Raw genomic sequence first — 57,671 nt, forward strand, 5'->3', positions numbered from 1 at the left:
GTCGTTTTCTGACTCCTTCTCACCAACAAAGCCAATAAATGGAAGCCAACAATGAGACACATCAGATTGGGGCTGGATAGGCCCGGTCGGTACCCGCTACGCGCTATTGGAATGGCCATGGCCGGCAGCATTCTGCTGAGCGGCTGCTTCGGTGGTGACGGTGGTTCCAGTGACGAGGCATCGGCTGATCCGCTGACCCCCTCCAACGGCAAGCTGGAGGCCACCATCCGCCGGACAACCAACGGCGTGCCACACATCAAGGCCAACGACCTGTCCTCTGCCGCTTTCGGTGCAGGCTACGCGCAGGCCGAGGATAACGTCTGTCTGCTGGCCGAGGCGATCGTCAAGGCGCGCAGTGAGCGGTCCAAGTATTTTGGCCCTGACGCCGAGCCCGGTTCCGGTGACAACATGAACGTCATCAACGATTTCTCTTACAAGGCCCAGGATATTCTGGGTGGCGCCCAGCGTGACTATGACAACCTGTCGTCAGAAAGCCGTGCCATGATTGATGGCTTTACGGCGGGCTACAACAAGTACGTTGCCGATACGCCGGCCTCCGACTTGCCTGTGGAATGTCGTAACCAGCCATGGGTCAAAGCGATTGAACCCACGGACCTGCTTGCCCACTACCGGATCGTGGGGCAATACGCGAGTGGTGCGCTGTTTGCGACGGGCGCTGTCTTTGCTGCTGTGCCGCCCGGTGGATCGGCCTCACCGACACCCGTTGTCACCAGTCTGGATAAGAAATCCGGTTTTGACCCCACGAAGGTGGTCGATAAAGCTCGGCTCTATGCGTCAGAGCGAACCAACTACAACGACATGGGGCTGGCCAGCAACGCCTGGGGGATTGGTCGTAACATGACGGAGCAGGGCCGTGGTGCCCTGTTGGCGAACCCGCACTTCCCCTACACCGGTCATCGCCGCCTCTACCAGATGCAAATGACCGTGCCCGGTTATCTGAACGTTAACGGCGCGGGGCTGTTGGGAACGGCGATTCCGTTGATCAACTTCAACGAACACCTGGCCTGGTCCCATACGGTGACCACCAGCCGTCGTTTCACGCTCTACGAGCTGACCCTGAAAGACGGCGATGACCTGACCTACATAAAAGACGGTGAGGAAAGGCCGATCACCTCGAAAACGCTGCAAATCGAGGTCGCCAACGGGACGGCAACGCCAACGGTTCTTCAACGTAAGTTCTACTACTCCGAATACGGCCCGATGTTGGCCGCCGATCTGGTGACGGATCCAACCGGGGGTGGCAACGGTTTGCCCGAGTGGGGCGGTACCAACACCCAAGGGGCGACGGTGGCCTACGCCTATCGTGACGCCAATGCCAACACCAGCGGGTTGCTGGATACCTGGCTTCAGATGAGCCGGGCGTCGACTCTGAAGGAATTCCAGGATGTGTTCCGCAACTGCGGATCCACGCTCTGGACCAACTCCACCTACGCGGACGACCAGGGCAATGCGTTCTATATCGACAGCAGTTCGGTCCCGAACCTGTCGCCGGCCGCATTGTCGACCATCGACTTCAAGCGCCGTTACAGCGCCAGCTACAACACACTGTTCGAGAACGGTCTGACGCTGCTTGATGGCAGCACCTCCCGGGACGACTGGGTGGAAGGGGAGTGCAACGGTCTGGTTCCCTATGAGGACAAACCCAAATTGCTACGGTCTGACTTTGTGCAGAACTCCAACAGCAGCTACTGGTCCACCAACCCGGACGAATTCCTGACCGATTACTCGCCTCTGTTCGGCGAGGAGAACGCACCGATCAACGCGCGGACTCGTTTGGGCCTCAAGATGCTGCAGAACCCGCTGGATCATGGTCTGGACCCGAATACTCCAGCCCCGGCCGGGCAGGACGGCAAGTTCAGCGCCAAGGACCTGATCGGCGTGATCTGGAACGATCGTGGCTGGTATGCCGAGCAATTCCTGGGGGAACTGCTGGATCGTTGCACCGATATCGGAGCCGGTAACGTCAATGTTCCGGGCAGCCTACTGCCTGCGACGCCTTCTGTACCGGGTGGCGATAGCCAGCGCTCCGTTGCCGATGGCTGTGCCGCCTTGCAAAACTGGAATGGTACTTACGCCATAGACAGCACCGGCGCGCACACCTTCCGGACGTTCGTCGACATTTACATGCGGAGCTTCCCGGATGATCTGCAGACCGAGTTTGACCCGGATGATCCGGTCTACACGCCCGCGGATCCGGATCCGACCGATAAAGGCACGGCAGACGATCACATGCTGGAATCGCTGGCGGCGGCACTGACGCTGCTGGATGATGCGAGTATTGCCTACGACGCCAAGCTGGGCGATGTGCAGTACTACCAGCCGACAGGCGGCGTGCCACCGGGTGGTGACGCCTCGGGCGTCGTGACGCAGAGCTCGAAGATTCCCTGGCACGGCGGTGACAGCATCATCGACGGGGCGTTCAATGCGGTGGGTGTCGTGAACTCTGACTTTGCCGAAGACACGATTATCCCTCGCAAGAACACACCGCAATATGAGGATGCCAACGGAAGCCGCTTTGCGGCGGGCCTGTCCTCGACTTCGGGAGAGGGATGGAAGATTGCTCGCGGCACCAGCTGGCACTTCGGTCTCGAGTTCACCGACAACGGCCCGGAGGCCTACGGTCTGGTGAGCTACTCCGAGTCGAGCGATGCCATGTCGCCGCACTTCACGGATCAGAGCGAGCGGTTCTCCAACAAGGATTATCGCAAGCTGTTGTTCACCGAATCGGATATCGAGGCGAACCTGCTGCCGCAAGGGGAAACCAAGATTTCCGAGTAATCCGGACTCTTGAGGGCAAAACGGCCGGCTGTCTTCGGGCAGTCGGCTTTTTTATGCCCGGTTGTCGTGATCGACGGTATTTGTCGCTCGAAGGGGGGAGGAGGCCGATAGCTGACGTTCGTCCGTTACCCGGTCCCGTCCGGTGGTTTTGGCCTGGTACAGTGCTTCATCGGCGCGCTGGATCACATCTTCAGCCAGTTCGCTATCACGATATTGGGCCACGCCGACGGAAGCCGTAATTTGCAGGCCTTGTTGGAGGCTGTCACAGCTGGTTTCCCTGAGTGACTGGCAGACCCGCTCGGCCTTGGTTCGTGCGCCTTTCAGATCGGTTTGCGGGAGGATCATCATGAACTCCTCGCCGCCGTAACGCCCAAAGCAATCGATGTCCCGCATCCGTTCATCAACAGAACAGGCAACCCGCCGCAGAATGGCATCGCCCGCCGGATGCCCAAAACGGTCATTGATCCGTTTGAAATGATCGATGTCCAGCAAGGCGATGCTCAGTGGAGATCGAGAACGCCGGCAGCGATTGATCTCGCTTGTCAGCACGTCCATCAGGCGACGACGATTGGCAACACCGGTCAGCTCGTCAACATGGGCCAGTTCCCTGATTTGCTGCATGGCTGCCCGCAGTTCCTGATTCCGCTCGCGGACCTCCTTGCGAAGCCCGCTGATGTATCCGCCAATGATGGCGATTTGTCCCATCACCAGTGCGAAAGCCAGTACCTGGATAATTTCGATGGAGAGTTTCTCCATAATGAGCGCCGGCCGCGTCAGCCAGATGGCCAACACGAGCCCGCCGTAGAGAACCAGGTATGCGAAAGCCACGCCCAGGAACTGTCGCGTCCGTAGCGCGAGAATGCCGTATAGCGCGGGCACGATCGCAATCAGCAAAAAGATGGTGCGTGCCTGGGCCACTTCCAAAAAATACATGACCCAGATGGGTGGCAGGAGTGAGGCCACCATCTGCGCGCCGGTCATGCTGGGGTCTCGGAAACGCAGGTTGATGCCGAGATGGATGAGCAGGAAGAAGGCGCCGTTGATCAATAGCGACAGCAGGAAGAACTCGATGACCACATGGGCAGGCACCAGTTCAGCCAGCCAGCACAGGATGACGACGGCCAGCGTCGCCTGGTAGGAAAGGAACGACATGCCCAGGCGACGCTTGCGCAGCCGTTGGTTCCGCGCCTGTTTCGGGTCGTCGAAGGCCGATGTTGTTGGGCTTTTAACGGTCATTGACAGCGCCTGGCATGTCACGCTGGGTTATTGAAGGGTTCGTGTGTCAGCTTAGCTGATAACGGCAGTAAGTGTCGCGTCGACGGGAGGTAAAATGGTTCGGGCGGAAAATCGAGAGGCTGGAACAAAAAAGCCCCCGCGATGCGGGGGCTTGTGTTTACTTGATTTCTCTGGTCGAGATGGTTACGGCGCTACGCATTCACCAAAGGTGACACAAGTTTCTCCAACCATCTGGCTAAACGCAGCCGCTGGCTGTGCTGAAACCGGGGTGCCGTGACTCAGGCCATCCTCACCGTCGGCCGCGGGATAGTCCGCCTGCTTGTAGATGCTGAACAGCGGGTCCTCAAGTCCATCACTGAAGCCCAGGCTCAACGGGTTGGTGCCCGCCAGCGGAGCGCTGAAGCTATCAACCGTCACGTTGATCGGCAGCCCCGTCTGAGACGGCGTAAGCGTGGCATTGAGGGCGGGAATACCCCAAACATCTTCGTCTGCTGCATTCGGAATGACGGTGTCGTTCTCAACTTCCGAGAACAGGACAACGGAACCCTGATCAGACAGGTTGTCCACAAAGTTCACCGGGTCAGCCGTATCGACCGTGGCCTGGAAGACGTTGAAGTAGGTCTCCAGATCCGCGTCACCCTGTGCCAGTCCGGCGGACTGCTGCAGGCCGAGCAGAATGCGTGGCGCGAAGGTCGGAGAGTTCTCCAGCAGTCGCACAATACCGCCACCCGGGGTCAGCATGCTCGCTGCGGTCACGTCGTTAGCCGAAGCACCAGGGTTAACCGCTGATGTCTGGTTGGCGTTGACGGCGGCGACAAAGGGCGTACCCGTAATCGTTCCGAGGGAGTGACCGACGAAGTAAATGTCTGAGGTCGGAATGTTCAGGCCCGTCGACGCGATGGGGACGCCACCGGCTTCCAGGCTGGCGCGCAGGTTCATCTGATCCACCGCACTTTCCCGGAGGTTATCGCGTGTGGTCAGGAAGCTGGTCAGGTTGATGAACAGGCTGCCGGAGTCACCAACGCCGTTGGCATAGTCGATTGCAGCCGGTGTGCTCGGCTGGGCAGCGTAGTAGCCAAAGTGGCGCTCGTTTCCAATCATGGGAGCAAGGCCCGGAACGGTGCTGCCAGCGTTGGCTACGGTGTTCTCTGCGCCAGCCAGGAACTGGATTGCGGCGTCGAGATTTGCATCGCCCGTTGTGCCACCTGCCAGCACGGTATCAATCGTGCCTTGTGCTGTTGCGGCATCGGAAGATGTTGCGGTCATTACGAATGACAGGTTCAAGTTACCCGCAATAAGTGCTGCAACGGTTTGATCGCTAGGAGCGAGAGAGGCTGGCAGACCGAAGTCCTGGCCGCCTTCAAGTACGTCGTTGGCCAGTTTCTTCTGCTCGGCAGCAGTGAAGGCAGCAACGCCGTGAAGCGGCTGATCGATAGCCACAACGGTAAAGCCCTGGGCTGCCATTGCGGTACCAAAGGTCAGCGCCGCACTGCGATCCGTGGTAATGCCGTGCTGATAGATAATGGTCTTGCCGTTTTGTGCGATTGTATTGGCGCCCGAGGGATTCGGCAGGAGCACCAGTACAGGGACATCGACATCAGCCTGCTTCTTCGGGAACGGGAAGATGTAGTTGACCGCGGTGGACTTGTCGGGATCCCCTTGCGGGATTTCCAGGCCGAGGCTTTTGAAAGCGTCGTTCAGGCCGGCAGCCAGAGTGCTGTCTGCAACCCAGTTGTCGGTGACGGTCCCTTGCTTGGACGTGGACAGGAAGTAGGGCAGGGAGAGCGTGCCCTGGACGGCCAGTACATCGTCCGTAGCGAAACCGGCGCCCGTCAGGATTGACGCGGTCGGGATAGAGACCAGCGGAACCGGTTTCAGGGTCGTCGCATCGAAACTGAAGTCACTCGCGCCGCGGTCCTTGTTGACCGGGAAGAAGCCGGCATCGGAGAAGTTTTTGGCCAGTGCCACACCGGTACAGGCAATAGCGGTTTCACCGGTCAGGGTGTCGCAGCCAGCCGGAGGCGCCGCGTCAAAGATCGGCGAAAGCGCGACTTTGAGGGCTGCCGAGGGATACCCGCCGACGGCTGCTGCTACAGCAGCAGAGGTATCGTCGTAGCCAAATGTGGCATCGCCACCGATCAGGAAATCCGCTGGCGTGATCTTGCCGTCGGCATTCAGATCGAAGTCAGCGGCGGTTACAGACCCGTCGCCATTAAGATCCCAGGTTTTGGGATCCAGCGTTTCCTTGTTGAAGAACTTCGCAGCGCCCGTCACCTTCTTGGCGGCGGAAACGCTGAGGAAGGTCTGGAGCTGATCCGCAAACCAAGAAGCCGGTTCGGCGATGTATTGCAGGACTTTCTCGTCATTCGATGTTGTAAACGAGTAGGTCAGGGCAAGGTTGCTGTCGGTGACGGCGCCTGAGGTCGCTGCTGTGACGAGCGGTTCCCACAGGCTGTTGATCAGAGTGCGCACCGGTGCCAGAGCCGAGTTGCCCAACGGCTGCTCTTCGTCGGTCAAGCTCTGGTAGGACGGGGAGCCGACGATGTTTTGTCCGCTGACATCCTTGATGCCTGTGGTCACGGCGACAACATAGCGTTTACGCGGGTCGAGTGGCTTGAGCGGCAGAATGCGAATCGCAGAGGTGCCATCCAAAGTTTCTACATCGGCGCGGAACGCCGGCTGGTTGTCCGGGTCAATCGTGGGCGGTTCACTGTTGCTGAGCGCCTGGACCGGGTCGCCACTGGCGTACTTGAGCTCGATCAGGAAAACGGTCGAGCCGGCCTTGACGGTGGAAGCATCCACCTTGCCGTTCAACTGAATGACAGCCGGAGCGACGGTAGACGCGCCGCTCAGCTCGTTCAGCGCTGTGGTCACGGGCGGTGAGGAATCGCTTACGCCGAAGGTGCCGTCACCTTGCTTCGAATCGAAGATCAGGTCGTTGGGAATCGGCAGCTCACTGGTAATCGGATTGAAAATCGGCCATGTCTTGCCGGAGAAGTCCGGGTTACTGATCTTGTAATCCGGGTTGGCGTTTTTTGTATTGGAGCCGTCATCAAGACAGCCGGAAAGGCCAACGGTCGACGCTACGGCAAGGCTTATTAGCGTTTTTCTAAACATGGATGGAACCTATTCCTGTTGTTGTGTCGTTATTGTCGGCACTGACCGCTCCGGTTGGCCCGGTTGCCCTCGGTCAGTCGCCAATTCTTGTCTGAAAACCTGCGGAGTGGCGATCGACCGCCCTCCTGCCAGCGCTCTGGTGCGAGCACACCAGTGGTTTCTATCAGTCTGACTATATCGGAAGAAACTGAAACCTGTTGATCGCTCTAAAGTGTGATTCTCATCGATCCACATCCCCAGCGCGGGCCTTTATGAAAAATAGATCGGGGTCCGGATACTGTCGAGTATCGGGACCCCGATCTGAGGGTTCTTTCACGATGTATGACGATGCCCGTGCCGGCACCGGGGTTCAGTCGAAGCGGCTGAAGTCCGGTTTGCGCTTTTCCTGGAAGGCGGTAAATGCTTCGGTGGCCTCGGCTGACTTCAGGCGTTCGCCAAACAATTGCCCTTCGGCCAGCAGCGTTTCGCGGATGGCATCCCGGTTGGGACGGTTCAGCAGGGCTTTGGTGGCCCGAATGGCCGCCGGCGGTTGTGCGGCCAACTGTTGGCAGGCGGCCAGGGCGACCGACTCAGTGCTGTCGGGGGCGCAAATACGGTTGAGCAGGCCAAGGCGATCGGCCTGTTCCGCATCGAAGGGGCTGCCCAGCATCAGCAGCTCGCTGGCCCGGGCGCGGCCCAGCCATTGCGGCAACAGCAGGCTGGATGCGCCCTCGGGGCAGAGGCCCAGGTTGGCAAAGGGCATCTGGAAGCGGGTGTTGGTACCGGCGAAGATCATGTCGCAATGCAGCAGCATGGTGGTGCCGATGCCGACCGCCGGGCCGTTGACGGCCGCGACGACGGGCTTGGTGGCATTAGCCAGGGCAAACAGGAAGCGACCGACGGGCGTGGACTCGAATTCACCGGGCAGTCCCTCGGCAAAATCGGTCAGGTCGTTGCCGGCTGTGAAACACTCGGCATTGCCGGTGATCAGTGAACAACGGATGGAGCCGTCTGCTTCGGCATTTCCCAGCGCATCGGCCAGGCCGGTATACATGGCATGGGTCAGGGCATTCTTGCGCTCGGGGCGGTTGATGCGAATGACCAGTACACGGTCGTGACGTTCGGTCTGGATCAAGTCGGTCACGGGGTTCTCCTGCTTGTCGTTATCTGTGGTGTGGGGCGATTAAAGCCGGGTTTGGTCTCTCAATGCAACCGGATTGCCGGATTCGCTGAGTTCGGGTTGCCGCCCCCTGGCTTGAGCTCGAACCGGCCGGGCGCTGATTCCTGCCGTTGAATCGGGTAAACTATGGCGCACTTTTCAAGCGTCGTGACGGGCCGGCAGTGCCGCCTGTGTCCGTGCCGACCGAAGAACCACTGAGCAGGTGTTGCGGCTCAGCCAGCGATGGCTGGGCGATTGTCCTACCGGATCAATGCGTTATGCGCACCTTCCAACTGATGAGAGCCGATATGACCACAGTAATTCGCCAGGACGACCTGATCGAAAGCGTTGCCGACGCGCTGCAGTTCATTTCCTATTATCACCCGAAGGATTTCATCCAGGCTGTTTACGAGGCCTATCAGAAGGAAGAGTCCCAGGCGGCCAAGGACGCCATGGCCCAGATCCTGATCAACTCGCGGATGTGCGCCCAGGGCAAGCGCCCGATCTGCCAGGATACCGGCATTGTGACCGTGTTTGTTGAAGTGGGTATGGACGTGCAGTGGGACGCCGAGATGTCCCTGGACGACATGGTCAATGAGGGCGTGCGCCGGGCCTACACCCATCCGGACAACGTTCTGCGGGCCTCCGTGCTGGCGGATCCGGACGGCAAGCGCCAGAACACCAAGGACAATACACCGGCGGTGATCCATCACAAGCTGGTGCCGGGCGACAAGGTGGAGGTTCACGTAGCCGCGAAAGGTGGCGGTTCCGAAGCCAAGTCCAAGTTCGCCATGTTGAACCCGTCGGATTCGGTGGTTGAGTGGGTGCTGAAGATGATCCCGCAGATGGGCGCGGGCTGGTGCCCGCCGGGCATGCTGGGCATCGGCATTGGCGGTACGGCCGAGAAGGCAATGGAGCTGGCGAAGGAATCGCTGCTGGATCCGATCGACATCCACGACCTGCAGGCCCGCGGCGCGTCCAATCGTTCGGAAGAGCTGCGTCTGGAGCTGTTCGACAAGGTCAATGAGCTGGGTATCGGCGCCCAGGGTCTGGGCGGTCTGACCACCGTTCTGGACGTGAAGGTGAAGGATTACCCGACCCACGCGGCCAACAAGCCGGTGGCGATCATTCCGAACTGTGCCGCGACCCGTCACGCGCACTTCGTGCTGGACGGCTCCGGCGCCTCCCTGCAGACCCCGCCGAGCCTGGACGACTGGCCGGAAATTACCTGGGAAGTGGGTGAGAACGTGCGTCGCGTCAACCTGGACACGGTCACGCCGGAAGAGGTGCGCGACTGGAAACCGGGCGAGACCGTGCTGCTCTCCGGCAAGATGCTGACCGGCCGTGACGCCGCCCACAAGAAAATGGTCGACATGATCGAGAAGGGCGAAGAATTGCCGGTCGATCTGAAAGGCCGCTTCATCTATTACGTGGGCCCGGTTGATCCGGTCCGCGAAGAAGTGGTTGGACCCGCAGGTCCGACCACGGCCACCCGGATGGACAAGTTCACCCACACCATGCTGGAGAAAACCGGCCTGACCGGCATGATCGGTAAAGCCGAGCGGGGCCAGGTGGCGATCGATGCGATCAAGGAATTCGGTGCGGTTTACCTGATGGCCGTGGGCGGTTCTGCTTACCTTGTCTCCAAGGCGATCAAGAAGGCGGAAGTCGTGGCCTTTGAAGAGCTGGGTATGGAAGCCATCTACGAGTTTGAGGTGGAAGACATGCCGGTGACCGTAGCGGTCGATTCCAAGGGCAGCTCCGTGCACCAGACCGGTCCGGTCGAGTGGCATGAGAAGATCATTGCGGCCAAGGCGGTTTGATCTCAGCGATCCACTGACTGCAGAAGCGGGGCCTTTCGAGGCTCCGTTTTTGTTTGAGCTTCTAACGGCATGACTTGGGAGTCTGAAACCAATGCATGCCATCGCTTTCGTCGCCTAAGAGGGCCGTCCATGGCCGCTTATGCGACGAGGACATCCTGTCCTCTGCTCCAGCGATGGCATCCATTGGTTTCGCGCGGACCTTCTCGATGTTCTCCGAAGTCGGTTGGGCTGACGCAGGAAGCCCAACAAGCCGGGTACACGGCCTATATCATGACTGGTTTTTGAGGGCCCATGTACCAAGCATGTCCGCAATAACGGGGCGTTCGGTTCCAGCCCATTGTTGGGCTTCCTGCGTCAGCCCAACCTACCCCTTAAATCCTTACAACAACCTCTGAAGAGTCTGCTACATGCTCGAGTTGTCTGGTCCGGCCAGCCACTCGCGCGCCTTTTCCACTTCATCCATCCGGAACACCCGCAGCTCCATGTCCAGAAACCGCGACATGAACCGGGCAAAGGGGCCGATCCAGCCGGAGTCCGAGACCACGGCGCAATGGGTGAAGTCCTTGAGGTGCTTGCGGTCGAACCGGATGGCGTCCTTGAGGATCGACAGGTCAAAACCGTCGAAATCCCGCACCACCTCGATCAGTTTGACCTTGCCGTGCTGCTGGATGAACGCCTCCATGTGGCCGGCAATCTGCTCAAAATCCTCAGCGGAGACACGGCCTTCAACGCGTATCTCCACCGTTTTCTGTTCCGGGTATTCCACATATTCCGTTGCCATCTTTGTGCTCCCCCTCGGTCGTTTCGTCAGGATGAACAGCTGATTTCCAGATGCTTGCCCCAATCTGGTGGCAGGGCCGCATAGTGCTCGTTCTCCGGCTGCTCGTCGTAAGGGCGTTTCAGCACCGCCATCAGCTTGCGGGCGGTGTCGTATTGGCCGGTTTGCGCGTCCTGAATCGCTTCCTGCGCCAGGTAGTTGCGCAGGATGTACTTGGGATTGACGGTGCACATGGCCTGGTCCCGCTGTTCCGGTGAGCGCGTTTCCTGCGCGAGCCGGGCGTCGTAGCGCGTCAGCCAGTCGTCGGCGACGGTCCGATCCACGAACAGGTCCCGCACCGGCGCATTGCCGCGGGTCGCCCGTGTCGACAGGCCCCGGAAGAACAGGGTGTAGTCGATGTGATGCTCGTGGAGCATGCTGAACAGGTCCATGATCAGGGACATATCGCCCTCGGCATCCTGCTCCAGTCCAAGCTTTTGCTTCATCAGCGATTCGAACGTGCCGTTGTATGTGGTTTCATAGCAGCGCAGGGCTCTCCGCAGGTCGTCTTCGTCCATCACGTGGACCAGCGACTGGGCGAGGAACTGGCAGTTGATAAAGCCGATCTGCGGCTGACGGTTATAGGCGTAGCGCCCGCCCTGGTCGGTGTGGTTGCAGATGTAGCCGGCGTCGAAATCGTCGAGGAAGGCATAGGGGCCGTAGTCGAAGGTATCGCCGATGATCGACATGTTGTCGGAGTTCATGACGCCGTGGCAGAAACCCACGGCCTGCCATTGGGCGACTAATCGCGCGGTACGCCGGACCACCTCTTCCAGCCACAGGCGATAGCGATCGGGCAGGGGCTCGTCCTGCAATTCCGGGAAGTGCAGGGCGATGGTGTGATCCAGCAGTTCGCGGGTCGCTTCCGGGCCCTGGTGATAGGCGGTGTACTCGAAGTGACCGAAGCGGATGTGGGTTTCGGCGACCCGCATCAGTGTCGCTGCGGTTTCGATGGATTCCCGCATGACGGGATCCTTGGCACTGGTCATGAACAGGGCGCGGGTGGTGGGAATACCCAGATAATGCATCGCCTCGCTGCAGAGGTATTCACGCAGGGTCGAACGCAATACGGCGCGCCCGTCCCCGAAGCGGGAATAGGGCGTCAGGCCGGCGCCCTTGAGGTGCCAGTCCCAGTGCCGGCCGTCCGGGCCGGTGGTTTCCCACATCAACAGGCCGCGGCCATCGCCCAGGTCCGGGTTATAGGCGCCGAACTGGTGGCCAGTGTATTTCATGGCGATGGGGTCCATGCCGTCCAGCAATTCCTGACCGCCGCCGATGCGGGCCCAGTCTTCGCGGTCGCCCGGTTCCAGCCCCATCTCATCCGCCAGATCGTCGTTGAAGAGCACCAGTTTGGGCTCTTTGAGCGGTGTCGGCTGGATGCGGGTGTAGAAGTGGTCGGCAAGTCGGATATAGCGGTTTTCAACGCTCAGGGCTGTCAGAAGGCCTCCTTCGGGTGATCGTTGCATCACGCCATTTAAGTTGTTCACTCTAAATCCAGTGTGCATCTTTCAATAAGATTTGCACAGGGGAGCAGACCATTGATGGACACCCATTTACCCATTGTCGAACGGCTTTTCCAGAACTGGCAGAACACGCTGGGGCCGGCCACTGACGCTTACCGGAACCACGTCTATCGCGTCTTCAACCTGACCCGCTGCCTCTGCCCCGATCTGACCGACACCGAGCAGCGTTTACTGGAGGTTGCGGCGGCTTGTCACGATGTGGGGATCTGGCTGGATGGCAGCTTCGATTACCTGACGCCGTCGGCGGACCGGGCGTCGGCGTGGCTGTCCCGGCATCCGGACCTGACCGGCCTCTCACTGGAGCAGGAACAGCGGCAGGTGCGCCGGATCATCCATGATCACCATAAGGTCCGGCCTTCGAGTGATCGCCTGGCGAATGCCTTTCGCAAGGCCGACTGGGCCGATGTGACGGGGCTTTACGGCATCGCCGGCATACCGCCCGACCCCGGGCGCCAGATCCGGGAACAGTTTCCCTCGCTGGGATTCCGCCGCCTGCTGTTTGGTCTCGGTGTTGCCCATGCACGCCGTCATCCGCTGTCGCCTTTGCCGATGCTGCGATGGTAGCGGCTGACACAAGCTTGTCGTCAAACTGTCACATCCCTGGTTTTAACTGTTGGTCTATACCAAAGGAAACCGATGTGCTTGCTATCTTCGACCTTGACGAGACCCTGATTGCGGGCGACAGCTCGCACCTGTTCGCCGAATACCTGGTCCGGGAAGGACTTGCGACGGAGGAAACGCTGCTTGAACCCAACCGGGGCTTCATGGCGGCCTATCACCGGGGCGATCTGGACCTGGATGCCTACATGCGCTGCAACCTGGCGCCGGTTCGCGGCTGGTCGCGCGAGCGGTTTGACGCCGTTGTGGCCGACTTTATCGAGCGGGAGATCCGGCCCCGCATCCTGGCGACCGGTGTCGAGCGGGTAGCCTGGCACCGCAATCGGGGTGACCGGTTGCTGGTGATCTCCGCCACCGGCGATCACCTGGTCAAACCCATCGCCCGAGTGTTGGGCATCGAGGACGCGCTGGGCGTCGAGGTGGTCTGGGAGGCGGAACGACTGACCGGCGCCATCGGCCGACTGCGCCCCTTCCAGCATGGCAAGATCGATGCCCTGGAACGCTGGCTGGCCGGTGAAGCCATGGCGCCGATCTGGTTCTACTCCGACTCCCACAACGACCTGCCGCTGCTGAATCGCGCTGACGTGCCGGTCGCGGTGAATCCCGATGCCCGGTTGTCCCTGCATGCTGAAAACGCCGGCTGGGCCGTGCTGAAGGATGAGGTGGTTACCGCATGACGCTGCGCCAGCTCAACCTGGCGCGGGCCGTGATGGCCTCGGCACGGTACCGCCGCCGTAACGTCTCCCCGGATGCGCGGTCAAACCGGCCGCTCCCTCCACCGGTTCCCATGCCGCCGGACAGCGGCACTCGGCTGCTCGCCTAACGCGTTATCCAAGCACCACCATCATCAGTCCCAGCAGGATAACGACCACACCCACTATTTTGGGTCGATACAGCGATTCCCCCAGAAAATACCAACCCATGGCCACCCCGATCGGGATGCTCACCTGCCGGAAGGCGACCACGTAACTGACATCGTCGGCATAGGCCATGGACCAGATCACCAGCGCGTAGGTGGCCATGATCATGACGCCGGTCAGGGCCGTGCTGCGCCAATATCGGAAGAGCGACACCAGTTCGCGCCGCTCGTCGGACGACGGCAGCAGGAAGAGCGTCAGCCAGGCCAGCGCGGACCAGGCCTGCAACACCACGTACACCAGCGCCACATCACCGTCTGCGTCCGGCGTCGGCCACTGCTTGCGCATCAGGCCGGTGGCTGCATCGTCGACGATGGAGTAACCGGCCGTGCCAGCGGCTGCGATGAGGGCACACAGCGTGGCCCGGTTCTGGTAGTTGCGCCAACGCAGCTGGCGGAAATGCTGCATGGGCAGAACGATGCAACCGGCAACGATCAGCAGGATGCCCAGCACAGCCCAGGCGGAGATACGTTCAGCGGAGCCGAGAAAGACCGAACCAAACAGCACGATCAGCAGGGGAGAGGAGCGGGCCAGTGGGTAGACGATGGACAGCTCGCCATGCCGATACGCCGCCGCCAGACAGGTCAGGTATACCGCCTGGAAAAAGCCGGTCAGCACCACCAGCCACCAGGTCTCTGTTGATAGCCGGTCCAGCCCATCGATATTAAGCCCCATGAGTGGCGATGCCAGCAGGGCACTCCAGAGGGTGCTGTGCCAGAAGAAGGCCCCACCGGGACTGACTTTCTTGCCGAACAGGTTCCAGCCGGCGTGGGTCAGTGCCGAGAGCAGCACCAACCCGATCGCAAACAGGCTCATTCGACGAGGCGGGAAATTCGAGAAAAGGTCATGCGCCCCGCCGCCAGGCCCGGGTCGCGCGGTCCAGCCAGGCTCGCAGCGCGCCCTGCAGCAATTTCGCGCCGGCACAGGTCAGCATGATCATCACCGCCATGGCGGCGGCCGGGGCGATGTCGCCGGCCTCGTCCATGCTCATCACCGCCACCGATGCCAGCTGGGTGTGCGGGCCGTACAGGAAGACCACGGCGGAGACCGTCGTCATGGCATTGACGAACAGGTACAGCGCCACATCGAGGATAGCCGGCAGACACAGCGGCAGGGTCACCGTGAACAGCACGCGCCAGCGAGAAGCTTTGAGGGATTCGCCCACCGCCTCGAACTCCTTGTCGAGCTGTTTAAGGGCGGTGACCGCCGTCAGGTGCGAGACCGCATAGAAGTGCGTCACGGTGCACAGAATCAGGATCAGCAGGGTGCCGTACAGGCCGTTGAGCGGGTTGTCCGGGTGGTTGAAAAAGAAGATATACGCCAGTCCCAGCACCAGCCCCGGCACTGCCAGGGGCAGCAGGGCAAAGAACTGGAAAAAGCCAGCCATGGTCTTCGACTGTGGCGTTCGCTCCATCAGCCAGGCGTTGAAGAATACCAGCGCCGTACCCAGCACCATGGTGCCCAGGGCCATGAGCAGACTGTTGGTGTAGGCGCCCCAGCCACCGCCGTCCATCAGGTCGAAACGGTAGTTGCTGAAGCTCAGGTTCAGGTTGTAGGGCCAGAAGGTCACCAGCGAGGCGTATATGGCCATACCGATAATAGCGACGATGAAGACCAGCGTCGGCGTCAACATGGCAGCGCCCAGCCAGTCCCGCCCCGGATTGTGGGGCGGTTTGTAGGGCGCCGAACGGGCCGAGAGGCTGGCCGACTGTTTACGCTGGACGATGCGGTCCGCGGCGAACGCGAGCAGGGCCGGCAGCAGGAGCAGGATGCTGACCACAGCGCCCATTTCGAAGTGCTGTTGACCGATGACCTGTTTGTAGATGTCGGTGGCCAAGACATCGAACTGACCGCCAATGACTTTCGGCACGCCGAAATCGGTGATCACCAGCGTAAAGACCACGAAGGCGGCACTCACCAGACCGTAGCGGGCGCCTGGAACCGTCACCGTCCAGAAGGTGCGCCATCCGCTGGCCTTGAGCGCCGTCGCGGCTTCGTAGTGGCGGCCGTCGGCGTTCTCCATGGCGGTCAGCAGAATCATCAGCGCGTGGGGAAAGGTCCAGAAGCACGAGCCCATGACGATGCCGATCGGCCCGTAGATGTCGGCGCCCATCATCCAGCTGTTGAGAATGCCCTGGTTGCCGAACAGGTAGACGAGGCTGATACCGGGCAGCAGCGACGGGGCCAGGATCGGCAACACCAGCGCGCCTCGAATCCAGCCGGTCCAGGGCAGTCTGGTGCGGGTAATGGCCCAGGCGGCCATGAACGCCAGGCTGACCACGATCACCATGCTCAGGGCTGACACCCAGAGCGAGTTGAAGAACGCGGACTCGATACCGCCCATCTGCAGGTAATGGGTGAAATTGGCCAGCCCCACGAACTCGCCGTCGCGGTTTTCCACCGCTTTGGAGAGCAGCGAGTAGAGCGGGGCGAGCACCAGCAGGAACAGGACGCCGCAGCCGGCACCCAACAGGACGGTGAACAGGCCCGGGCGCCGGAAAGTCCGCCGGCGTTGGACGGCTGGACTGAGAGGGGCCACTTTGAGTGATGATTCAAGCATTGGATCGGAGTCCCTGTGGGCCGTTGTGGCCGCCCACACCAGAAAATGGATCAGGCAGCGAAGCAGTGGAGGGCTTCCGCCGGTAGCGAGATGCAGACGTCAGCCCCCGGAGCCAGGCCCAGTTGGCGCGCGGAGCGGGGATCGACATCGACCAGTAACGTCGGCTCAAGCCCTTCCAGCTGCACGCGCGTCCGGATAAAGGCGCCCAGGTAATCCATCGCCAAGACCCGACCGTCCCAGTCGCCCTGGCCTACCGGAAGTAAATGGACATCCTCGGGACGAATGGCGAGGCAGAGTCGGTCGGCTTCGGCAACGGGCGTCTGGACTGAAAAGTCGTGATTGCCGACGCGGACGCGATGGCTATCCAGGGCGGCGCCGTCGAGGAAATTCATGGCGCCGATAAAGGCGGCCACGAACGCAGAGGCCGGTTGCTGGTAGATTTCCAGCGGCGTGCCCACCTGTTCGATGACGCCGTTGTTCATGACCACCACCCGGTCCGCCATGGACAGCGCCTCTTCCTGGTCGTGTGTGACCATGATGGTGGTGACGCCCAGCTGCTTCTGCAGTTGCCGGATCTCGCCGCGCAGGTGCTGACGCACCTGGGCATCCAGGGCCGACAGGGGTTCATCCAGCAGCAACAGGCCCGGCGATGGCGCCAGGGCCCGGGCCAGGGCAACGCGCTGTTGCTGGCCGCCGGACAACTGGGCCGGGTATTTGCGTGTTTGATCCGTCAGGCCGACCATGGTCAGCAGGGCCTCAACGCGCTCACGAATGGCCTGGCGGGGCATGCCGATGCTGCGCAGGCCATAGGCGATGTTGTCGCTGACCGTCATGTTGGGGAACAGGGCGTAGGACTGGAACACGATCCCGAAATCCCGCTCACGGGGTGGCTTGTGGGAGATGTCGGTCTCACCCTGCTGGAGGGTGCCGGCGGATTGCTGTTCCAGGCCAGCGATGATGCGGAGCAGGGTGGTCTTGCCGCAGCCCGAGGGGCCGAGGAAGCAGACCAGTTCGCCGGGTTCCACAGTCAGGTCGATCTGTTTGAGGGCGCAGAAGTCCCCGAAATGTTTCTCGACGTCGCGCAGCGCGAGGCGGCTGCCCTGGATGGTCTGGTTCATGGCGTGTTCTCCTGAGTTAAGTCCCTTGCGTCTGGCTTCGCGGCGGGGAAGACAGGCGGAAAGGCCCTGCGTGGACAGGGCGCGTTTCGTAAGGTGTTATTCGGCCGCTTCTGACTTGCCGTCATACCGGCGCTGCCACTCGGCGAGGATGGCGTCGCGGTGGCTGGCGGCCCAGCCGAAGTCGTTGTCGATGATCAGCTCGTCGGCGTTGGCCGGGAAATACTCGATCGGCTGAGCGACGCCGGGCATCCCGACGATGGCGTAGCCTTCGTTGTACATTTCCATGGCTTTGTGGGAGATGGACCAGTCCACCAGGGTCTTGGCGGCGTCCATCTTCTTGGTGCCCTTGACGATGGCCGTGGCTTCCACTTCCCAGCCCAGACCTTCTTTCGGGAAGACCACTTCCAGCGGAGCGCCTTTCTGCTTCAGACGGGCACCGCGGAAGGCGAAGGAAACGCCGATCGGAGTTTCACCGGCGGCGGCCATCTTGCAGGGCTTGGAGCCGGAGTGGGTGTAGCGCGCGATGTTCTGGTGCAGGTCGTCCATGTACTGCCAGCCGGCGTTCTCGCCCATCATCTGCAGCCAGGCGGACACGTCCAGGAAGCCGGTACCGGACGAGTTCGGGTTGGGCATGACCACGTGGTCTCGGTAGACCGGCTTGGTCAGGTCCTGCCAGCTGGTGGGCATGGGCAGGCCCAGTTTGTCGGATTCGATGGTGTTGACGCAGATGGCGGCCATCCAGGCGTCCATACCCACCCAGGACGGGGTCGCGTCCTTGTCGCGGAATTTCGGGGACAGCTTGTCCAGGCCCTTGGGCGCGTATGGCTGCAGCATACCTTCGCCCTTCAGCAGCAACAGGCTGGTGCCGGCCAGGCCCCAGATCACGTCCGCGTGGGGGTTGTTTTTCTCGGCCAGCAGGCGGGCGGTCACGACGCCGGTGGAGTCACGTACCCAGTTGATCTTGATGTCCGGGTGGTCTTCGTTGAAACGCTGGGCATACTTCTGCAGGTCTTCGGCTTCCACCGCGGTGTAGACGGTCAACTCGGTCTCCGCGTGGGCGGTTACGGCGAGGGCGCACAGGCCGAGGGCCAGGGAATGTCGCAGGGATTTAAGCAGGGTCACGTTGAGCTCCTTTAATCGTGGATTGCGTCAGAAAGTTCAGTCATCAGAGTGTTGCGCTAACCGCATCCGGCTTTTGGTCTATACCAGATTGCTTCTTTAACCATAGGGTCTTCAGATTGCAGCGGCGTGACAGTCCGGTGACCGTCACATGGCAATGCATCAGGGGCGTTCGCCGCCGCTCAGACGACCGCCAATCGCCGCCAGAACGGCGGGCAGTTCGACAATGGAATCAATCACATAATGCGCGCCGGTCATCGCCATTTGGTGTCGGGCCGTGGCCAGGCGTGCGTTCTGTTCCGATTCGGACAGCCGATTCCAGTCTGCCTGGTCCATACCAATGGCATTGCCGGAGGCGACCACGGCCACCGCCCACATGCCGGCATTGAGCCCTTCCTCGATGCCGGTGCCGGTGTCGTCCACTTTCACGCAGCCCTGGACCGCGGTTGCCTCCAGTTCCATCGCGTTCTTCAGGCTCATGTGCGGTGCCGGACGTCCCTGGGGGACTTCCGTGGCGCAGACAATGCTGTGCGGTTCGAAACCCTGGCGGGTCAGGTGCGGCAACATGGCGTTGACCATGTCCCGGTTGTAGCCGGTGTTGGTGCCCAGGCGAACCCCGTTGTGCCGGCACCAGGCCTGCAGTTCGAGGGCGCCCGGAATCAGCGTGGCGCGACCGGCGATGGTGTCGGTTTGCAGGGGGACGAATGCCCGGTAGAGGCGCTCGATGTCGTCTTCGTCGGGCGCCTGGCCGTGTCGGGTCGTCCACTGGTCGCGGATGCGGGGCATGGCGAGCAGCTGGCGGATGTGTTCGCGCTTTTCGGTGCCCATTGGTGCCCGGGCTTCGGCCTCGCTCAGGTCGATGCGCTCCTGCTCGAACAGCTGCAGGAAGGCCTGGATCGGGGCCAGTGAGCCGTAGTCCACGCAAGTGCCGGCCAGGTCGAGGATCACGGCCTGGATCGGGCCGGTGTAGCGGCGTTGGTTTTGGTCGTTCACGGTCGGGGCAGGCATGGTATCTCCGGGGTCAGGCGGTCATCAGGTTGTCGGGGGCGGCGGACGGCGCGGGTACGGGCAGCGCAATATCGAGCGCTCGGCAGGCACCGGCGATGGCGGTCAGAACGGCGTCGATCTGGGCGTCGTGAAGTTGGCCGATGCAGCCAATCCGGAAGCTTTCTGCCACCGTCAGCTTGCCCGGATAGATCACGAAGCCCTGGTCCTTGATGGTGTTGTAGAAGCGCGTGAAGTCGAAGCCGGCGTGATCCGGCGAGAGGAACGTGACGATGATCGGCGATAGCCAGGCGTCGGCCAGCAGCGTCTGGAAACCCAGTTCGCGCATGCCGGCCACCAGTCTGTCCCGGTTGCGCTGGTAGCGGGCCCGGCGTCCGGCTACGCCACCCTCGGCCAGGTGTTCGTGCAGGGCCTGGTGGAACGCAGCAACCACGTGGGTGGGTGGTGTGTAGCGCCATTGACCGGTTCGCTGCATATAGCGCCACTGGTCGTAGAGGTCCATGGACAGGCTGTGGCTGCGCCCTTCACAGGCGATGAGGCGATCCTCGCGCACGATGACGAAGCCGAATCCGGGGACGCCTTCGAAGCACTTATTGGCCGAAGACACCAGTGCGGTGAACGGCAGGGTCGCGGCATCCACCGGCAGCGCGCCGAAGCCGCTCATGCTGTCGATGATCAGATCCCGCCCACGTTGCTCGCAGACCGCCGCAATCTCTTCGACGGGATTCTGGATGCCGGAGCTGGTCTCACAATGAACCACGACCACCTGGCGGATGGACGGATCGTCACGCAGGATCTGGTCGACCTCCTCACCCCGGGGCGGCTGGTAGTCACCCTTGTCCAGCGTGATCACCGGACGCTCCAGGATGTCGAGAATGCGGGCGATCCGCTGGCCGTAGGCGCCGTTCATCAGCACCAGGGTGCGGCTGGCCGGGTCGATCAGCGTCCCCAGGGTGGCTTCGACCGAGAATGTGCCGCTGCCCTGCATCGGGACGCAGACGTGCGTATCGCGGGCATTGGCGATGGTCAGCAACCGGTCGCAGATGTCGGCCGTCATGGTGTTGAAGTCACCGTCCCAGGATCCCCAGTCCCGCAGCATGGCCTGTTTGACGGTCAGGCTGGTGGTCAGGGGACCCGGGGTCAGGAGGTAAGGGTCGCGTTGAGGCGTGTTGGTCATGATGGACTCCGTTGGCTTAACCGGTGCGCTTGTCCGCCCGTGCCAGGGCACAGCGGTGCTGGAATGCGGGATCGAAAGGGTTGACCGGCCCGAAGCGGTCGGGCCGGAACAGGGAGGCGTCGACGAAAGGCGATTGCCCGAGGGCCAGCTCCGCGATCAACCGGGCGATGCCGCCAGACAGGCCGATTCCGGCCCCGGAACAGCCGGTGGCCGCCATAAAGCCTTCCAGGCCGGGCAAGGCGCCCAGCAGCGGCCGGCCATCGGGGGTGTAGCTGGAAATGTTGCTGACGTAATGGGCGAGGGGCGTGGATTCAATCAGCGGACATTGGCGGGCCAGTTCGGGCGCGCCTTCCAGCAGCGCCGCCTGACCGTCACTGTCGGTATCGAAGGCGAATCCGCCCAGGTGGTCGGGCAGGGCGCCGGGATCGGCAAACACGGCCTGCCGGTCTCTCAGACCAAACAGCAGTCCCCCGACTTCCGGGCGGGCGTAGCTGCGGCTGTCCGGCAGGATGGTGATCGGGCCGTCTCGGTAAACCCGCTCATCTTTGGCCGTGATCCAGTAATGGCTGCGCACGGCGCCCATGGCCAGTGGGACGTCGATGGCGCTGGCCAGTGCAACGCTCCAGGGACCGGCCGCGTCGATTACCTGATCGGTGTTGAGCCGATCGCCGGTGCTGAGCTGGAGTCCATCCACCCGATGGCCGTTGCGACAGATGTCGGTGACGGTTGTCCCCAGGAGAAAGCGTGCTCCCCGGCGTCGGGCCCGGGCAGCATAGGCCTGGCAGAGCTGGTACGGGTCGATGTAGCCGTCGCCGGGGAACCACAGGGCGGGAGCCGCCGCGCTCACGTTCAGCCAGGGCGCACGGGCCATGGCCTCGGTGACGTCGATCCACGCGTGGGTCAGGTTCTGGTTCAGCGCATGATGGGCCGTGGCGGTCAGTTGATCGAGCCCGTCGTCACTCTCGGCAACGTGGAGGCTGCCCACCTTGCGTAGCGGCAGAGCGCTCCCGCTGTCGTCGGACAGGCTCTCGATGGTGTCGAAGGTCTCGCCAACCAGTCGCGCCATCGCCGGGTTCGGACGGGCCCGGGTCAGGAGGGCGGCGGCGTGACTGGTGGTCTGCTCGCCCAGGCCGTGGCGTTCGATCACTGTAACGCTGAGGCCGGGTGTGGCGCTCAGCCGGTCGGCAATGGCGCATCCCAGGATGCCGCCGCCAATAATGGCGATGTCGGTAGTTGAAGCGGGCATATCGCCTGTCCGTTGTTGCTCATCTGGTATAGACCAGTTTTTCAGGCGGACATGACCGTTTGATGACGAATCCGTGACGATTCACAGAAAGGGCGGGGCTTGGTGACTCGAGGAAGGGCAGACGGAAAGCTGAGCCCGTGCGGGCTCAGGAGGCGTTGACGTCGACGGTAATGCAGAGGGTGTCGTGCAGCCAGAATTCCTCATCGAACTCGATGAAGCGGCCGTTGCCGTCTCGGCTGAGTCGGTTCACGTAGAGGCCGGCGGTGCCCGCACTGACGCTCAGCGCTTCGGCCTGGGGATCCACCAGCGCCGTCGGGTACATCTGGATCTGCTTCTGGGTCAGCTCCACTCCGTAGCGCTCGCGCAGGAGTTTCCAGAGGGAGCGGTTGAAGTCAAACCGCTCAATGCCGGGTAGACGGGCCGGGTCAAGGTAGATGTTTTCCACCAGGACCGGTCGTCCGTCGATATAACGCCGGCGGCGCAGGTGCACGATAGATTGTCCGGGAGCCAGGCCGGTCCGGGCGGCCAGCCAGGAGGACACGGCCGTCAGGTCCACGCCCAGAGTCTCCGTGCGCGGCTCGCGGCCCTGGGCCGAGACGTAATCGGTGAAGCTGTAATCGTAGGTCGGGTTGTAGACCAGACGAGCGGGTGAGACGAACCAGCCACGACGGTTGGAGCGGTAGATCTTGCCCTCGGCTTCCAGCTGCGACAGGGCCAGGCGGGCTGTCACCCGAGTCGTGTCGTGGGACTCCGCCAGCACACGCTCGGACGGCAGCCGCGTATGCGGTGGCAGGTTGCCGGACTGGATGTCGTCGGCAAGATAATCCCGCACCTTGAGGTAAATCGGGGTTCGCGTCGCGGTGGGGGCGGCGTCAGCCATGCCGTTTCCTTATGCCGTTGGGTAAAACGTGCGGTTGGGTAGAACTGGTCGATACCAGGATTCTATCAGATGGCTTCGCAGGCTAGTGACTCCCGATGACAGCATCATGACAACGCCGTGCCAGATAAGATTCCGGTAGAATGTGGCCATGTCTGAACCGATGCTGCCTGACCGATTCCGCTCCCGACGTCCCCGCGTGCTGCTCCTGTCCGGCTACGATGCCGGCAGCCATCGCCGCTGGCGGGAACAGCTGGTGAATTCGCAACCCGACTTCGACTGGGAGGTCCTGGCCCTGGCGCCACGCTATTTCCGCTGGCGGATCCGGGGTAATGCCCTGAGCTGGCTGGATGAGCCTCCGCTCCAGGAGAGCTGGGACCTGATCGTGGCCACCTCGATGGTGGACCTGGCGGGACTGCGTGCCTTTCACCGGCATCTGGCGACGGTGCCGGCCTTGCTCTACATGCACGAAAACCAGTTCGCCTACCCGGACTCGGGCGATCAGCATGCCAGCGTCGATCACCAGATGGTGAACCTTTACAGCGCCCTGGCGGCGGACCAGGTCGCTTTCAATAGCGAGTGGAACCGGGCGAGCTTCCTGCAGGGCATCCGGGCGCTGCTGAATCGTTTACCCGATGCCATTCCTGAAGGTGTGGCCGAGCGCATCGATCGGAAATCCAGTGTCCTGCCGGTGCCGATCGATGACGCGCTGTTTGAGGCGCGCAAGCATCCGATCAACCGGGATTGCCCGCACCTGTTGTGGAATCACCGTTGGGAGTATGACAAGGGGCCGGATCGATTGCAGGCGCTGCTCGACCACTTGGTGGCCAGCGGCCTGGACTTCCGCCTGAGCGTGGTCGGGGAACAGTTCCGGCGACAGCCGGAGGCTTTCGAGGCCATTCGGACGCGTCATGGAGAACGCCTGGTGAACTGGGGCTTCCTGCCCGATCGGGCCGATTACGATGGCCTGCTGCGTCAGGCCGATGTGGTGCTGTCGACGGCCCTGCACGATTTCCAGGGCCTGGCCATGCTGGAGGCGATGGCCGGCGGCTGCCTGGCGTTGGCGCCGGATCGGTTGGCCTATCCCGAATATGTGGCGAGGACCGGCCTGTATCCCAGCCAGCCGGACGATAGCGCTGAGGAAGCTGCCGGCGCCGCCGTCACCCTACGGAATCTCCTGCAAAGCGGCCGGGTCGCCCCTGTCGACGGATGGCGTCTCTCAGAGCTTCAGCCCCAGTACCGTCGTCTGCTGACTTCATTGCTGGTGGGCTAGCGCCGCTTTGACCTTCTCGGCCACTTTGGGCTTCAGACGATCCTGCTCAAGCAGCCAGGTTACGCAGGCCCGCAGGGTCTGTTCCGCGTTCTTCGGCGTCAGGCCGAACGTCTCGTTGGTTTCCCGGGTGTCGATGTACGCATAGCGCTCGGCGACTTCGTACACCAGGTCATAGGTGAACGGCGGCGTCATGCCGAACAACCGGCACACGCGCTCAGTCCATTTGGCGCTCCACAGCAGCATGCCGCGACCGAAGGGCAGATGCATCGGCTTGATGCCGGTGAGTGTCTTTAACAGCTGGGCGGCCTGCTTCACCTCAATATTCTCGCCACCAACCACATAGCGACGCCGGTTCTCACCCCGGGTGAGGGCGGCCACGTGGGCGGCGGCCACATCGCGGACATCCACCAGGTTCAGGCCGCCGGGATAGGTCTGGCCAATGCCGTTCAGCCAGTCCATGACCAGTTGATTGGACGGGGTGATGCGGTAATCGCCGGGGCCGAGCACGATGGCCGGGCAGATGACGACCAGGTGAGTGCCGGACTCCTCCGCCAAAGCCTGGGCGGTCTGCTCGCTGCGGGTCTTGGCGATGTAGTACGGGTTTTCAGGATCGTTGTTCCAGTCGTCGCCGGTGCGCAGTGCCTGGGGGTCGTAGGAGAAGCCGACGGACGCGACAGAGCTGGTGTAGACAATACGCTGGATCTGGTTGGCTGTGGCGGCGGCAAAGACATTGCGGGCGCCCTGGATGGCGGGTTCCACAATCTCGTCCGGCGATCTGGCAATGGTTTTATAGACCGCGGCCATGTGGATGATGGCATCTATCGATTCCGCTGCCTCGGTGATCGCACTGGCGTCCATGATATCGCCGCGGAAGAGGTCGACCTCAAGCCCATCCAGACCGCGCAGGTCAGCGGATGGCCGGACAAATGCCCGGACGCTGTGGCCCTGTTCAATCAGTTGTCGAACGACGTGGCTGCCAATATGACCGTTGGCGCCGGTAACCAGAACCCGCATGGTGGCTCCCTTTTACTCGAGGCTCTTGAGAGGTGAGTGAAAAACCTATCCGATTCTTCGCTAAAAGTGGATAGGCGTCTGTTGGCCAGGTCTCGTTTAACAAAGTGTGAGTTTATGTAAGCAATTGTAAATGTTAAAAAATTGTAAAATCACGTGAAACAGTTCACGATAACGCCTCGGTTCCATCGCGATAATGGAACGCTCATCGGGGGGATGTCATGGACGCATCCCGACCTGTCAGACATGCAATGATTTGCGGTGGGTGAAAGAGGTACGCACCATGCTCAAGAAAATGCAGCAGATGATTGATCGACGGAAGAGTCACAAGGACAGCGCCGGTCACCAGGGCGCCCTGCCGGAGGCGTCACCGGTCAAACCGGCCGACCAGGCCAAACGTGACGAGTGGGATATGTCCCCGCAGGATGCGTTGCAGGTCGGCATTGTGGCCCGCTACAAGTAACTTGAAGCGTTGAGTGTAACCGGTGGAAGGTTTCCATTGATGCAGGGCTGTGGAAAGATGATCGAAAACGGTCCCCTTTCCCTGTCCGGTGAACATGGCAGCATCCGACGGTTTACTGAGTCCAGACGATACCCGTCAGTTACAACCCCGATTTGCCCTGATACTGGCGCTGAGCGCTTGTGTCCACCTTCTCCTGTTCGTTTTATTTCCCAGGACCTTCTGGCAACCGGATGCCACGGGCGCTCCCGCCGCGCTCTCGATTGAAATCGTAAAGCCTGAGCCGGAACCGGCGCCGAAACCCGAGCCAAAACCAAAACAGCCGGTTGCCGAACAACAGGCGCAACCCGAGCAGCGTCAGCATCTGCCCCGGAATAACGCTGAAAAGACAGACCTGCGCGGCACCGATTTCGAGGCGCCTGTCGAGGATACGCCCGTAGCGGGTGAGACCGCCCCGACACAGACTCATGTCAACGCCGAGGATAACAAGACCCGCATCGCCGAGGGTCAGCCGGACAAGACGGAGAAGGCGGCCGCCAGACCGCAGGTCACCTCGAAGCAGGCGACCGCGTCGGTTCCGGAGAAACAGGAGAAGAAGTCCCAGGCGCCCCAGGGGATGAAATCCCTGTCGGACCAGGAGTTGGCGGGCGCCCGGGCCGGATCCCAGGTCAGTGAAATCGAGCGTCGCCGTATCCAGATGGTCAACCATTTCCTGGCGCGGATGCAGGTCCAGGTGGATGAGCGATTCCGCAAGCCACTGGATGCCCGGGCCTTCGAGGAAGGGGTGATTTCCTTTGAACTGGACCCATCGGGCTATTTGTTGTCGGCCCGCATTGTCCAGTCCTCCGGCAACACCCGGTTGGATGCCAGCGCCCTGCAGGCCATCCGGGCTGTGCCTCGCTTTGAGGTGCCGGATTCGCCCATTGTGGCGGCCCGGTACTATCGCCACCTGACGTTTCGCTACACCGGCGAATAGCGATCGCCGGATTCAGCGGGTAAAGTAACGCATCGCCAACAGCCTGAACCGATTCTCCATGCTTAATACTCACGATGTCCTGCTCCGCAACCGGGAACACCTGAACGGCCGCCTGGCCCTGATTGGCCTGGTGGATGCCTCCATACTGGGCCAGCTTCCGGGGGAACCCGGGTTGTTGGTGACCGATCATGCCGGTATCCATGAACAGTGGCAGGCGCTGACGGACTGGCCGTCGGTTTTCGGCTATGACGGCCCGGCGCTGGCTGCGGACAGCGTGGACAGCGTTGTGGTGTTCATGCCCAAATCCCGGCAGGAGTTGGAACTGAGGCTGGCGCTGGCAGGGCATCTGACCCGTGCCGGCGGCACGCTGTTATTGATTGGTGAAAAGAAAGAGGGCATTGCCGGTGGGGCGCGGGTGCTGCAGTTTACCTATCCGGATGCCTACAAAGTGGACAGCGCTCGTCACTGCCAGGTCTGGATGGCGACGGTGCCCGCTGGTATGACCGGGTTCAACCTGTCTGCCTGGCGGAACTGGCACGTTATCCGGGCCGGCGGTATCGAGCTGGACGTGGCCGGCCTGCCGGGGATTTTCTCGGACGGCCGACTCGATGCCGGAACGGAGCAGTTGTTGGCCTCCTTCGAAGGCGAGACACCGGCCGGTCCGGTGCTGGACTTTGCCTGCGGTGCCGGTGTGGTGGGGGCGTGGCTGGCTCGCAAGGTGCCCGACCTGACCGTCGATGCCGTGGACGTGCAATTCCAGGCGGTGGCCTGTGCCCGGGAGACCTACGCCCGGAACCACGTCAAAGGCGAGATTCGGCCATCGGATGGGTTGGCGGCGGTCACCGGTCATTACCGGCTTCTGGTCAGCAATCCGCCGTTCCACACCGGCGTGAAAACCGATACGACGATGACCGAAGCGTTCCTGCGGGACGCGGCCAGACACCTGCAATCCGGTGGCGAGCTGCGCATTGTGGCCAACAGCTTCCTGCCTTACCCGGAGCTGATCAAACGTTACATCGGTCCCTGCGAAACCCTCAGCGAAGACCGCAAGTTCAGCGTCTACCGGGCGTTTCGGCGATAGCCGCCTCAGGCGCCGTAGTAGCCGGGCGTCCCCTCGATTGCGGTCGGGCGGTGCGGTATCAGCCCTTCTTCCTGGTAGTGGATATCCCACCAGCAATGGGGCAGTTGCTCGCCGGATGGAAACGATAACGACTGCTTGTCGAAGCTTTCCGGATCCTGCGTCTCTTCACCCCAGAGGAACCAGCCTTCCACGGTGTCCTTGCAGGGGTTGGTCAAGGTCGTCAGGTCGTTGGTCTCGATCAGATGCCCGGTAGGCATGTGTTTGAGTAACATAGCAAACCTCCGTCGGGAAGCCGCTGAACGGACGCCATTGAGGACTGAATCAGCGCTTCCTGTGCTCACTGTATGGTCAGCATAGTCCTTACGTTGGCCCTAAAAAAGCAGATTGTCGTTGGGCCGCGGCATTCACTGAAATGTCCCCAAACCGTCACAGAGCTGTCACTGCAACGGGCGAGGCTGGCCATGAAACCAGCCAACGGTGAGGGAAAGGCGGATGCACCAATACCGGAGTGTGTTTATCTCGGACGTTCACCTGGGGTCACCGGACTGCCAGGCGGATTATCTATTGGATTTTCTCGACAACGTGCGGTGCGAAACGCTTTATCTGGTGGGTGACATTATTGATCTGATTGCCATGCAGCGACGGGTCCATTTCCCCGCGTCGCACCAGGCGGTGGTGCGCAAGCTTGTCGAATTGGCGGCGACCGGCACGAAAGTCATCTACGTGCCCGGTAATCACGATGAGTTCCTGCGCAATTTCTGCGGTCAGACCCTGGCCGGTATCGACCTGCGCCACAAGGCGATGCATACCACGGCGGACGGACGCCGGTTCGTGGTGTGCCATGGCGATGAGTTCGATCAGGTGGTGCGCTGCAGCCCGCTGCTGCTTCTGGTGGGCGATCGGGCGCACGGCATCCTGTTGCGCCTCAACCGGTGGTACAACGCCTGGCGGCGGATGCGAAGCAAGCCCTACTGGTCGTTGGCCGCCTGGATCAAGACGCGCATTGGTCAGGCCCGGGCTTTTATCCAGCGTTTCGAGATGGCTGCCCTGACCGCCGCCGAGCGTGGTCAGTACGATGGCTACATCTGCGGGCACATTCACTCGGCCGGTTTCCGGCAGGGCTCGGGTGGCCTTTACGTCAATGACGGCGATTGGGTGGAGCACTGTACCGCGCTGGTGGAAGGCTTCGACGGCCACCTGGATATCCTGCACTGGTCGGAGCGGCCGCACATTGTGGAATCCGAGCCCGAGCGTTCGCCGGCGCGGGAGTCGGGCTGGACAGGCCCTGCGCCAGTTCAGCCGGATTCCGGAGGGCTTGCGGCACGGGTGTCCTCGCGCCACTGAGGCGATGCTGTCTGTTATGGTGCGCTGGGATCGTTGGCCCGTGAGCGCTTGAGATCAGCGCGCATTTTCAGGCGCGCCTCGCGTCGCATATCCGCTTCACGGTAGCGCCGCAGCTGCTTCTGGGTTTCCGGCTCGACTTCCGGCACCGTCAGCGGCTCGCCCTTTTCATCCAGCGCGACGAAGGTGAAATAGGCGGATACGATGTGCCGCTCCTCCCGCGTGTAGCTGTTCTCCGCAACCACCCGCACCCCGATTTCCATGGACGAATGCCAGCTGCGATTGATTGAGACCCGAAAGATCAGGGTGTCGTTACCCTTGGCAGGCGCCCGGAACGCGAAGGAATCCACCGCGGCCGTGACACAGACGCAGCCTGAATGGCGTTCGGCCACCACCAGGGCAAGCCGGTCGCACTTGGCCATGATCATGCCGCCAAACGCGGTCTGGTGGGCGTTCAGGTCGTTCGGGAAGACCTTGTAGACGTGACCTTCAATCGCGGACGCCGAAACCGTCGCGGTCCGGGGTGTTTGCATGGGCGAATCCTTCGTGAAATCGGATGGTCTTTGGGTCGCCAGTTTCTCAGATAGCGCTGTTGACGGCCATCCGGACATAAAAAAGCCCCTGGGGTGAGGGGCAAGAAAGCTCCGTTGTGAACTGGAGCTGTCGTCGATGCTCGGTTTGCGGCGTCACTGACGGTCGCTGTTCTCAGCGTTGGCGTGCTTTGGACGCAGGTCGTGCAATTGGTCGATCAATGCCTTGGCGCGGCTTTCGGCGCTGGTCCGGTAATGCTGGAGTTTGGGTTTGACGTCCAGCTCATACGCCTTGCCGGCACGGTCGGTCAGGTAGGCCGACATCATATTGGCGTTCCAGATCAGCTTTCTGCGGACGTCATAGGTGGCGATGTCCAGGCGCAGTGCCAACTGGCGCAGGGACGGGTTGCGTTCGCGAATCTGGTTGACGATGTCTGCCAAACTGGCGTTCTCGGTCGGTTCGGCGCCCATGTCCTTGAGAACCTTTTTCAGTTCGACCGACGCGGCATCCAGCTGCGGGCGGACCTGGGCTTCCATCCGTTCGCGAAGCTGTTTGACGTTTTCCAGACTGTCTTTCAAAGAATACTGCACCATGATTTCCTCTCGCGTAGACTGCGTGGCCGGTCGGCGCCGGCTACAAGCGGGCTGACTTGATGATGGGTTTACGATAGCGACAATTATTAGAGTGTTCAGCCTAGGGATGGCCCCAGGCGTTAAAACAGCGGGGAAAAGGACGTGGCGGATAACGAGCTGCAACTGGATCACGACGTCTTGCGCCTGGAGCGCCCGGGGAAGGGCGGGCGCGACCTGCGTGCCTGGGACGCGGCGGATGAGCAGCTGATCGAGGCGGTTCGGGAGCGCTGGCCGGGAGCCGACGCGGGGCGTCCCCGCGTGGCGATTATGGACGACAGTTTCGGCGCGTTGACCCTGGGGTTGGCGGATATCGCCCCGATGAGCCTGGCCGACAGCGCGCTTTGCCGGGTGGGGGTGAGTCGTAATGCCGTCCTCAATGGCCTGCCGGCACCGTCTATTCACAGCTGGTTGTCGCCGCCGGCGGGACTTTTCGACGCCGTCGTGCTCAAGATACCGCGTCATCTGGATTACCTTGAATACCTGCTGCGCTGGGCCAACGACCATCTGGCCCCCGACGGTGTGGTGATCGCCGGCGGGATGATCAAGCACCTGCCCGATCGCTGCGTCGATGTCTTCACAAGACTGATGGGCAACAACGAACCCCGGCCGGCCAGACGCAAGGCCCGGGTAATCGTTGCGCCACGCGGGACGGCGGGACTGGCGGATTGGAACCGGCAATGGCGAGGGTACACGCTGGACGATGTCTCAGGCCCGGTCGAAGCGCTGCCTGCGGTGTTTTCCCGCGACCAGCTCGATCAGGGAACCCGGGTTTTCCTGCCCTCTGTGCGCGAGGTATTGGCTTCTCTTCCGTCGGGAACCCAAGTGCTGGACCTTGGGTGTGGTAATGGCGTGCTCGGGCTGACGGCGTTGCTGACCCGTGACGATTGCACGGTGACGTTTGCCGATGTCTCCAGTCAGGCGCTGGCCAGCGCCAAGCGCAATGCGGAGACGAGAGGCGTGGCCGGGCGAGCGCGATTTGAGCACGGCGACGGCGTTCCGCGTGATGGGCGTTTCGATCTCATCCTGTGCAACCCGCCGTTCCATGAGGGCGGAGCCGTCGGCGATCACATTGCCCTGCGAATGTTCCGTCAGTCCGCGGCCGCACTGTCACCCACCGGGCAGTTGCTGGTGGTGGGGAATCGCCACCTGGGGTACCACGTCAAGCTGAAACGCTGGTTCAGCTCGGTGCAGCAGCAGGCGGCCGATCCGAAATTCGTGGTTTTTGCCTGCCGCGTCAGCCGCTGACGGGCCGTTCGTAGCCCATGCGGGCCAGGGTGTCCACGATGGTTTGGGTCTGGCTGTCGATCTCGATGTTCACCCGGTCGCCAGTTTCCAGCGTGCCAAAGGTGGTGACGCGAAGGGTTTCCGGGATCAGGTGGACGTTGAAGGTGTCTTCCGTCACGCTGCCAATGGTGAGACTGGCCCCGTTGATGGCGATGTAGCCCTTGGCAAAGATGTACTTCATCCAGTCCCGGGGCACCCGGAAGTGAATCGTCCGATTGTTCTCCGGCGTTTCGATGGCCGTCACTTCGGCCGTGGTGTGAACGTGTCCGGACAGCAGGTGGCCGCCGATTTCATCGCCGATGCGGGCGGCACGTTCGAAGTTGACGTGATCGCCGGCCTGCAGGTCGCCCAGCGTGGTCAGGCTGAGGGTCTCCTGCATGGCGTCGAAATAGAGTGCGTTCCCGTCCTGTCGGGTGACGGTCAGGCAGGTGCCGTTGAGGGCGACCGAGGCGCCAATCTCCACACCGTCGACGCGATCGTCCGGAAAGGCCAGGACAAACGTGGACAGGCCGGGGCGTTGCTCGACGTTGATGACTCGGGCCTGGCCCTGAACGATTCCGGTGAACATGGCGTCTCCAGTGCGGGAAAGGGAACTCGGGGCGGCCTGACAGGCGTCCCGCTGGCTGGCGGTAGCATAACGGTCCTGCCGGATCATGCCAAGCGGCCGCGGGCTCAAGGTTTTCGGACAGAGGCCGATAGCCTGTAGACGGTTGCAGATAAAATGAACGAGGGGAGGCGAGGCATGGCAGTATCCGACGCGAACGAGCGGCCCTCGCCTGTTTTGCAGCCGGGGCGTCCTGCCGATCCCAAGCCGACCCAACCGCCCGCCACCACGAGCGCGGCACAGCCTCCGGCCACCCGCAGCACCGAAGTCTCCCAGCGACCGGAACCATCAACGTCAGGCGAGGTAGCCGAGCCCTCCGAGGTTGTGGGCGAGAGCGAAGACGCCAACGAAAGCCCGCCCGAGGAAAGCAAAGAGACGGTCCTCCTGCGTCAGCGGGATCGACGACGTTTGTTGCGCCAGTGCGAGCGGGTCCTGCTGCTGGATTTCAACACACTGGCCATACCGGACTGGCCCGACAATTTTACCCTGTCGGCGGCTCGCCGCCGTCGGGATCTCTGGCTGTTTGCCGCCTCCCTGGCTGCGGTGGTGTTTCTTGCCGGCGTACCCGGCATGGTGCCCGCCTGGGTGGCCGGTAGTGGGTTCGGTGCGTTCGTGTTGATTGCCCTGGCCGGCGTGCCGTTTGTTCGCCGGATATTCTCGTCCAGGCCCAGCTATATGGACCTCCTGTTATTGCGTCAGCAACGGTTGCGGGAGGCCCGCAGCCATATTGCGCATCTTGAGGGCGAGGAAGGGCTCGCGTGGCAATGCGCGATGATGACCGATTGCAACCCGGCACTGCGTTCCACCCGTTTCAGCACCCTGGTTAACCTGTCCGAGAAGCGAGTGCTGGCGCGCCAGTTGCGACGGCGTGAGCACATCAGGCTCTACCTGATTTTCATGCTGGAAGCCGAGAAGGCTTACGACCGGCTTCAGAGTCGTTATTTTGAGGGCCATCAACAGGCGATCGATAACGGCTGGGAGCAACCGTCTGAGCCCTCGTCGGAATCGGCAGAGCTCGATCGCTCCGATGAGTCGGACGCTCCCTCTCAGGAATAGCCACCAACCAGGGTGGCTTTCGTTGTCGGGTCGGCTCGATGGGTCGTTGTTTGGCGTTTTTTGGTGCGGCTCAGCTTCTGTTTTGTGCGCAAATGTAGTGCTCTCCCGCAAATAATGCACCTGGAATGCACCATAATGGTGCCAGATGCGTGCCGTTTAGATCTCCCTCTTCTTTCCAATCGATCGTTTATAGCGTCCAACTCTTTGATATGAGTGCCCGTGTTCCACGTTGGAACATTTCTTGTATCGGTGTGCGCCCAAATAATGCAGCGGGGTTTGCAGGCGCAACGAGGCGTGGGACGGATGATCGTCCGCGGGCTTGCGCGCGCAGCCCTGGCAGTTCATCAGAATAAAGACGGGAGCATTGAACCGTGGAGACGACGAGCGCAGTGGAAACGCTGCTGCAGAGTGCGAATACCTTTTTCCTGTTGCTGGGCGCGATCATGGTGCTGGCCATGCACGCCGGCTTTGCCTTCCTGGAAGTCGGGACCGTGCGGCACAAGAACCAGGTGAACGCCCTGGTCAAGATCATGACGGACTTTGGCGTATCGACGCTGGCCTATTTCTTTATTGGCTACAGTGTGGCCTACCATACCAATTTCTTCGCCAGTGCTTCGGTACTGACCCAGGCCAACGGGTACGACCTGGTCAAATTTTTCTTCCTGCTGACCTTCGCGGCAGCGATTCCCGCCATTGTGTCCGGCGGTATTGCAGAGCGGGCGCGATTCTATCCGATGCTGGTGGCTTCCGGTCTTATCGTGGCTCTGGTGTATCCGTTCTTCGAGGGACTCGTGTGGAATGGGAACTACGGTTTCCAGGCCTGGCTGGACGCTACCTTCGGCGCGCCATTCCACGACTTTGCCGGCTCGGTTGTTGTCCACGGCGTTGGCGGCTGGATCGCGCTGGCCGCGATCCTGTTGCTGGGCGCGCGCAACGGTCGTTACCGTAACGGTCGGGTGGTGGCCTTTGCACCGTCCAATATCCCGTTCCTGGCACTGGGCGCCTGGATCCTGTGTGTGGGCTGGTTCGGCTTTAACGTGATGTCTGCCCAGACGCTGGACGGCATCAGCGGCCTTGTGGCCGTGAACAGTCTGATGGCGATGGTCGGCGGGATCGTGGTGGCGATGCTGGTGGGTCGTAAGGACCCCGGCTTTATTCATAACGGGCCGTTGGCGGGGCTGGTGGCGGTCTGTGCCGGTTCCGACCTGATGCATCCGATCGGTGCCCTGGTGACCGGCGGCGTTGCCGGTGCGCTGTTCGTCTTCCTGTTCGAGTGGGCCCAGAACAAGATGCCGCGCCTGGACGATGTCCTCGGTGTGTGGCCGCTGCACGGGATTTGTGGTGTCTGGGGTGGCCTGGCCGCCGGGATCTTCGGCCAGTCGGTACTGGGCGGACTGGGCGGCGTCAGCTTCATGGCGCAGCTGATCGGTACGGTGACGGGCATCGTGGTGGCTTTCGTTGGCGGTCTGGTGGTGTACGGGCTGGTCAACGCGGTGAGTTCGATCCGGTTGTCCCAGGAAGAAGAGTTCGAGGGCGCGGATTTGTCCGTTCACCGCATTGCAGCGACTTCAATGGATAAGTAGCCGGCAGAGAATGGCGCTTACCATCGCAAAACGCAGGCACCGAAAGGGCCTGCGTTTTCTGCGTTAAGGCTGAGGATTCTCCGGGGCAAGCGAGATTGATGAGCGAAGGAAGAGGCGGCGTCATTGGCCGACCCGGTTGGCTTGCTTGACAAGGATAACCATCAAACGTATGTTTTAAACATACGTTTGGTAGGTTCACCTTGGCGGTAGGTTATGGCGCAGTCCGATACAGTTGATCGCATCCTCAATGCTGCAGAAGAGCTGTTCGCAGAACGCGGCTTCTCTGAAACATCGCTGCGTATGATTACCAGTAAGGCTAACGTTAATCTGGCAGCGGTCAATTACCATTTTGGCTCAAAGAACGCCCTGATCCAGGCGGTTTTTGCCCGTTTCCTGACGCCTTTTTCCGAAACCCTGGATAAAGCATTCGATGATCTGGAGCGCCGTTGCAAAGGCGAGCCGCCCACGCTGCAGCAAACCCTTTGGGTGTTAACGGAAAGCGCCGTGCGCATGCCCCATCGCAACGAGAAGGGCATCTCCATTTTCATGCGCCTGCTGGGATTGGCCTACACCCAGTCCCAGGGGCACCTTCGCAAGTTCCTGGAACAGGAATACAGCGAGCCTTTCGGGCGCCTGATGCGTCTGCTCAAGGCCGGCACCCCGCAACTCTCCGCGGTGGACCGTTACTGGCGTATCCAGTTCATGCTGGGCGCCACGGCCTTTACCATGTCCAGCAGCGATGCCCTGCGCGAAATTCTCGAGAACAAGCTGGGTATCGACACCACGGTGCAGGAAATCGCCGCACGCCTGGTGCCGTTCCTGGCCGCCGGCCTGCAGGCAGACGATCCCATCTCGGTGCCGAAGACCGCCTGATCGCGGTGCCATCCTCCCGGTCCGGGCCCCATCTTTCCATGACGGTTTTGTAAAAAGCAGTCCTTTGCACGCGCTTCTTGAGGCCTGGCCCGTTGTGACGGGTGGCTGGCCTGGGGTAATCTCTGCGCCATCAAGCCGGATTCCAAGGAACCGGTTCACTGGACCGAGGTGATGTGTGCCTGTTGCTGAACATCTGCAGATCAGTCTTTCCCACCAGACGCTGACCGCGCGTATGAATGACGGGGCGGTATTGACCTATTCGGTGTCGACCGCGGCCAACGGTCCGGGTGAAGCCAACGGGTCCGGCTGCACGCCGCGGGGCGAGCATTATGTGCGTGCCTGCATTGGCACCGACCAGCCGCGCGGCACGGTTTTTCGCGGTCGCCGTCCGACGGGCGAGATCTATACAGCCGAACTGGCGAACGCCTTTCCGGACCGGGACTGGATCCTGTCCCGGATCCTCTGGCTGTGCGGTCGTGAACCGGGCCGCAATCGCGGCGGACAGGTCGACTCCATGCGCCGCTACATTTACATTCACGGTACGCCCGACACCGAGCCGATGGGCGTTGCCGCCTCCCATGGCTGCATTCGCATGCGCAATGACGACGTGATCGCTCTGTTCGCGATGGTCCGGCCGGGCACGCCGGTCACCATTACGGAATAAAAGCCGGTGACATGGGCGCGTGAAGGTCATCATGGTGCCGCTCATGCGCTGGATGGGTGACCATAGAAAAGGAAGCAGGAGACCGATTTGGAAGACACGCCGCAGAGCATTCAGAGTTGGGTCGAGAACTATAACCTGTTGTCACTTGAATGGCGGGTCACCATTGCCGTGTTCGCCATGGTGTGTGCAACGGCATTGGTGGCCTTTATCGTCAGCCGGATCATCGCCCGGCTGGAGCGCAAGTTCGGCGAAACCAAGAACCTCTGGGACGACGCGTTCCTGCACGCGCTGCGTCTGCCGGCGGTCGGGTTCGTCTGGCTCCAGGGCGTGTACTGGGCAGCGAACATCGCCAAGCGTTATTCCGACGCCGAGATTTTCAAGGCCAATAATACGATCCTGAAAATCGGCATCATCTGGTTGTTGGTCTGGACCCTGTGGCGCTTCGTCAAACAGGCAGAGAGCATCCTGGCGTCGCCCGCGAAAATGCGGCGGCCGATGGACTACACTACCGTATTGGCGGTCAGCAAGCTGGCCCGAGCCGTGGTGGTCATTACGGCCGCGCTGGTGATCATGGAAACGCTGGGATACAGCATTTCGGGCGTGCTGGCGTTCGGCGGGATCGGGGGTATCGCCATTGGGTTTGCGGCCAAGGATCTGCTGGCCAACTTCTTCGGGGGATTGATGGTGTATCTGGATCGCCCGTTCAAGGTGGGGGACTGGATCCGCTCACCCGACCAGGAAATCGAAGGCACGGTCGAGCACATCGGCTGGCGTCTGACGACCATCCGCACGTTCGATAAGCGCCCGCTTTATGTCCCCAATGCCGCGTTCACCAATATCTCGGTGGAAAACCCGTCCCGCATGACCAACCGCCGTATCAACGAGACCATTGGCATCCGCTACGTCGATGTGGCCGAGATCAGCTCGATTGTGCATGACATCCGGGAGATGCTGGAGAACCACGAGGAGATCGACAGCGACCAGACGCTGATCGTCAATTTTACCCAGTTCAACCATTCCTCGCTGGACATCATGGTCTACACCTTTACCAAAACGGTGGAGTGGGTGAAGTACCACGCCATCAAGCAGGATGTGCTGCTGCAGATCAGCGAGATTATCGGCAGTTACGGCGCTGAAGTGGCCTTCCCGACCCGCACGTTGCATGTGGCCGACGCCGTCCGACTTGAGCGGGATGCCGAGCAGGGCCAGGCCGACGAGGATGGCGAAGGCGGGGACCGCCCTGATTATCGAGAGGCAGACTCCCTCAGCGACTACAACAAGGACGGCAAGGCGGACAAAACCACATACGGAGACGTTGACTCATGAGTGAAGCAAACGCCCCGCAAGCGCCGGCGATTGGCATTATTGGTGGTACCGGCCTGACGCAGCTGGATGGCCTGGAAATGACCGGTGAACGCCGTGTCGAAACGCCCTGGGGCGAGCCGTCAGCGCCGTTGGTGATGGGGCGGCTGGGCGGCGTGCCGGTGGTGTTCCTTGCGCGCCATGGTGATCCGCATTGCATTCCGCCGCACCAGGTGAATTATCGAGCCAATCTGTGGGCCCTGCGAGACGCCGGCGTTAAGTCGGTGGTCGGTGTGAACGCGGTCGGCGGGATTCATGCGGCCATGGGGCCGGCGCAAATCGTGGTTCCGGATCAGTTGATCGACTACACCTGGGGACGCCCCAGCACCTACTTTGAAGGGGATCTGGATCACGTTACCCACATCGACTTTACCGATCCCTACACCGAGCGACTGCGCGAGGCCCTCAAGGCCGCCGCCCTGGACAGCGGCGTCCACTGCATCGATTTCGGGGTCTACGCCGCGACCCAGGGGCCGCGGCTGGAAACCGCGGCCGAAGTGCGCCGGCTGGAGCGGGACGGTTGCGATCTGATCGGGATGACCGGCATGCCGGAAGCCGTTCTGGCCGCCGAACTCGAACTGGAGTACGCCTGTCTGGCGCTGGTGGTGAACTGGGCCGCCGGCAAATCGGATCACATCATTACGATGGACGATATCCAGGCGGCCATTGATAAGGGCATGTCAGGCGTCCGGGCCACGTTGACCCGGTTCCTGCAAAGCGGTTACTGAGACGCGCCCTGGTCGTCCAGGGGCTGGAAGTAGACGAGCAGGCCCAGGGTGGGGGAGTCCAGGTAATGGATTTCCTCACTGCGCATGCGCCGGGTCTGGTGCAGCCAGGTGACCAGCTCACGATCCGGATGCGCATCGCTGGTGAGACCCTGCGGCCCCGACGTGTCGTCGCCGCCCGGCATGTAAGGGTTGTTACCCATGTCCTGCGCTGCGGGCGCTGCCTCGCGGCGATCCATCGCGTCAGAGGTCGCTTCCGGCTGGCGGGCCTTGCGCCACTGGTTCAGCTTCGCGGTGACGTGCAGGTAACGCACCCGATCAATATCGATATAGCCTTCCACTTCGCGATCGCCGGCACTGTCGATCACATCCCCCAGGGAGATGCGCATCGGCTCGCCGTTATAGTCGGGCGGGAACGACTGGACCCAGCCTGTGGCCATCAGTACGCGGTAGCGGCCGCTGCTTTCCAGGCGGTTGGCGGCGCTGCTGAGATAGAGGTTGTTGCGGGAAACCAGGTTGAGGTCGGACGACACCTGACCGCCGGGCCCCACAGTCCAGAGATTCCGGGTGATGTCCCGGGGCGTTTCCGGCCGCCGGGTCTGCATCTGTTCGGCGATGTTGTCGGTGGCGCCCAGCCGTTCGAACAGGACCAGCTCGGCGCGGTACTTGTCGGCGGCAGCGGCGCTGCCTGCGATTGAAAAAAGTGCCATTGCCAGGGCCATCGGCGCCAGCCAGCGTGTCTGGAAATCCTGCAAAACTCCGTACTCCCGTTTCTGGGCCAGCGGCACTGGCCAAAGGCGGCGATGGATCACGCGGGCGCTTTCTCCAGCTCCCCGAGCATGTCCGCGACGCCGGCAAGTTTACCATCGGTCGTTGTGTCCTTCAGCCTGAAGCGGAAGGTGTTCGCGCCCTCCAGTTTATAGGATTGCGGCGCGCTCTGGACTTTCTGGACAAGAATTAAGGGGTCGACCGGTGTCTGGTGGCCGAATTCCAGTCGGCCCCATTCGCTGCCGGCGTCGATCTTGGTAATGCCGAGTTTCTCGGCCCGGATGCGCAACTGGGACTGGCGCATCAGGTTCTTGGCCGGGTCCGGCAGCAGTCCGAAGCGGTCGATCATCTCCACCTGCAGCTCTTTCAGCTCGTCCTGGGTTCGCGTGCTGGCGATGCGTTTGTAGAGCATCAGGCGGTTGTGGACGTCGGGCAGGTAATCGTCGGGAATCAGCGCGGGGATGCGCAGATTGATCTCGGTGCCATGACTTAATGGTAATTCCGCATTGGGCGTGCGGCCTTCGCGGATCGCTTTGACGGCCTCGTCCAGCAGTTCCATGTAAAGAGTGAAGCCGATCGTCTCGATCTGGCCGCTCTGTTCCTCGCCCAGCAGTTCGCCGGCACCCCGGATCTCCAGGTCCTGCGTGGCCAGCATAAAGCCGGCGCCCAGGTCCTGGGCCATGGAGATGGCCTCCAGGCGCTTTTCCGCATCGCTGCTCATGCTCTTGGGCGGGGGCGTGAGCAGATAGGCGTAGGCCTGATGGTGGGAGCGTCCGACGCGACCGCGCAGCTGGTGCAGTTGGGCCAGGCCGAACTTGTCTGCGCGCTCGATGATGATGGTGTTCGCGCTGGGGATGTCGATGCCGGTCTCGATGATGGTGGTGCACACCAGCACGTTGAAACGCTTGTGGTAGAAGTCGGACATGATCTGCTCAAGTTCACGCTCGCGCATCTGGCCATGCGCCACGCCCACGCGGGCCTCGGGGATCAGTTCGCGCAGATCCGAGGCCATCTTCTCGATGGTGCTGACTTCGTTGTGCAGGAAATACACCTGACCACCCCGCAGGATTTCCCGCAGGATCGCTTCCTTGATCAGGGCGTCTTCGCGCTGGCGGACAAAGGTCTTCACCGACAGGCGCCGGGCTGGTGGCGTGGCGATGATGGACAGGTCGCGGAGGTGGCCCATGGCCATGTTCAGCGTTCGGGGAATCGGCGTGGCGGTCAGTGTCAGCAGATCCACCTCGGCGCGCAGCGCCTTGAGCCGTTCTTTCTGCTGGACGCCGAAGCGGTGCTCCTCATCGATGATCACCAGCCCCAGATTCTTGAAATGAACATCCCCCTGCAGGAGTTTGTGGGTGCCGATCACGATGTCCGCCTTGCCGGATTCGATGTTGGTCATGGTCTGGCTGGCCTGCTTGCCGGTGCGGAAGCGGCTCAGCAGTTCGACGTTGACCGGCGTATCCGCAAAGCGATCCCGGAAGGATTCGTAGTGCTGCTGGGCGAGCAGGGTGGTCGGCACCAGGACGGCCACCTGCTTGCCGGAATAGGTGGCCATGAACGCCGCCCGCATGGCGACTTCCGTCTTGCCGAAGCCCACGTCGCCGCACACCAGCCGGTCCATCGGTCGTTCGCTGGTCATATCCTCGATGACGGCTTCAATGGCGGCCTGCTGGTCCGGTGTCTCTTCGAACGGGAAGCCGGCGACAAAGCTGCGATAACTCTCGGCCGGGTTGTCGAAGACGAAGCCCTTGCGGGCCTCGCGCCGGGCGTAGACATCGAGCAGTTCTGCGGCGGTGTCGCGGATTTTTTCCAGGGCCTTCTGCTTGGCCTGGCTCCAGCGGTCGGTGCCCAGCTTGTGCAGCGGGGCCAGCTCGTTTTCGGCGCCGGCGTAGCGGGAAATCAGGTGCAGGCTGGAGACCGGCACATAGAGCTTGGCGTTGTTGGCGTACTCAAGGGTCAGGAATTCCTCGGCCGTCTCCTTGTCCACGGCGATGGTCTGAAGCCCCTGGTAGCGCCCGACGCCATGGTCGATGTGTACGACCGGGGCACCTATGCGCAGCTCTGACAGGTCGCGGTAGCCCGAGTCGTTGATCTCCGTCGGCTTCTCCCGGCGCCGCTGCTGCAGCACGCGCTCGCCAAACAATTCGGTTTCGGTGATCAGGGCGAGACCGGGTTGGGCCAGCAGGCAGCCGGCGTCCAGTGGCGCGATGGTGATGGCCAGGGGCGCTTCGCCGGTCACGAAAGACGGCCAGTCCGTCAGTGTTTCCGGATGCAAGTCGTAGTCGGACAGGTTGTCGGCCAGGGCCTCCCGGCGGCCGGCGGATTCCACGCACAGCAGGGTTCGTCCCCCAAATGCCGACAGGAAGTCTTTCAAGCGATGAGCCGGGTCGTGGGCTTTGCCGTCCATGGCCACGTTGGCAATGGCGCGGGTATCGCAATGGCGTTCACGGGCACCGGCATCGGCCGTTTCGGTCTGGAGGGTGACCCGTGGAAACTGTTTGATGTGGCCGAAGCACTCGTCCTTGGCCATGAACAGCTGGGCGGGCTCGAGAATCGGGCGAAAACGATCGTAGCGCCGATCCTCATAGCGCGCCTCCGCTTCCTCCCGGGCGTGGTCCAGTGCCGGTTCGAGTCCGGCGGAGGTAAACACGCGGGTGTTGCCCGGCAGGTAGTCGAACAGCGTTGCCGTCTCCTCGAAGAACAGCGGCAGATAGTACTCGATGCCTGGCGGTGTGATGCCCTGGCTCACATCCTTATAGATGGGCGCATCCTTGTCCGCATGCGGGAAATGCTCAAACCAGCGGTTGCGGAAGCTGGAGCGCGCTTCCTTGTGCCAGGGAAATTCGTTGGCCGGCAACAATTCGATCCGCTCGATCTGCTCGACGGAGCGCTGGGTTTCCGGGTCGAAGGTGCGCAGGGTTTCGATTTCGTCGTCGAACAGGTCGATCCGGTAGGGCTGGCTGGCACCCATCGGGAAAATATCCAGGATGGCGCCGCGCACTGCGTATTCGCCGTGCTCGTAGACGTTCTCGGTGTGTCGGTAACCGGCGGCTTCCAGTTGCTGGCGCCAGCGGTCGATATCCAGGGTCTGGCCGATTTCCAGCAGCAGCGTGTTGCCCTGCAGGTAAGAGGCCGGGGCCAGGCGATGCAGCAGCGTCCGTGCCGGCACGACCAACAGCCCGCGTTGGGCCCGGGGCAGCCGGTGCAGTGTGCGGATACGCCGGGAAATAATGTCCTGGTGCGGCGAAAACATGTCGTAGGGCAGGGTTTCCCAATCCGGCAGCGACAGCAATTCAAAGCCGTCGTCGGTGACGGCTTCGGCATTTTCATCCGCCGGCAGGCCCAGGAAGAAGCGCAGCGATTGCTCCAGGCGGATCGCCTCATCCGTGCTGGCAGTGATCACCAGGGTCAGGCCGTCGTGGCGCCGCGCGCCCTCGCAGATGGCCAGGGCCTGTCCGCTGCCGTGCAGACCGCTCCAGATCTCATGGCTGGCCGGCTGGGTCGGCATCTCGGGAGCAAGGAGGCTGGGGCTGGCAACGGCTTGTGTCATGGTGCGTGTCACGTCCTGGCTGGCTTGGGGATGTCCGCCGCTTCAAGTGAGCGGAGCACCCCGGTTTGATAGGGAGTGCCATTCTAGCCGCCGGTTACCGGACTGTCATGGCACCGTCACTCAGACTGGCCTGCTTGGGCTTGTTCGGCGGTTCCTTACATTGGATAATATGCGCCCAAATTACTCGAGGCGCCCGGCATAGCGGCCGCCATTACCGTGCAAAAAAGTAGAGGTTTACGCGTGAGTCACGAGCAGATGAACGAGCACCTGTCCGCCTGGACTGAAAGAGAATCCATGGCGGAGGCGATGATTCCCCTGATCGGCCGCCTGTACCGCAAGAACAATGTCGTTACGTCCATTTACGGCAGAGCGATCATTAACCAGTCCGTGATCGGCATTCTCAAGGCTCACCGTTTTGTGCGTCAGGTTGAAGACAGCGAGCTGTCCGTCCACGACACCCTGCCGATCCTGGAAACCCTGGACAAGCTGGAGCTGGGCCGCGCCCACATCGATATCGGCAAGCTGGCCGTGCGCTTCAAGGAGCAGGGCGGCGACCGGTCCCTCGAGCAGTTCCTGAAGGACGAAGTGGCGGAGGTGGTTGGCAAGTACGCTGCCGACTGTGACGAGAACGCCCACAACGAAACCAAGGACGTGGTCCTGTACGGTTTTGGCCGGATCGGTCGCCTGCTGGCCCGGATCCTGATCGAGAAGGCCGGCGGCGGTAATAACCTTCGCCTGCGTGCCATCGTCGTGCGTCAGGGCGGTGCCGAAAACGACCTGGAGAAGCGTGCCAGCCTGCTACGTCGCGATTCCGTCCATGGCCCGTTCAACGGTACGATTACCGTGGACCAGGAAAACAGCGCGTTGGTCGCCAACGGCAACTTCATCAAGGTGATCTACTCCGATGGTCCGGACAAGCTGGACTATACCGATTACGGCATCAATAACGCCATTATCATCGACAACACCGGTAAGTGGCGCGACGAGGAAGGCCTGGGCCTGCATCTCAAGTCCAAGGGCGCCAGCCGCGTGATCCTGACTGCGCCGGGCAAGGGAAACATCAAGAACATCGTCTACGGCATCAACAACGGCGACATTACGGCCGACGACCGCATCCTGTCTGCCGCGTCCTGCACTACCAACGCCATCACGCCGGTCCTGAAGGCGATTCACGACGAATTCGGCATCGTTGACGGCCACGTGGAGACCGTGCACTCCTACACCAACGACCAGAACCTGATCGATAACTACCACAAGGGCTCACGCCGTGGTCGCAGCGCGCCGCTGAATATGGTCATTACCGAAACCGGTGCTGCGAAAGCGGTTGCCAAGGCGCTGCCGGAACTCAAGGGCAAGCTGAGCGGTAATGCCATCCGCGTACCGACGCCGAACGTCTCCATGGCGATCCTGAACCTGAACCTGGACAAGGACGTCACCGTGGATTCCGCCAACGATTATCTGCGGGAAATGGCGCTGCACTCCGAATTGCAGAAGCAGATCGACTTCGTGAACTCGCCGGAGGTGGTGTCTACAGACTTCGTCGGCTCCCGTCACGCCGGCGTGGTTGACGCCCAGGCGACGATTGCCAATGGCCGTCGCCTGATCCTGTACGTCTGGTACGACAACGAGTTCGGCTACAGCGCGCAGGTGGTACGCTGTGTCAACCAGATGGCGGGTGTCACTTACCCGATCTTCCCGGCGCGGGTACGCTGATACCACGGGAAGCACAGTTCTGACGGCGGCTTCGGTCAGCGCGTCAGGTGAAACGCCCCGGTGCCGAAAGGTATCGGGGCGTTTTTGTTTGTCTGGAAAGCGGGTTTGGTGTCTATGGCACTTGTTGGCTATGGTAATAATTCGGAAGCTTCATAAACCACTGATTATATTGTTTCTACGCGTAAAGTAGAGGCCGCCCAGGTGGAAAATAGTCGTGTGACTCTCTATAATTGGCGCGATTTTGGGTACGTCTGGCTGTCTAAACTTCACTCCTCCAACAATCACCGGGACCCTTCCAGGTGCTTGATATCACTGGTCCGGGCGCTTCTCGCGTCATTTGCGGCGGATCCGGAGTTTTTTCCAGGCGTTACAAATCCATATTTTAAGTTTCTGATGATTGGACGGGGCTAAATGATCAAGATCAAAAAAGGCCTGGATCTTCCCATCAGTGGCGCTCCTGAACAGACGATTACCGACAGTAAGCCGGTGCGCAATGTGGCGTTGATCGGCTTTGACTACAACGGTATGAAGCCGACCATGGCGGTTCAGGAGGGGGATCGCGTGAAGCGCGGCTCGCTACTGTTTACGGATAAGAAGACCGAAGGCGTGCGCTATACTTCTCCGGCTGCTGGCGTGGTGAAGGAGATTAACCGCGGCGAGCGTCGCGTTTTCCAGTCGGTTGTGATTGAGATCGACGGAGACGAGGCTGAAACCTTCGCGCGTTACGAGAGTTCGCAGTTGGGTTCGCTGGAACGCCAGCAGGTGGTCGACAACCTGGTGGAGTCCGGCCTCTGGACGCTGTTTCGCACCCGTCCTTACAGCAAGGTGCCTGAGATTGACAGCGCGCCTCACTCCATTTTCGTGTCCGTAATGGACACCAATCCGCTGGCCGCAGACCCGACCGTCATCATCAAGGATGACCCCGAAGCCTTCGAGAACGGCCTGCGCATCATCAGCAAGCTGACCAATGGCAAGGTATTCGTCTGTGGCAAGCCCGGTGCCGATGTGCCGGTGCCCAAAGACGACGCGTTCGAAGTCCAGCAGTTTGACGGCGTGCATCCGGCGGGCAACGTCGGCACCCATATTCATTTCCTCGATCCGATCGCAGGCGACAAGGTGGTCTGGTCCATCGGTTACCAGGACGTGATGGCGATCGCGCGCCTGTTCCAGACCGGTGAGGTGCCGACCGAACGTGTCGTGGCCGTGGCCGGGCCCAAAGCCTCCAAGCCGCGCCTGCTGCGCACGCAAATCGGTGCGAACCTGGACGAACTGCTGGCCGGTGAATACGACGCTTCCGGCGAGGAACGTGTGATTTCCGGCTCCGTTTTCGGCGGTCGGACAGGCCGTGGTCCCTGCGCCTACCTGGGGCGTTTCGCCAACCAGATCACCATCCTGGAAGAGGGTGACAAGCGCGAGTTCATGGGCTGGCTGTCGCCGGGTACCCGCAAGTTCTCCACGCTGAACATCTATCTGTCGAAGCTCACCAAAGGTCGTCTGTTCGATTTTACGACGACGACCAACGGCAGTGAGCGTGCCATGGTCCCGGTGGGCTCCTACGAGGAAGTCATGCCGCTGGACATCCTGCCGACGCAGTTACTGCGCTCGCTGATCGTGGGCGATACCGAGATGGCTCAGAAGCTGGGTTGCCTCGAGTTGGACGAAGAAGACCTGGCCCTGTGCACCTTCGTCTGTCCCGGCAAGTACGAGTACGGCCCCATCCTGCGTCAAAACCTGACCCGCATCGAGATCGAGGGCTAACGACATGGCATTGAAAGAGTTTCTCCACGGTATCGAGCACCACTTTGAAAAAGGTGGCAAGTACGAGCGCTGGTACGCGCTGTACGAAGCCGTCGACACCATTTTCTATACGCCGCCGTCGGTGACGTCCACAACGTCCCACGTGCGCGATGGTGTCGATCTCAAGCGCATCATGATCACGGTCTGGTTCTGTGTGTGGCCGGCCATGTTCTTCGGCATGTGGAACATCGGCTATCAGGCCAACTCCTTCCTGGCGGGCAACCCCGACGCCATGATGGGCGACGGCGGCCTGCGCACAGCCTTTATCTCGGCGCTGGCCGGTAACGATCCCGGCTCCATCTGGGACAATCTGGTTTACGGTGCGGCCTACTTCATCCCGGTCTACTTCGTGACCTTCGTGGTCGGTGGTTTCTGGGAAGTGCTGTTTGCCACGGTTCGCCGCCATGAGGTGAACGAAGGCTTCTTCGTCACGTCGATCCTGTTTGCCCTGATCTGCCCGCCGACGATTCCGTTGTGGCAGGTGGCCCTGGGCATCACCTTCGGTGTGGTGATTGGCAAGGAAGTGTTCGGGGGTACCGGCAAGAACTTCCTGAACCCGGCCCTGACCGGTCGCGCTTTCCTTTACTTCGCCTACCCGGCGCAAATCTCCGGTGACACCGTGTGGACGGCTGTCGACGGCTTCTCCGGTGCGACGCCGCTGAGCCTGGCTGCCGCAGGCGGTATTGAAGCGGTTCAGCACTCCGTTTCCTGGATGTCTGCGTTCCTGGGCACCATCCAGGGCTCCATGGGCGAAACCTCCACGCTGGCCATCCTGATTGGCGGCGGTATCCTGCTGATCATGAAGATTGCCTCCTACCGCATTGTCGGTGGCGTCATGATTGGCATGATCGGTACGTCACTGCTGCTTAACGCCGTCGGTTCGGACACCAACCCGATGTTTGCGGTGCCGGCCCACTGGCATCTGGTGATGGGTGGTTTTGCTTTCGGCATGATGTTTATGGCGACTGATCCGGTCTCCTCTGCGATGACCAACACCGGCAAGTGGACCTTCGGGATCCTGGTCGGCCTGATGACCGTGCTCATCCGCGTGGTCAACCCGGCCTTCCCGGAAGGCATCATGCTCGCCATTCTGTTCGCTAACCTGTTTGCGCCGCTGATGGATCATTTCGTCGTGCAGGCCAACATCAAACGGAGGCTCGCCCGTGGCTAAGAAGAAGGAAACCGTTACCCGTACGGTTATCGTAGCCCTGGCGCTGTGTATCGTGTGTTCCGTCGTGGTGTCTTCCGCGGCGGTCCTGCTCAAGCCGGCCCAGGTGACGAACCGTAATCTCGATATGAAAACCAACATCCTTGCGGCTGCCGGCATGCTGGAGCCGGGCACCACGCCGCAGGAGATCGAAGAGCAGTTCCAGAAATTTGACGTGAAACTGGTTGATCTGGATTCTGGGACCTATGTCGACCCGTCGTCGTTGGGCCTGAAAGACCCGATGAAGTACGACCAGTACAAGGCGGCGTCTGATCCGGATATGTCCGAGTCGCTGTCTTCTTCAGAGGACATCGCCGGCATCAAGCGTCAGGCGGACATTGCCAAGGTGTTTGTGCTGAAGGAGGACGGCAAGCTCAAGCGTGTGGTGCTGCCGATCCACGGTTACGGCCTCTGGTCCACGCTGTATGGCTTCGTGTCGCTTGAGGGCGACGCCAACACCATCGAGGGCCTTGGGTTCTATCAGCAGGCGGAAACACCGGGACTCGGCGGCGAAGTCGACAATCCCAAGTGGAAAGCCCTGTGGGTAGGCAAGCAGGTCTACGGCCCGGATCTGGAAGAACCGCAGATCCAGCTGGTTAAAGGTGGGGTCGGTCCCAACGCCAAGGACAAGGAGCACAAAGTGGATGCCCTGTCCGGTGCGACGCTGACCAGCCGGGGTGTTCAGCACCTGGTGAATTTCTGGATGAGCGAGCGTGGTTTCGCGCCCTACCTCAAAAAGCTTCGTGAAGGGGAGGTCTGATCGTGGCGGAAGTGACTGCAAAAAAGGTTCTGTTCGAACCGATTTTCAATAACAACCCGATCGCCCTGCAGATCCTCGGTATCTGTTCGGCGCTGGCCGTAACGAGCAGCCTGAGCGTGACCATGGTCATGTGTATCTCGGTGATTGCCGTTACTGCCTTCTCCAACCTCTTTGTCTCCGTGGTGCGTTCGCAGATCCCGAACAGCATCCGGATCATTGTGCAAATGACCATCATCGCGTCACTGGTTATCGTGGTGGACCAGATTCTTCGGGCCTACGCCTATGAGATCAGTAAGCAGCTGTCGGTTTTCGTCGGCCTGATCATCACCAACTGCATCGTGATGGGCCGCGCGGAAGGCTTTGCCATGCAGAATGGCCCCTGGCTCAGCTTCCTGGACGGGATCGGTAACGGCCTGGGCTATTCCGTGATGCTGATCGTACTGGCCTTTGTGCGCGAACTGCTGGGCTCCGGCTCACTGTTCGGTGTCACCATCCTGCCGGTCGTGAACGACGGTGGCTGGTACGTGCCGAATGGCCTGTTGCTGCTGCCGCCGAGTGCGTTCTTCATCATCGGCCTGTCGATCTGGGGGCTGCGTTCCTGGAAGAGTGACCAGGTGGAAGAGCCTGATTACCGTCTGTCCCGGCAAACCACCAAGGAGGCCTTCTGATGGAACACTATATCAGTCTGATCCTGAAGGCCGTCTTTGTTGAGAACATGGCGTTGGCCTTCTTCCTGGGGATGTGTACCTTCCTGGCGATCTCCAAGAAGATCGAAGCGGCCATCGGCCTGGGTATCGCGGTTGTGGCCGTGCTGACCCTGACCGTGCCGGTCAACAACCTGATCTACAACGACGTGTTGCGTGAGGGTGCCTTGGCCTGGGCGGGTCTGCCGGACGTGGACCTGAGCTTCCTGGGGCTGCTGACCTACATCGGCGTGATCGCGGCGATTGTCCAGATTATGGAGATGATCCTCGACAAGTACATTCCGGCGCTGTATGCCGCGCTGGGCGTGTTCCTTCCGCTGATCACCGTTAACTGCGCCATCATGGGTGCCTCCCTGTTCATGGTCGAGCGGGATTACACCTTCGGCGAGAGTGTGGTTTACGGCTTTGGTGCCGGTCTGGGCTGGGCCCTGGCCATCGTGGCACTGGCCGGTATCCGTGAAAAACTGAAGTACAGCGACGTTCCCGAAGGTCTGCGTGGCCTGGGCATTACCTTTATTACGGTAGGCCTGATGTCACTGGGCTTCATGTCGTTTTCCGGTATTTCCCTGTAAATCACCCGGTAACGGATAACAAGGATTAAGGCGAGACCATGAATACTGAAATTATTCTCGGCGTGGTCATGTTTACCGTCATCGTGCTTGCACTGGTGGCGGTGATCCTGGCAGCACGGTCCAAGCTGGTGAGCACCGGCGACGTGACCATCGAGATCAACGATGATCCCGAACACACCCTGAAGACGGAAGCCGGCGGTAAGCTGCTCGGCACGCTGGCCGGCAACGGCATTTTCCTGTCCTCCGCCTGTGGCGGCGGCGGGACCTGTGCGCAGTGCAAGTGCAAGGTGTTCGACGGTGGCGGCTCCATGCTGCCGACCGAGAAGACGCACTTCACCAACCGCGAGGAACGTGAAGGCTGGCGTCTGTCCTGTCAGGTGCCGGTCAAGCAGGACATGAAGATCGAGGTGCCGGAAGAGTTCTTCGGCGTCAAGAAGTGGGAATGCGAAGTGGTGTCCAACCACAACGTGGCCACGTTCATCAAGGAGTTGGTCCTGAAGCTGCCGGAAGGCGAGGAAGTCGACTTCCGCGCCGGCGGCTACGTGCAGCTGGAATGTCCTCCGTATGAAATCGACTTCAAGAACTTCGACGTCGAGGAGGAGTTCCACGAGGACTGGGACAAGCACGACATCTGGCGCTATAAGGCGGTCAACAAGGAAGAGGTGGTTCGCGCCTACTCCATGGCCAACTACCCGGAAGAGAAGGGCGTTCTCAAGTTCAACATCCGGATCGCCACACCACCACCGGGCTCTGATCATCCGCCGGGCCTGATGTCCACCTTCGTCTTCAACCTGAAGCCGGGTGACAAGGTCACGGTCTTCGGTCCCTTTGGTGAGTTCTTCGCGAAGAAGACCGACGCGGAAATGGTCTTCATCGGCGGCGGCGCCGGTATGGCACCGATGCGGTCGCACATCTTCGACCAGCTCAAACGCCTGAACACCGACCGGAAGATCAGCTTCTGGTACGGCGCCCGGAGTGTCCGCGAGATGTTCTACGTCGAGGATTTCGACCAACTGGCCGAGGAAAACGACAACTTCGAGTGGCACGTGGCCCTGTCCGACGCACTGCCGACGGACAACTGGGAAGGCCCGACGGGCTTCATCCATAACGTGTTGTACGAGAACTACCTCAAGGACCACCCCGCACCTGAGGATTGTGAGTACTACATGTGTGGGCCCCCCATCATGAACGCCTCGGTCATCAAGATGCTGAAAGACCTGGGCGTGGAAGACGAGAACATCATGCTGGACGACTTCGGGGGCTAAGTTCGCTGCATGAAATCCCGCATGATTTGGCCCGCCTTGGTGGCGCTGCTTTGCAGCGTCGCCCTGGCGGGCTGTTCGTTTAAGCCTGATAAAGAAGTCTGGGAACTCAGCGGTCCGGTCTTTGGTACCAGTTACCACATCAAGGTCGTCATGAACGACGACAAGGATCGGCTCGAGCAATTGTCTGCCGGCATCAACAAGGTGCTGGATGGCGTGGATGCGTCCATGTCGACCTGGCGTGATGATTCCGAACTGTCGCGGTTCAACGAGCAGGCGGACAAGAGTCAGTGGTTCCCGGTGTCCGACAATTTTTACGAAGTGCTGCAGGAATCCCATCGCGTCAGCGATCTGAGCAACGGTGCTTTCGATATTACGATTGGTCCGGTGGTCAACCTGTGGGGCTTTGGTCCCGAGGCACGGCCGGAAACCATTCCGGATGAGGATCTGCTGGCACAGCGCATGTCCGAAGTGGGCTATGACAAGCTGCAGATGCGGGATACGCCCAACAAGGCGATCCGCTCGGATTATCCGCTCTATCTGGACCTGTCGGCGATCGCCAAGGGTTACGGCGTCGACGCGGTCGGGCGCTATCTGGACAAGCAGGGCGTCGAAGCCTATCTGGTGGAAATCGGCGGCGAGGTGGATACCCGGGGCCGCAAGCCGGATGGGGATGTCTGGCGGCTGGCGATCGAGAAGCCGGTGTCCCAGACGCAGACGGTGCAACGCATCGTGGCCCTCGAAGACCTGGCCATGGCCACATCCGGTGACTATCGCAACTATTTCGAGGTGGATGGCCATCGCTATTCCCACACCATCGATCCGGCGACCGGACACCCGATCAGCCACAAGCTGGCCTCGGTTTCGGTAATTACCGACAACTGCATGAGCGCCGATGCCATGGCGACGGCGCTCAATGTGATGGGGCAGGACAAGGGCTACACGTTTGCAGTCAAGCACGACATCGCCGCATACTTTATCTATCGAGGCGATGACGGGTTCGACACGAAGTACACCCCGGCTTTTTCCTCATACCTATTGGATTGACGGAGGTTACGTCATGGGCACATTTCTATTGGTTCTGGTCATCTTCGGTATCCTCCTGGCCGGCATGTCCATCGGCGTCATCATGGGTCGCAAGCCGATCAGCGGTACCTGCGGTGGCCTCGGCGCCATGGGTATCGACGGTGCCTGCGAAATCTGCGGTGGCGACCGCAACAAGTGCGAAGAAGAGAACGAGCGTACCGCCGGTGCGGCCGGCAAGGCTGAGGCATTGGCGTACGACGCGTCCGAGCAGCAATCCCGCTGACATCACCGTCCGGCAGCCTGACTGGCGCGGCCGAAAAGGCGCCAGGGGTTAGCCGGTCGGATTCCCCGGGGCTGTTCGTCGGGTAGGGTGGTTGCGGACAGCGCCTGCAAGTGGTGTTTGTCCGTCTTTTCTTTGAGACGGGCTACCCTGAGAATCATCATTCAGTATTCAGAGACACCGATCATTGCCGATCTATGGCGGTCATGGCTCCTCCAGCGGTGACGGTCGATGGCGTGATGTATGGCGGTCTCTGTGAATTCATGGCGAATAGAAGGAGTCACTGCGGGTATGGCAGAACATCACTACGACGTCGTTGTCATCGGGGCCGGTCCATCCGGCGAAGGGGCAGCGATGAATGCGGCCAAGCACAGCAAGCGGGTTGCAATCGTCGAGGATAAGCCGACGGTCGGCGGTAACTGTACCCACTGGGGCACGATTCCTTCCAAAGCGCTGCGTCATGCGGTCAAGCAGATCATCACCTTCAACACCAATGTGATGTTCCGGGATATCGGTGAGCCACGCTGGTTCTCCTTTCCGCGGGTCCTGCAGAATGCTGAAAAAGTGATGGGCAAGCAGGTCAAACTGCGCACCGAATTCTACGCCCGCAATCGCGTCGACCTGTTCAATGGTCGCGCCTCCTTTTTGGATGAGCACCGAATTGAAGTGCGCGGAGGCAAGGCGGAGGAAATCCTGAACGCCAAGTCGGTGGTCATCGCCACGGGCTCCCGTCCTTACCTGCCGCCCGACGTGAATTTTCGTCACCACCGGATCTACAACAGCGACTCCATCCTCAAGCTATCCCATACACCGCGGACGCTGATCATCTACGGTGCCGGCGTTATCGGTAGTGAATACGCGTCGATCTTCGCCGGCCTTGGTGTCAAGGTGGATCTGATCAATCCGGGCAATCGTCTGCTGACTTTCCTGGATGACGAGATTTCCGACGCACTGAGTTATCACCTGCGCAATAACGGTGTCCTGGTCCGTCACAACGAGACGTACGAGTCGGTAGACGGGGATGACCACGGCGTGGTGCTGACGCTGAAGTCCGGCAAGAAAATTCGTGCGGACGCGTTCCTGTGGTGTAACGGCCGGACCGGCAACACCGACAAACTGGCGCTGGAAAACATCGGTCTGGAGCCCAACGGTCGTGGCCAGCTCTCGGTGGATGAGCATTACCGGACGTCGATCCCCCATATCTACGCTGTAGGGGACGTGATTGGTTGGCCCAGCCTGGCCAGTGCGGCATACGATCAGGGGCGTTCGGCGTCATCGGACCTGATGGGCGATGAGTTCTTCCGGTTTGTTCGGGATGTGCCGACCGGGATCTACACGATTCCTGAGATCAGTTCCGTGGGGCCGACCGAGCGGGAGCTGACCGAAGCCAAGGTGCCTTACGATGTGGGGCAGGCGTTCTTCAAGGATCTGGCCCGGGCGCAGATCACCGGGGAAGCGGTGGGCATGCTCAAGATCCTGTTTCACCGGGAAACCCGTGAGATTCTCGGCATTCACTGTTTTGGTGACCAGGCGGCGGAAATCGTGCATATCGGCCAGGCCATCATGAACCAGGAAGGGGAGGCCAACTCCCTGAACTACTTCATCAATACCACCTTCAACTACCCGACCATGGCGGAAGCCTACCGGGTGGCGGCCCTGAATGGCCTGAACCGGATATTCTGATCCGGGGGCCGGCGGCAGATCTGTCGTCGGCCCTGTCTTTCCCGCCCTGTCGGTGTTCTAGTCCAATCTGCTTCTAGGTCGTGCTGCCTGCCAGCGTTTCCGGATCTTTCTCTGTCCGGTGTGGTAAACGATTGGCGAGAATGTTTGGCCGGTTTTCGAAATACACCAGGGTGCTGGTGGGGTAGTCGGTAATGATGCTGTCCACGCCCATTTTCTCCAGCTCCAGCATGTCGTGAATCCGGTTGACGGTCCACACCGACACGTGAAGTCCCGCCTTGTGGGCAGACTGGACCACCGCCTCCGAGCACAGGCGCGCACTCAGACACAGGTAGTCGCAACCCAGCCGCGTGGCGCTTTTCACGGGATTGGGAAAACGCTTGTCGAAGACCAGGCCGGTGCGCAGCTTGCGGTCACGCCGTTTGGCTTCCCGCAGGAACCAGGTGTCGGATGATGTCAGCGCCGCCCGATCGTACCAGTGATTCTTCTGGATCAACTCGGCCAGCCGGTTGCACAGGATATTCATACGCTGGCGCTGATCGGTCTTCACCTCGAACTGCATGTGCCGGAAGTCCGGGCAGGTGTTCAACACGTCCTGCAGGCTTGGGACGCCACAGCTGTTCGGCCAGGGCGTGGTGTTCTTGCGGGCATCGAGCTTTTTCAGCGCCTCGGCGGTCATGTCGCCGACACGGCCGCTGACGCCGGTCGTACGGTCGGTGGTCGTGTCATGGATAACCACCGGCTCGCCGTTGGCAGACAGCAGGACGTCGAGTTCGAAGTGGCGGATGCCGTTGCCGTAGGCATGCCTGAAGCCGGGTAACGTGTTTTCGGGGGCTTCGCCCTTGGCACCACGATGGCCGTAAATAATCATGTTTTCTTTTCCCCTGACAAATAGGCCGATTCCATTGCGGCCCGTCGTCCGCCTGTGGCAAGGAGACGGTTCACGCCTGGTAGAGAGTGCGGCGTTTTTTCCATAGCTCGTGACACTGGGCCACGTCCTCCAGATAAGCGGGCAATTCATCCATTACAAGCGCCTGTGGCCCGTCCACCAGCGCTTTTTCCGGTTTGGGGTGAAAGTCCACCAACACCATGTTGGCGCCGGCAATAACACCCTGTGCCGTCGCATGCATCACTTCGGGAATGCCGTCCGGTGCTCGCTCACGGGTGCCCACCGAGTGGGACGGGTCGATGCAGACGGGCATCCGGGTCAGTCGTTTCACGGTGGGCACATGGGCGAAGTCGACCATGTTGCGATGGGGCTGGCCCGCTTCCGTCTTCATGCCGCGCAGGCAGAAGATGACGTTGGCGTTACCTTCGCTGGCCAGATATTCCGCCGCGTTCAGGGACTCGTTAAGCGTGATCCCGAAGCCGCGCTTGAGCAGGACCGGGTAGTCCTTCTGGCGGCCGATGGCCTTGAGCAACTCGAAATTCTGGGTGTTGCGGGTGCCCACCTGCAACATGACGCCGGTCGGTCGCCCCAGCTTTTCGAGGCACTCGTCGATTTCCTCGATGTGGCTCTCATGGGTGATTTCCATGGCGATCACCCGGATACCGTGCTTGCCAGCGGTCTCGAACACATAGGGCAGGCAGCCCTTGCCATGCCCCTGGAACGAATAGGGATTGGTGCGCGGCTTGTAGGCGCCCATCCGGGTGCAGGGCTGGTGATGCTCAGCCAGCGCCCGCATCATGATTTCCACGTGCTCCGGCGTGTCCACGGCACACAGGCCGGCAAACACGTTCAGGTTATCCTGGTCGAAATGCACGCCGTTGTAAGTGAAACCGGTCTGACGCCGGTCGTCCCGGTGTCGCCCGAGGATCCGGTAATCGTCGGAGATGCGGATCACCCGCTCTACGGCGGGCAGGGCCGCGATTTCGTCCTTGTCCAGCGACTTGGTGTCGCCGAGCAGATAGACCTCGGTCAGCTTTTGCTGGGCCCCCTGGATCTCGTGGACCCGCACGGAGACGCCCGGCAGGTTTTCCAGGAACTGCAGCGTGTGCCGGTAGGCGTCGCTGTCCAGTGGCGTGTCCGGGTGCAGGATGGCGAGCATGACGACTCCTTCAGGATGACATGGCGATTTCGGCGCGATGCCGGCATTCCATGTATTCGCGATGGTTCAGGTGCAGCAGCTCGGCCACACGCCGAATCATGTGTTCTTCGTACTTGTCGATGCGACCGTCCGCAAAGGCGACGCGCCAGATGTTCTCGAGTATCTCGGCCTTGCCGGCCTGGTCCAGACTGGCGTTGAGCTTTTCCGTGAACTCGTAGAGTGATGTGGCGTCTTCGGCGTCAGCACGGGCGTTGGCCAGGATCGTGGTGGCCTCCTCCCGGGTGATGGACTGGGTGCGGATGGCGCAGTCGATGATGGTGTCCCTCTCGGACTGGTCTTCCGACTGGTCAACCCGCGACAGCTGGACCATCAGCGCGGTGGCGGCGATGGCCAACTGCCGGGGATCGTTTTGCTCCGGGACGGTGTTGTCTTCTCCGGAGAACAGCTTCTTCAGTACATCGATCATCTCAGGCTGCCTGGGCTATCTGCCGAACCCGTTGTTCCAGCTCAACCTGGTCGGCAGCGAATTTACGGATACCTTCGGCCAGTTTCTCCGTGGCCATGGCGTCTTCGTTCATCAACCAGCGAAACGCGTTCTCGTCCAAGCTGATGCGTGACTCCACCTTACCTGTTGTCTCCGGTGACAGCCTACGTGGCAGTTCACCTGTGTCATTCTGCAAGGCTTCAAGCAGGGCCGGGCTGATCGTCAGCCGGTCACAGCCTGACAGATGCTCGATTTCGCCGGTGTTACGGAAGCTGGCACCCATCACCACGGTGTCGTAGTCATGGCTTTTGAAGTAATTATAGATCCGGGAGACGGACAGGACGCCAGGATCTTCGTGAGGCTCGTAGCTGCTGCGGCCGGATTGCTTCAGGTTCCAGTCCAGGATGCGGCCTACGAACGGGGAAATCAGGAACGCCCCGGCATCGGCGCAGGCGGCAGCCTGGGCGAAGGAGAAGAGCAGCGTCAGGTTGCAGCGGATGCCTTCCTTCTCCAGGATTTCTGCGGCGCGGATGCCTTCCCAGGTCGAGGCGATCTTGATCAGCACGCGCTCGGTGGGCACGCCGATGCGGTCATACAGCTCGACCAGTCGGCGCGCCTTGCGAACCGTGCCTTCCGTGTTGAACGAGAGGCGGGCGTCCACTTCGGTGGAAACCACGCCGGGAATCAGCTCCAGAATCTTTTGACCGGCCAATACCGCGAGATAGTCCGTAGCCATGCCCAGTTGCTCGGAATCGGACCCGGACTGCCCCTGCGCGAAGTTGATCGCAGCATCGAGCATGGGGCGATAGGCCGGCAGATCGGCTGCCTTCAGCAGCAGGGACGGATTGGTGGTGGCATCCACCGGCCGCCACTGGGCAATCGCGTCCAGATCGCCGGTATCGGCAACGACGGTGGTCATGGTCTTGAGCTGTTCGAGTTTACTCATGGGTGCAAATCGTCCTGATGCGCGTGGATGGCGTGTAGACAACGGTGGCCGCCTGTCCTGCGGCCTACAGATCTACAATAGCGATCTGCCCACAAGGGAACAAGCGTTCTCCGCGCGCTTTACAGGGCTGTCATGAAAGGACGTTGGTCGACTCAGGCGGTGGCCGCTTCGACCACGGGCGACGCCTCGGGCACCTTGGCCATGGCCTGCTCGATCACCTCCAGACCGGCGCCGCGACGATGGGCGTTTTCGCTCAGGTGGCGGCGGAACTGGCGTCCGCCCTTGCAGCCGTGGAAAAGCCCCATGATATGGCGGCTGATGTGGGTCA

51 protein-coding genes (1 of these 51 cut by a window edge) are annotated in these 57,671 nt (G+C 61.3%); 26 read left to right on the forward strand and 25 right to left on the reverse strand.

Annotated elements, in window-relative coordinates:
- The first annotated feature begins 117 nt into the window (after positions 1-117).
- Positions 118-2,799: a penicillin acylase family protein gene (locus JL474_RS01305; RefSeq protein ID WP_236011955.1), complete on the forward strand. Its 2,682-nt coding sequence runs from the start codon at positions 118-120 to the stop codon at positions 2,797-2,799.
- Between the two features lie 51 nt (positions 2,800-2,850).
- Here the strand turns inward: JL474_RS01305 and JL474_RS01310 are convergent, their stop codons facing one another.
- From JL474_RS01310 to JL474_RS01320, 3 genes are all read right to left on the reverse strand, one after another.
- Complete coding sequence (locus JL474_RS01310; RefSeq protein ID WP_203140650.1) at positions 2,851-4,035, reverse strand: GGDEF domain-containing protein; 1,185 nt, start codon at positions 4,033-4,035, stop codon at positions 2,851-2,853.
- 183 nt (positions 4,036-4,218) lie between these two features.
- A complete protein-coding gene (locus tag JL474_RS01315; protein ID WP_203140651.1) occupies positions 4,219-7,152 on the reverse strand; it encodes a hypothetical protein in 2,934 nt (977 codons plus the stop codon).
- 349 nt (positions 7,153-7,501) lie between these two features.
- A complete protein-coding gene (locus JL474_RS01320) occupies positions 7,502-8,275 on the reverse strand; it encodes an enoyl-CoA hydratase (protein ID WP_203140652.1) in 774 nt (257 codons plus the stop codon).
- A gap of 323 nt (positions 8,276-8,598) precedes the next feature.
- On the opposite strand from JL474_RS01320, the gene JL474_RS01325 reads away from it, so the two are divergent.
- The gene (locus tag JL474_RS01325; protein ID WP_203140653.1) at positions 8,599-10,113 is read left to right on the forward strand and encodes a fumarate hydratase; all 1,515 of its coding nucleotides are present in this window, start codon (positions 8,599-8,601) and stop codon (positions 10,111-10,113) included.
- A 403-nt stretch (positions 10,114-10,516) separates the two neighbouring features.
- Here the strand turns inward: JL474_RS01325 and JL474_RS01330 are convergent, their stop codons facing one another.
- On the reverse strand, positions 10,517-10,894 hold the full coding sequence (locus tag JL474_RS01330) for a SpoIIAA family protein (RefSeq protein ID WP_203140654.1): 378 nt from the start codon (positions 10,892-10,894) through the stop codon (positions 10,517-10,519).
- Positions 10,895-10,920: 26 nt separating this feature from the next.
- The gene (locus JL474_RS01335) at positions 10,921-12,396 is read right to left on the reverse strand and encodes a protein adenylyltransferase SelO (RefSeq protein ID WP_203141269.1); all 1,476 of its coding nucleotides are present in this window, start codon (positions 12,394-12,396) and stop codon (positions 10,921-10,923) included.
- A gap of 75 nt (positions 12,397-12,471) precedes the next feature.
- Here JL474_RS01335 and JL474_RS01340 point away from each other — a divergent pair, with 75 nt between their 5' ends.
- On the forward strand, positions 12,472-13,017 hold the full coding sequence (locus tag JL474_RS01340; RefSeq protein WP_203140655.1) for an HD domain-containing protein: 546 nt from the start codon (positions 12,472-12,474) through the stop codon (positions 13,015-13,017).
- Positions 13,018-13,091: 74 nt separating this feature from the next.
- Positions 13,092-13,748, forward strand: coding sequence for an HAD family hydrolase (locus tag JL474_RS01345; protein ID WP_203140656.1), 657 nt, complete (start codon positions 13,092-13,094; stop codon positions 13,746-13,748).
- A 150-nt stretch (positions 13,749-13,898) separates the two neighbouring features.
- On the opposite strand, the gene JL474_RS01350 is transcribed toward JL474_RS01345, so the two are convergent.
- From JL474_RS01350 to JL474_RS01385, 8 genes are all read right to left on the reverse strand, one after another.
- Positions 13,899-14,804 (reverse strand): EamA family transporter, encoded by a 906-nt coding sequence (locus JL474_RS01350; RefSeq protein WP_203140657.1) that lies wholly within the window; start codon positions 14,802-14,804, stop codon positions 13,899-13,901.
- Between the two features lie 28 nt (positions 14,805-14,832).
- Positions 14,833-16,548 carry a putative 2-aminoethylphosphonate ABC transporter permease subunit gene (locus JL474_RS01355; protein ID WP_203140658.1) on the reverse strand — a complete coding sequence of 572 codons (1,716 nt, stop codon included), beginning with the start codon at positions 16,546-16,548 and terminating at the stop codon, positions 14,833-14,835.
- Positions 16,549-16,598: 50 nt separating this feature from the next.
- Positions 16,599-17,666 (reverse strand): putative 2-aminoethylphosphonate ABC transporter ATP-binding protein, encoded by a 1,068-nt coding sequence (locus JL474_RS01360; RefSeq protein WP_203140659.1) that lies wholly within the window; start codon positions 17,664-17,666, stop codon positions 16,599-16,601.
- Between the two features lie 96 nt (positions 17,667-17,762).
- Positions 17,763-18,782: a putative 2-aminoethylphosphonate ABC transporter substrate-binding protein gene (locus JL474_RS01365; RefSeq protein WP_236012014.1), complete on the reverse strand. Its 1,020-nt coding sequence runs from the start codon at positions 18,780-18,782 to the stop codon at positions 17,763-17,765.
- 165 nt (positions 18,783-18,947) lie between these two features.
- Positions 18,948-19,793: a phosphonoacetaldehyde hydrolase gene (gene phnX, locus JL474_RS01370; protein WP_203140660.1), complete on the reverse strand. Its 846-nt coding sequence runs from the start codon at positions 19,791-19,793 to the stop codon at positions 18,948-18,950.
- Between the two features lie 13 nt (positions 19,794-19,806).
- A complete protein-coding gene (locus JL474_RS01375) occupies positions 19,807-20,967 on the reverse strand; it encodes a 2-aminoethylphosphonate--pyruvate transaminase (protein WP_203140661.1) in 1,161 nt (386 codons plus the stop codon).
- A gap of 16 nt (positions 20,968-20,983) precedes the next feature.
- Positions 20,984-22,213 (reverse strand): NAD(P)/FAD-dependent oxidoreductase, encoded by a 1,230-nt coding sequence (locus JL474_RS01380; protein WP_203140662.1) that lies wholly within the window; start codon positions 22,211-22,213, stop codon positions 20,984-20,986.
- Between the two features lie 145 nt (positions 22,214-22,358).
- The gene (locus JL474_RS01385) at positions 22,359-23,093 is read right to left on the reverse strand and encodes a UTRA domain-containing protein (protein WP_203140663.1); all 735 of its coding nucleotides are present in this window, start codon (positions 23,091-23,093) and stop codon (positions 22,359-22,361) included.
- A 148-nt stretch (positions 23,094-23,241) separates the two neighbouring features.
- Between JL474_RS01385 and JL474_RS01390 the strand changes: the two genes are divergently transcribed.
- Positions 23,242-24,363, forward strand: a complete 1,122-nt coding sequence (locus tag JL474_RS01390; RefSeq protein WP_236011957.1) for a tRNA-queuosine alpha-mannosyltransferase domain-containing protein — start codon at positions 23,242-23,244, stop codon at positions 24,361-24,363.
- On the opposite strand, the gene JL474_RS01395 is transcribed toward JL474_RS01390, so the two are convergent.
- Positions 24,346-25,377, reverse strand: a complete 1,032-nt coding sequence (locus JL474_RS01395; protein ID WP_203140664.1) for an NAD-dependent epimerase/dehydratase family protein — start codon at positions 25,375-25,377, stop codon at positions 24,346-24,348. The genes JL474_RS01390 and JL474_RS01395 overlap by 18 nt on opposite strands.
- A 262-nt stretch (positions 25,378-25,639) precedes the next feature.
- Between JL474_RS01395 and JL474_RS01400 the strand changes: the two genes are divergently transcribed.
- The 3 genes from JL474_RS01400 (at position 25,640) to JL474_RS01410 (ending at position 27,891) form a co-directional block, all read left to right on the forward strand.
- A complete protein-coding gene (locus tag JL474_RS01400; protein WP_203140665.1) occupies positions 25,640-25,837 on the forward strand; it encodes a hypothetical protein in 198 nt (65 codons plus the stop codon).
- A gap of 94 nt (positions 25,838-25,931) precedes the next feature.
- Positions 25,932-26,810 carry a cell envelope integrity protein TolA gene (locus JL474_RS01405; RefSeq protein ID WP_203140666.1) on the forward strand — a complete coding sequence of 293 codons (879 nt, stop codon included), beginning with the start codon at positions 25,932-25,934 and terminating at the stop codon, positions 26,808-26,810.
- 58 nt (positions 26,811-26,868) lie between these two features.
- Complete coding sequence (locus JL474_RS01410) at positions 26,869-27,891, forward strand: class I SAM-dependent methyltransferase (RefSeq protein ID WP_123633270.1); 1,023 nt, start codon at positions 26,869-26,871, stop codon at positions 27,889-27,891.
- A gap of 5 nt (positions 27,892-27,896) precedes the next feature.
- Here the strand turns inward: JL474_RS01410 and JL474_RS01415 are convergent, their stop codons facing one another.
- Positions 27,897-28,163, reverse strand: coding sequence for an acetyltransferase (locus JL474_RS01415; protein ID WP_123633271.1), 267 nt, complete (start codon positions 28,161-28,163; stop codon positions 27,897-27,899).
- Positions 28,164-28,383: 220 nt separating this feature from the next.
- Here JL474_RS01415 and JL474_RS01420 point away from each other — a divergent pair, with 220 nt between their 5' ends.
- Entirely contained in the window at positions 28,384-29,235 is an 852-nt protein-coding gene (locus JL474_RS01420; RefSeq protein ID WP_203140667.1) for a UDP-2,3-diacylglucosamine diphosphatase, read from the forward strand.
- Positions 29,236-29,249: 14 nt separating this feature from the next.
- Here JL474_RS01420 and JL474_RS01425 read toward each other — a convergent pair whose 3' ends face one another.
- Together JL474_RS01425 and JL474_RS01430 are read right to left on the reverse strand one after the other, a co-directional pair.
- Positions 29,250-29,765, reverse strand: a complete 516-nt coding sequence (locus JL474_RS01425; RefSeq protein ID WP_123633273.1) for an acyl-CoA thioesterase — start codon at positions 29,763-29,765, stop codon at positions 29,250-29,252.
- A 153-nt stretch (positions 29,766-29,918) separates the two neighbouring features.
- A complete protein-coding gene (locus JL474_RS01430) occupies positions 29,919-30,356 on the reverse strand; it encodes a hypothetical protein (protein ID WP_203140668.1) in 438 nt (145 codons plus the stop codon).
- A gap of 141 nt (positions 30,357-30,497) precedes the next feature.
- Here JL474_RS01430 and JL474_RS01435 point away from each other — a divergent pair, with 141 nt between their 5' ends.
- Positions 30,498-31,640, forward strand: coding sequence for a class I SAM-dependent methyltransferase (locus JL474_RS01435; protein ID WP_328797757.1), 1,143 nt, complete (start codon positions 30,498-30,500; stop codon positions 31,638-31,640).
- Here the strand turns inward: JL474_RS01435 and JL474_RS01440 are convergent.
- A complete protein-coding gene (locus JL474_RS01440) occupies positions 31,630-32,247 on the reverse strand; it encodes a riboflavin synthase subunit alpha (RefSeq protein WP_203140669.1) in 618 nt (205 codons plus the stop codon). The genes JL474_RS01435 and JL474_RS01440 overlap by 11 nt on opposite strands.
- Positions 32,248-32,421: 174 nt before the next feature.
- On the opposite strand from JL474_RS01440, the gene JL474_RS01445 reads away from it, so the two are divergent.
- From JL474_RS01445 to JL474_RS01470, 6 genes are all read left to right on the forward strand, one after another.
- Positions 32,422-33,339 carry a hypothetical protein gene (locus JL474_RS01445; RefSeq protein WP_203140670.1) on the forward strand — a complete coding sequence of 306 codons (918 nt, stop codon included), beginning with the start codon at positions 32,422-32,424 and terminating at the stop codon, positions 33,337-33,339.
- A gap of 371 nt (positions 33,340-33,710) precedes the next feature.
- A complete protein-coding gene (locus tag JL474_RS01450; protein WP_203140671.1) occupies positions 33,711-34,922 on the forward strand; it encodes an ammonium transporter in 1,212 nt (403 codons plus the stop codon).
- Between the two features lie 213 nt (positions 34,923-35,135).
- Positions 35,136-35,795 (forward strand): TetR/AcrR family transcriptional regulator, encoded by a 660-nt coding sequence (locus tag JL474_RS01455; RefSeq protein WP_123633278.1) that lies wholly within the window; start codon positions 35,136-35,138, stop codon positions 35,793-35,795.
- Positions 35,796-35,970: 175 nt separating this feature from the next.
- Entirely contained in the window at positions 35,971-36,459 is a 489-nt protein-coding gene (locus tag JL474_RS01460; protein WP_223807784.1) for a L,D-transpeptidase family protein, read from the forward strand.
- Between the two features lie 87 nt (positions 36,460-36,546).
- Positions 36,547-37,785 carry a mechanosensitive ion channel family protein gene (locus tag JL474_RS01465; protein WP_236011958.1) on the forward strand — a complete coding sequence of 413 codons (1,239 nt, stop codon included), beginning with the start codon at positions 36,547-36,549 and terminating at the stop codon, positions 37,783-37,785.
- A complete protein-coding gene (locus JL474_RS01470; RefSeq protein ID WP_203140672.1) occupies positions 37,782-38,549 on the forward strand; it encodes an S-methyl-5'-thioinosine phosphorylase in 768 nt (255 codons plus the stop codon). Before JL474_RS01465 ends, JL474_RS01470 begins: the two co-directional genes overlap by 4 nt.
- Here the strand turns inward: JL474_RS01470 and JL474_RS01475 are convergent.
- Together JL474_RS01475 and mfd are read right to left on the reverse strand one after the other, a co-directional pair.
- Positions 38,543-39,358 carry a CsiV family protein gene (locus JL474_RS01475; protein ID WP_203140673.1) on the reverse strand — a complete coding sequence of 272 codons (816 nt, stop codon included), beginning with the start codon at positions 39,356-39,358 and terminating at the stop codon, positions 38,543-38,545. The two genes, JL474_RS01470 and JL474_RS01475, sit on opposite strands and share 7 nt — an antisense overlap.
- On the reverse strand, positions 39,355-42,864 hold the full coding sequence (gene mfd, locus JL474_RS01480) for a transcription-repair coupling factor (protein ID WP_203140674.1): 3,510 nt from the start codon (positions 42,862-42,864) through the stop codon (positions 39,355-39,357). The genes JL474_RS01475 and mfd overlap by 4 nt, the downstream gene beginning before the upstream one ends.
- A 255-nt stretch (positions 42,865-43,119) precedes the next feature.
- Between mfd and JL474_RS01485 the strand changes: the two genes are divergently transcribed.
- From JL474_RS01485 to sthA, 10 genes are all read left to right on the forward strand, one after another.
- Positions 43,120-44,577, forward strand: a complete 1,458-nt coding sequence (locus tag JL474_RS01485; RefSeq protein ID WP_203141274.1) for a glyceraldehyde-3-phosphate dehydrogenase — start codon at positions 43,120-43,122, stop codon at positions 44,575-44,577.
- Positions 44,578-44,988: 411 nt separating this feature from the next.
- Positions 44,989-46,335, forward strand: coding sequence for a Na(+)-translocating NADH-quinone reductase subunit A (locus JL474_RS01490; RefSeq protein ID WP_203140675.1), 1,347 nt, complete (start codon positions 44,989-44,991; stop codon positions 46,333-46,335).
- Positions 46,336-46,339: 4 nt separating this feature from the next.
- Complete coding sequence (locus JL474_RS01495; protein ID WP_203140676.1) at positions 46,340-47,545, forward strand: NADH:ubiquinone reductase (Na(+)-transporting) subunit B; 1,206 nt, start codon at positions 46,340-46,342, stop codon at positions 47,543-47,545.
- Positions 47,538-48,341, forward strand: coding sequence for a Na(+)-translocating NADH-quinone reductase subunit C (locus tag JL474_RS01500; RefSeq protein WP_123633285.1), 804 nt, complete (start codon positions 47,538-47,540; stop codon positions 48,339-48,341). Before JL474_RS01495 ends, JL474_RS01500 begins: the two co-directional genes overlap by 8 nt.
- A gap of 2 nt (positions 48,342-48,343) precedes the next feature.
- On the forward strand, positions 48,344-49,009 hold the full coding sequence (locus JL474_RS01505; RefSeq protein ID WP_123633286.1) for an NADH:ubiquinone reductase (Na(+)-transporting) subunit D: 666 nt from the start codon (positions 48,344-48,346) through the stop codon (positions 49,007-49,009).
- The gene (gene nqrE, locus JL474_RS01510) at positions 49,009-49,617 is read left to right on the forward strand and encodes an NADH:ubiquinone reductase (Na(+)-transporting) subunit E (protein ID WP_123633287.1); all 609 of its coding nucleotides are present in this window, start codon (positions 49,009-49,011) and stop codon (positions 49,615-49,617) included. Before JL474_RS01505 ends, nqrE begins: the two co-directional genes overlap by 1 nt.
- Positions 49,618-49,655: 38 nt before the next feature.
- The gene (gene nqrF / locus JL474_RS01515; protein WP_123633288.1) at positions 49,656-50,882 is read left to right on the forward strand and encodes an NADH:ubiquinone reductase (Na(+)-transporting) subunit F; all 1,227 of its coding nucleotides are present in this window, start codon (positions 49,656-49,658) and stop codon (positions 50,880-50,882) included.
- 21 nt (positions 50,883-50,903) lie between these two features.
- Positions 50,904-51,926, forward strand: coding sequence for an FAD:protein FMN transferase (locus JL474_RS01520; RefSeq protein ID WP_236011959.1), 1,023 nt, complete (start codon positions 50,904-50,906; stop codon positions 51,924-51,926).
- Positions 51,927-51,939: 13 nt separating this feature from the next.
- Positions 51,940-52,188 carry a (Na+)-NQR maturation NqrM gene (nqrM, locus tag JL474_RS01525; RefSeq protein WP_203140678.1) on the forward strand — a complete coding sequence of 83 codons (249 nt, stop codon included), beginning with the start codon at positions 51,940-51,942 and terminating at the stop codon, positions 52,186-52,188.
- A gap of 288 nt (positions 52,189-52,476) precedes the next feature.
- Complete coding sequence (gene sthA, locus JL474_RS01530) at positions 52,477-53,868, forward strand: Si-specific NAD(P)(+) transhydrogenase (protein ID WP_203140679.1); 1,392 nt, start codon at positions 52,477-52,479, stop codon at positions 53,866-53,868.
- Positions 53,869-53,941: 73 nt separating this feature from the next.
- Here the strand turns inward: sthA and JL474_RS01535 are convergent, their stop codons facing one another.
- From JL474_RS01535 to dusA, 5 genes are all read right to left on the reverse strand, one after another.
- Positions 53,942-54,736 (reverse strand): glycerophosphodiester phosphodiesterase, encoded by a 795-nt coding sequence (locus JL474_RS01535; protein ID WP_203140680.1) that lies wholly within the window; start codon positions 54,734-54,736, stop codon positions 53,942-53,944.
- A gap of 70 nt (positions 54,737-54,806) precedes the next feature.
- Positions 54,807-55,913 carry a 3-deoxy-7-phosphoheptulonate synthase gene (locus tag JL474_RS01540; RefSeq protein ID WP_203140681.1) on the reverse strand — a complete coding sequence of 369 codons (1,107 nt, stop codon included), beginning with the start codon at positions 55,911-55,913 and terminating at the stop codon, positions 54,807-54,809.
- A gap of 10 nt (positions 55,914-55,923) precedes the next feature.
- Complete coding sequence (locus JL474_RS01545; RefSeq protein ID WP_203140682.1) at positions 55,924-56,379, reverse strand: tellurite resistance TerB family protein; 456 nt, start codon at positions 56,377-56,379, stop codon at positions 55,924-55,926.
- Between the two features lies 1 nt (position 56,380).
- Positions 56,381-57,343: a transaldolase gene (gene tal, locus JL474_RS01550; RefSeq protein ID WP_203140683.1), complete on the reverse strand. Its 963-nt coding sequence runs from the start codon at positions 57,341-57,343 to the stop codon at positions 56,381-56,383.
- 152 nt (positions 57,344-57,495) lie between these two features.
- Positions 57,496-57,671, reverse strand: the 3' portion of a protein-coding gene (dusA, locus tag JL474_RS01555) for a tRNA dihydrouridine(20/20a) synthase DusA (RefSeq protein WP_203140684.1). It continues 868 nt past the right edge of the window; only the last 176 of its 1,044 coding nucleotides appear in the window; its start codon lies off the right edge, out of view — the gene reads right to left on this strand; its stop codon occupies positions 57,496-57,498.

The sequence above is a fragment of the Marinobacter mangrovi genome (assembly GCF_016798325.1).
Taxonomy (GTDB): domain Bacteria; phylum Pseudomonadota; class Gammaproteobacteria; order Pseudomonadales; family Oleiphilaceae; genus Marinobacter_A; species Marinobacter_A mangrovi.

Bases quoted from the DNA above. Each gene is read 5' to 3' on its own strand.
- JL474_RS01440 (WP_203140669.1), bottom strand. From the start codon at position 32,247: ATGTTCACCGGAATCGTTCAGGGCCAGGCCCGAGTCATCAACGTCGAG.
- JL474_RS01425 (WP_123633273.1), bottom strand. From the start codon at position 29,765: ATGCAAACACCCCGGACCGCGACGGTTTCGGCGTCCGCGATTGAAGGT.
- JL474_RS01455 (WP_123633278.1), top strand. From the start codon at position 35,136: ATGGCGCAGTCCGATACAGTTGATCGCATCCTCAATGCTGCAGAAGAG.
- JL474_RS01395 (WP_203140664.1), bottom strand. From the start codon at position 25,377: ATGCGGGTTCTGGTTACCGGCGCCAACGGTCATATTGGCAGCCACGTC.
- JL474_RS01350 (WP_203140657.1), bottom strand. From the start codon at position 14,804: ATGAGCCTGTTTGCGATCGGGTTGGTGCTGCTCTCGGCACTGACCCAC.
- JL474_RS01520 (WP_236011959.1), top strand. From the start codon at position 50,904: ATGATTTGGCCCGCCTTGGTGGCGCTGCTTTGCAGCGTCGCCCTGGCG.
- phnX (WP_203140660.1), bottom strand. From the start codon at position 19,793: ATGCCTGCCCCGACCGTGAACGACCAAAACCAACGCCGCTACACCGGC.
- JL474_RS01490 (WP_203140675.1), top strand. From the start codon at position 44,989: ATGATCAAGATCAAAAAAGGCCTGGATCTTCCCATCAGTGGCGCTCCT.
- JL474_RS01385 (WP_203140663.1), bottom strand. From the start codon at position 23,093: ATGGCTGACGCCGCCCCCACCGCGACGCGAACCCCGATTTACCTCAAG.
- JL474_RS01540 (WP_203140681.1), bottom strand. From the start codon at position 55,913: ATGCTCGCCATCCTGCACCCGGACACGCCACTGGACAGCGACGCCTAC.
- tal (WP_203140683.1), bottom strand. From the start codon at position 57,343: ATGAGTAAACTCGAACAGCTCAAGACCATGACCACCGTCGTTGCCGAT.
- JL474_RS01315 (WP_203140651.1), bottom strand. From the start codon at position 7,152: ATGTTTAGAAAAACGCTAATAAGCCTTGCCGTAGCGTCGACCGTTGGC.
- JL474_RS01360 (WP_203140659.1), bottom strand. From the start codon at position 17,666: ATGAACCAGACCATCCAGGGCAGCCGCCTCGCGCTGCGCGACGTCGAG.
- mfd (WP_203140674.1), bottom strand. From the start codon at position 42,864: ATGACACAAGCCGTTGCCAGCCCCAGCCTCCTTGCTCCCGAGATGCCG.
- JL474_RS01355 (WP_203140658.1), bottom strand. From the start codon at position 16,548: ATGCTTGAATCATCACTCAAAGTGGCCCCTCTCAGTCCAGCCGTCCAA.
- JL474_RS01330 (WP_203140654.1), bottom strand. From the start codon at position 10,894: ATGGCAACGGAATATGTGGAATACCCGGAACAGAAAACGGTGGAGATA.
- nqrF (WP_123633288.1), top strand. From the start codon at position 49,656: ATGAATACTGAAATTATTCTCGGCGTGGTCATGTTTACCGTCATCGTG.
- nqrE (WP_123633287.1), top strand. From the start codon at position 49,009: ATGGAACACTATATCAGTCTGATCCTGAAGGCCGTCTTTGTTGAGAAC.
- JL474_RS01470 (WP_203140672.1), top strand. From the start codon at position 37,782: ATGAGTGAAGCAAACGCCCCGCAAGCGCCGGCGATTGGCATTATTGGT.
- JL474_RS01305 (WP_236011955.1), top strand. From the start codon at position 118: ATGGCCGGCAGCATTCTGCTGAGCGGCTGCTTCGGTGGTGACGGTGGT.
- JL474_RS01430 (WP_203140668.1), bottom strand. From the start codon at position 30,356: ATGGTGCAGTATTCTTTGAAAGACAGTCTGGAAAACGTCAAACAGCTT.
- JL474_RS01325 (WP_203140653.1), top strand. From the start codon at position 8,599: ATGACCACAGTAATTCGCCAGGACGACCTGATCGAAAGCGTTGCCGAC.
- JL474_RS01340 (WP_203140655.1), top strand. From the start codon at position 12,472: ATGGACACCCATTTACCCATTGTCGAACGGCTTTTCCAGAACTGGCAG.
- JL474_RS01535 (WP_203140680.1), bottom strand. From the start codon at position 54,736: ATGATTATTTACGGCCATCGTGGTGCCAAGGGCGAAGCCCCCGAAAAC.
- JL474_RS01335 (WP_203141269.1), bottom strand. From the start codon at position 12,396: ATGCAACGATCACCCGAAGGAGGCCTTCTGACAGCCCTGAGCGTTGAA.
- JL474_RS01495 (WP_203140676.1), top strand. From the start codon at position 46,340: ATGGCATTGAAAGAGTTTCTCCACGGTATCGAGCACCACTTTGAAAAA.
- sthA (WP_203140679.1), top strand. From the start codon at position 52,477: ATGGCAGAACATCACTACGACGTCGTTGTCATCGGGGCCGGTCCATCC.
- JL474_RS01545 (WP_203140682.1), bottom strand. From the start codon at position 56,379: ATGATCGATGTACTGAAGAAGCTGTTCTCCGGAGAAGACAACACCGTC.
- JL474_RS01390 (WP_236011957.1), top strand. From the start codon at position 23,242: ATGTCTGAACCGATGCTGCCTGACCGATTCCGCTCCCGACGTCCCCGC.
- JL474_RS01410 (WP_123633270.1), top strand. From the start codon at position 26,869: ATGCTTAATACTCACGATGTCCTGCTCCGCAACCGGGAACACCTGAAC.
- JL474_RS01485 (WP_203141274.1), top strand. From the start codon at position 43,120: ATGAACGAGCACCTGTCCGCCTGGACTGAAAGAGAATCCATGGCGGAG.
- JL474_RS01310 (WP_203140650.1), bottom strand. From the start codon at position 4,035: ATGACCGTTAAAAGCCCAACAACATCGGCCTTCGACGACCCGAAACAG.
- JL474_RS01380 (WP_203140662.1), bottom strand. From the start codon at position 22,213: ATGCCCGCTTCAACTACCGACATCGCCATTATTGGCGGCGGCATCCTG.
- JL474_RS01405 (WP_203140666.1), top strand. From the start codon at position 25,932: ATGGCAGCATCCGACGGTTTACTGAGTCCAGACGATACCCGTCAGTTA.
- nqrM (WP_203140678.1), top strand. From the start codon at position 51,940: ATGGGCACATTTCTATTGGTTCTGGTCATCTTCGGTATCCTCCTGGCC.
- JL474_RS01415 (WP_123633271.1), bottom strand. From the start codon at position 28,163: ATGTTACTCAAACACATGCCTACCGGGCATCTGATCGAGACCAACGAC.
- JL474_RS01375 (WP_203140661.1), bottom strand. From the start codon at position 20,967: ATGACCAACACGCCTCAACGCGACCCTTACCTCCTGACCCCGGGTCCC.
- JL474_RS01445 (WP_203140670.1), top strand. From the start codon at position 32,422: ATGGCAGTATCCGACGCGAACGAGCGGCCCTCGCCTGTTTTGCAGCCG.
- JL474_RS01420 (WP_203140667.1), top strand. From the start codon at position 28,384: ATGCACCAATACCGGAGTGTGTTTATCTCGGACGTTCACCTGGGGTCA.